Below are 57671 nucleotides of genomic sequence, written 5' to 3'. Positions count from 1 at the left end.
TGTCTAGAGTAGGCACCATCTACACTAGAGAGTGCGAGGTTCAGATGAAAACCGCCTATCCGACCGACGATGCCCGCTGGGGCGCCGTGACCGAGCGCGATCCGCATGCGGACGGCGCGTTCTTCTATGCCGTGCGCACGACCGGCGTGTTCTGCCGCCCGACCTGCGCGTCGCGGCTGCCGCGCCGCGAGCATGTGTCCTTCTTCTCCGATCCGGCCGCCGCGCGTGCGGCCGGCTTCCGGCCCTGCAAGCGCTGCCAGCCGGAAGGGCTGCCGCGCGAGCTCGAGATCGTCAACCGCGCGTGCGCGGTGCTCGACGCGCATGCCGAGCGGCTCACGCTGCAGCAACTGAGCGACGCAGTGCACGTGAGCCCGTTCCACCTTCAGCGGCTCTTCAAGCGCGTGGTCGGCGTATCGCCGCGGCAGTACCAGGCCGCGCAGCGCGGCGCCGCGCTGCGGCAGGCGCTGCAAAGCGGGCAGCCGGTCACGCAGGCGGCCGTCGATGCGGGCTTCAACTCGCCGTCGAGGCTCTATGCGTCGGTGCCGCGCGAGCTCGGGATGGCGCCGTCCGCGTTCCGCCGCCAGGGCGCCGGCCTGCGGATCGACTATGCGACCGCGTCGACGTCGCTCGGCACGGTGCTCGTCGCCGCGACCGAACACGGCATCTGCCGGATCGCGTTCGGCGACGAACCGGCATTGCTGGTCGGCGAGCTGAAGGACGCGTTCGCGCGTGCCGAACTGGTCGAATCGTCCGCGCGGCTCGCGCCGTTCGTCACGCAGATCCGCGCGTACCTGGACGGCACGCGGCACGCATTCGACCTGCCGCTCGACATCGCGCCGACCGCGTTCCAGCAGCGCGTGTGGGAAGCGCTGACGCATATTCCGTACGGCGAAACGCGCAGCTACTCGGAGATCGCCGACGCGCTCGGCTCGCCGCGCGCGGTGCGCGCCGTCGCATCCGCGTGTGCGTCGAACCCGGTCGCGCTCGCGATCCCGTGCCACCGCGTCGTGCAAAAGGGCGGCGCGCTCGCCGGGTATCGCTGGGGTGTGCGCCGCAAGGCGACGCTGCTCGCGGCCGAGGCGCGTCATGCACATGACGATGAAAACGAAGCCATGACGGAGGGAAGTGCAGTTTGAGCATCGCTAAAACAACGATCACGTCAACCGTGAACGGCGGCCATGTGCCGCCGTCCGCGCAGATGGAACTGCGCTTCAACGCGCCTTACGACTGGGCGCGCGTGCTGCGCTTCTTCAGCGGGCGCGCGATTCCGGGCGTCGAGCAGGTCGCGGACGGCGTGTATCGCCGCATCGTCGACCTGCATGGCGAATCGGGCCGGCTCACCGTCAAGAAACATCCGCGCAAGCATTCCCTGATCGCGACCGTCGAAGGGGCGGTTGCACGTCATGTCGACGATGCGTTCGCCGCGCGCGTCGCGACGATGTTCGATCTCGGCGCCGATCCGGCCGCGATCGGCGATGGACTCGCGCGCGATCCCTGGTTCGCGCCGCTCGTCGAGGCCGCGCCGGGGCTGCGCGTGCCGGGCGCCTGGTCCGGGTTCGAGCTGGCCGTGCGCGCGATCGTCGGCCAGCAGGTGAGCGTGAAGGCCGCGACGACGATCGTCGGCCGGCTCGTCGAACGGGCCGGCGAGCGCGTGGTGCCTATCGACGATGGCGCGCCCGCGTGGCGTTTCCCGACGCCCGACGCGCTCGCCGCGTGCGATCTCGACAAGATCGGGATGCCCGGCAAGCGCGTGGCGGCATTGACGGGCGTGGCGCGCGCGGTGGCGGCCGGCGACGTGCCGGTCGATCGCGCGCATGCCGATCTCGCGACGCTGCGCAGCGCGTGGCTCGATCTGCCCGGCATCGGCCCGTGGACCGTCGAATACATCGCGATGCGCGCATGGCGCGATCCGGACGCGTGGCCGGCGTCCGATCTGGTGCTGATGCAGTCGATCGCCGCGCGCGATCCGTCGCTCGACCGGCTCGCGAGCCAGAAGCGCCGCACCGAAGGCTGGCGGCCGTGGCGCGCGTACGCGGCGCTGCATTTGTGGAACGAAGTCGCCGATCGGGCGGGCGGCGCGCGCGGCGGGTGATGGCGGGCCCGCGGTCCGGTGCGACTGGACGAGGCCGCGATGCAACCCGTTGCGCAAGCCGTGCCGCCATTCGCCGGCTGCCCGCTGGATGCGGACCATCACGACGATTCAGCGAATCCGGCGCCTGCCGGATGCCGGGCGCGCAACGCGCGCGCATGCCGCTTTCGTCGGCCTGTTCGGCGGCACGGTTGCACCTGCCGCCACCTGTCCGCGCTTCATGTTCCATCGGACGAATTGAAGCGGCCGACGTGCCCACCGGTGCCGCCTGAAACCGGTAACACGCGCTGCGACCGCCGCGATCGGCCCGTCCGGTGGCGCTCTCCGGCCCGCGAGCCATGCCCGCGGCCACCTCAAGCGCGCGTTCCGGCGAGATGTTAAAGTGCCCGCTACCAACGAAGCGACCAACAATCCAGCCGGCCGCGCGCGGCGTTCTGCGCGCGGCCGTCACGCACTTGCGTCTCCATGTCGAACACCATGACTCACCGCCAGTCCGAACTGCTGCTGAATCGCCTCGAAGCACTGAGCTCGGGCCCGACGCGGCAGCATCTGCCCGACGGCCTGCGCGGCATCGAAAAGGAAAGCCTGCGCGTGACGCGCGACGGGATGATCGCGTTCACGCCGCATCCGCGTGCGCTCGGTTCGGCACTCACGCACCCAGCGCTGACGACCGACTATTCCGAGGCGCTGATCGAGCTGATCACGCCCGCGGAACCCGACGCCGCGATCACGCTCGAACGCCTCGATGATCTGCATCGCTACGTTTATGCGTCGCTCGGCGACGAGATGCTGTGGAACGAATCGATGCCGGGCCTGCTGCCGGCCGACGACCAGATTCCGATCGCCGACTACGGTACGTCGAACATCGGCCGCCTGAAGACGGTGTACCGGCGCGGCCTCGCGTATCGCTACGGCCGCACGATGCAGTGCATCGCCGGCATTCACTACAACTACTCGCTGCACGAGGAAGTGTGGCGACGCCTGCATGCGGAAGAAGGGTCGACGGCCACGCTCGTCGATTACCAGTCGGAGCGCTATCTCGCGCAGATTCGCAACTTCCGCCGCCGCAGCTGGCTGCTGATGTACCTGTTCGGCGCGTCGCCCGCGCTCGACACGAAGTTCCTGCGCGGCAAGCCGCACAAGCTCGAAACGTTCGACGCCGATACGCTGTACCAGCCGTATGCGACGAGCCTGCGGATGAGCGATCTCGGCTACTCGAACACGACCGCCCAGGCCGCGCTGCACGTCGACTACAACACGCTGCCCGGTTATCTCGATGCGCTGTCGAAGGCGGTCAGCGAGCCGTATCCCGCATACGAGGCGATCGGCACGCATCGCGACGGCGAGTGGATCCAGATCAACACGAACGTGCTGCAGATCGAGAACGAGTTCTACTCGACGATCCGGCCGAAGCGCGTCACGTATTCGGGCGAACGCCCGCTGCATGCGCTCGCATCGCGCGGCGTGCAGTACATCGAGGTACGCTGCCTCGACATCGATCCGTTCGCGCCGACCGGCATCGCGCTGGAGACTGCACGCTTCATCGACGCGTTCCTGCTCGCATGCGCACTCGACGACAGCGCGCCGCTCGACTGCGACGCGTACAAGGAAGCGAACGCGAACTTCGGCAGCGTGACGATGGAGGGCCGCAAGCCGGGGCTCACGCTGTCGCGCGACGGCCAGTCGATCACGATGCAGGCGTGGGCGGACGACCTGATGGCCGATATCGAAACCGTCGGCCGCCGTCTCGATGAAATCCGCGGCGGCGACGAGCATGCGCGCGCGATCGCCGCGCAGCGCGAGAAGCTCGCCGATCCGGAGCGCACGCCGTCCGCGCGTGTGCTGCGCACGATGCGCGAGAACGGGCAGTCGTTCCTCGCGTTCGCGCTGGCGCAGAGCGAAGCGCACGCCGCGTTTTTCCGCGCACATCCGCCGTCGGCGGACACGCTGCGTACCGAGCAGGCGCTCGCCGCGAAGTCGCTGGCCGAGCAAGCCGAGCTCGAAGCGAAGGAGGCCGGATCGTTCGACGCGTTCGTCGCGGCCTATCGCGCTTATACGCTGAACCGCTTCAGCGTTTGAGGATCGCGCACGCGGCCGCGCGCGCTTGCGTGCGGGCCGCGTGTGTGTCGGCCGGCGCCGGTGGCGCCGCGCCCTTACCCGTTCAAGCGGGTTCGGTCCGCAATCAGTGATGGGCGTAGGTGCCGCGATCGATCGCGTGCGGTAGCGCTGGTTTGCCCGATTCCACGTTCCCCCTCCCTTCGCTGCCGTAACCGGCGTCCTCGCCGCGCGCCTGCGCGGCACGCTGCATGATCGCCTGCATGTTCTCCGGAAAGTCGGGACTGCTCGCGAGGCTCGTCCGGTAGCCGGCGGCCTGCAGCTCCGCGAGTTCCTGACGGACCTGCGCACGCGTCAGCGTCGATGCGGCCTGCGCATGGGCGGCTAAGGCCGCGCCGATCAGCAGGATCGCGCATGCTGCGTGTTTCATCGTCTTCATCGTGTTCGCTCCGTGAGGTTCCAGTGCCGCGCCGTCGTCGGCGCGGGCGGAATCGATGCGGCCAGTCTAGGCTTCGGACGCCAAACGAAACATCCCGCCCGCCGGCAGGCACCTTTGTTGCACCTGCAACATTGCGCGGGTGACCGCGTCGAGCGCCATGGCGAACCGTTCGCGACAGGCTTCCTGTCGCGCGCGACAGTTGCCCGCCATCTGCCGGCCACCGTGTAGCGGAGGGTTCGCACCGGGTCGCCGCGCATCGGGCTTGTCCCCCTTGTACAAGCGCCGCGCGCCTCCTAACCTCTTTTAAGCGACTGATCGGTTGGCCGTGCAACGTCGTTGCGTGCGCAAGCGTCCGATCGTTGTCGTGACCGTGGAACGATCGCTTTGCCCCGAATCCGGGGGCGCCGAAACGCCAGCCCGGGTCGACCGCACAAGGCATGGGACCCGAGTAAGCGCTAAAGCGCCAACTCGGGTCGACCGCACATGGCATGGGACCCGAGTAACCGCTGAAGCGCCAACTCGGGTCGACATCTGGAGACACGATGAACCCCACCGACGCCCTACCACCCGGTATCGTCTTCGCGCAGCCGTTGACACCGGTCGCCAACTCGCTGCTCCTGTCCTTCCTCGTCGCGGCGATCCCGATCGCGGTCGCGCTGATCGCGCTCGGCGTGCTGCGCCGCCCCGCGTGGCAGGCGTCGCTCGCCGGGCTCGTCGCCGGCCTCGCGGTCGCGATCGGCGCGTGGGGCATGCCGGCCGGGCTCGCGTTCAACGCGGTCGGTGCGGGCATGGCGCTCGCGGTCGTGCCGGTGATGTGGATCGTCTTCAACGCGCTGCTGCTGTACAACATCGCGGTGAAGTCGGGCCGCTTCGACCAGTTCCGGCAGTGGATGCTCGACAACCTGCCCGACGACCGCCGCCTCGTGCTGCTCGTCGTCGCGTTCTCGTTCGGCTGCCTGCTCGAAGGGATCTCGGGGTTCGGCACGCCGGTCGCGATCACGAGCGCGCTCCTGATCGCGCTCGGCTTCCCCGCGCTCGAAGCGCTCACCTATACGCTGCTGTTCAACACGGCACCGGTCGCGTTCGGCGCGCTCGGCGTGCCGATCACCGTGCTCGGCGCGGTCACGTCGCTGCCGCCCGCGACGCTCGGCGCGATGGTCGGCCGCCAGTTGCCGTTCTTCGCGCTGCTGCTGCCGTTCTATGTGGTCGGCGCGTATGGCGGGCTGCGTTCGATCAGGCAGCTGTGGCCCGCGCTGCTCGTGTCGGGCGGCAGCTTCGCGATCGCGCAGTTCGTCACGTCGAACTTCCTCGGCTACCAGCTCACCGACGTGCTGTCGTCGCTCACGTCGCTGATCGTCACGATCGGCTTCCTGCAGCTGTGGAAGCCGCAGCCCGATCCGCAATACGCGCTCGCGCGCAGCGTGCCCGCGGCGGCCGGCGCCGCGCGCGCGGGCTTCGGCGGCTGGCTGCCGTGGCTCGTCGTATCGGTGGTCGTGATCGTGTGGGTGCACGCGAGCGTCGCGGCGATCGGCGACGTGAAGATCAAGTGGCCGGGCCTGCACAATGCGGTGTTCGTGTCGCTGTACCACAAGCCGTATGCGGCGATCTGGGACTTCCAGCCGCTCGGCACGGGCACCGCGATCCTGCTGTCGGCGATCGTCACGGCCGCGCTGACGCGCACCGGCGTCGGCGCGTTCCTCGAATGCGTGGTCAAGACGTGGCGGCAGACGTGGCTTGCGATCATCACGGTGATGATGATCGTCGGGCTCGCGTACCTGCTGAACTACTCGGGGATCAGCTACACGCTCGGCACCGGCGTCGCGTCGACGGGCGCGCTGTTCCCGCTGGTGTCCGCGTCGCTCGGCTGGATCGCCGTGTTCCTGTCCGGCAGCGACACGTCGGGCAATGCGCTGTTCGGCAACCTGCAGGTCGTCGCCGCCCGGCAGCTCGGCTTCGATCCGGTTCTGATGGCCGCGACCAATTCGTCGGGCGGCGTGATGGGCAAGATGATCTCGCCGCAGAACATCGCGACGGGCGTGTCGACGACGGACCTGAAGGGGCAGGAAGGCGTCGTGTTCGCGCGCACCTTCTGGCACAGCGTGATTCTCACGCTGCTGCTCGGCGTGCTCGTGTTCCTGCAGCAGCATGTGTTCACGTGGATGATTCCGGCGCTGCCGAAGTGACGCGTGGCCGGACGCGAGAAGGAAGGCACGAGGAAACACGAGGGAAGGCGCGTTGAAAAGCGCCAGGAAAAACGCGAAAGCGGCGAACGCGCGGCAGTTCAGCGCGCATTCGCCCGTCGCGTTGCGCGCGTCGCGTCGTTCGCTGCATGCTCCGCCGGCAGGATGCATGCAAGGAACGCGTCGATCGCCGGGCTCTGGCGGCGCGCCTTCAGGTAGTACACGTATTCGTCGATCGTCGTGTCGATGCCGCGCAGCGCGATCACGCGCAGGTCGGGATGGCGCTCGGCCTCGCCGAGCGGAAACAGGCTGCCGCCCACGCCATGCAGGATCGCCTCGCGGATCGCTTCGCGACTGCCGATCTCGGCGACCGACGCGGCCGCGACGCCGGCCGTCGCAAGGATCGTCTCGGTGCAGCGGCGCGTGACGGAGCCTTCCTCGCGAATCAGCAGCCGCACGTCGGCGAGTTGCACCGGGTCGATCGCGTCGAAACGCGCGAGCGGGTGGTTGCGATGCACGACGAGCACGAGCGGATCGGTCGAGATCACCTTGCGTTCGAGGCCGTCGGCGTCGTTGCGCTGCGACGAGACGGCGAGGTCGATGCGAAATTCCTGCAGCGCCTGCAGGATTTCCTCGGAGTTGCCGATCCGGCACGTGAGCGCGATCGACGGATGCGCGTTCGAGAAGCGGCCGACCGCGTCCATGATGTAGTACGGGCCCGTCGCACCGATCCGCAGGTGGCCTTCGAACAGGCCGCCGACATTGCGCAGCATGATGTCGGCCTGCGCTTCGAGCGCGATCATCTTCTCGACGAGCGGCAGCAGCTCGATACCGGTCTCGGTGACTTCGAGCTTGCGGCCGCTGCGGTAGAACAGCTCGACGCCGTACACCTGCTCGACCTGCCGGATCTGCGCGGCAATCGTCGGCTGGCTCACGCCCAGGTGGCGTGCGGCGCGCGTGATGCTGCCTTGCCGGACGGTCGCGTGGAACGCCTTCAACTGATCGAACACGACTCGGCTTCTCCCCCCTCTTCATCGCGCGTCAGCGTAGCGCATGCGTGTGTCGGCCGCATGAAAGGCGCGTCGTGCGCCGCTTCGAAAAAAAGCTGGGGGTCACCGCAAGAAACCTGCTGGAACCGGTCACGGCCGGGACATGCCCGTGCGGGGTAATAGCGGCAACGCACCGACCGCCGGCCTCGCTCGCCCGGCGACCCCACTCCTACCGAAAACAGGGTCTTCTTCATGTCCTCGAACAATCGACGCGATTTCCTGCGCCTCGCCGCGCAGTCGGCCGGCGCGATGGCCGCCTACGCGGGCTTTCCGCCCGCGATCCGCAACGCGCTGGCGATGCCGGCCGCCTATCGCACCGGCACGATCCGCGACGTCGAACACGTCGTGATCTTCATGCAGGAAAACCGTTCGTTCGACCATTACTTCGGCGGCCTGCGCGGCGTGCGCGGCTTCAACGACCCGCGCCCGCACCTGCTGCCGAGCGGCGCACCGGTGTGGCAGCAACCGCCGGCGTCGGTGTTCACGAAGAACTACCATGCGCGCGGCATCGATCCGTCGGCGCCGTACGTGCTGCCGTTCTACCTCGACCCGAAGCAGACGACCGAATTCCAGCCGGGCACCAACCACGGCTGGAGCAGCGGCCACCTCGCCTGGAACAACGGCCAGTGGGACCAGTGGGTGAACCAGAAGCAGGACGTGCTGACGATGGGCTACCTGAAGCGCCAGGATCTCACGTACCACTACGCATTGGCCGACGCGTTCACGATCTGCGATTCGTACTTCTGCTCCGCGCACGCCGACACGGCGCCGAACCGCATCTACCTGTGGACCGGCACGGTCGACCCGCGCAACATCTACGGCAACCCGCCGAACGGCCCGGGCATCGGCGAGCGCGACGACGTGAACGGCTACACGTGGACGACCTACGCCGAGCGCCTCGAGAACGCGAAGATCAGCTGGAAGGTGTACCAGGGCGGCACGGGCATCCCGGGCGACCCGACCGACAACTACACCGACAACTCGCTGATGTTCTTCAAGCGCTTCCAGGTGAAGGAAGGCGCGAGCGGCCCGCTGGTCGACAAGGGTGCGTCGGACCACACGCTCGCCGAGCTGAAGGCCGACGTGCAGGCGAACCGGCTGCCGCAGGTGTCGTGGATCGTGTCGCCGTACAAGTACAGCGAGCACCCGCAGGCGTCGCCGACCGACGGTGCGTTCTACATCAACATGGTGCTCGAGGCGCTGACGTCGAACCCCGAGGTGTGGGCGAAGACGGTGTTCATCCTCAACTACGACGAGAACGACGGGCTGTTCGACCACGTCGTGCCGCCGGTGCCGCCGGTGACGAGCGGCGTGGGCGGCCAGGGCATCGTGTCGTCGAACCTGCTGTCGAACCTCGGCGACGAACTGCTCGACCTGAACAAGTATCCGCACGAGATGAGCCCGCTCGTGCCGGGCGCCGACCCGGGCGGCATCCAGCCGATCGGCCTCGGGCCGCGCGTGCCGCTGATCATCATCTCGCCGTGGACGAAGGGCGGCTGGGTTTGCTCGGAGACGTTCGACCATACGTCGGTGCTGCGTTTCCTCGAAGCGCGTTTCGGCGTGAAGGAGCCGAACATCAGCGCATGGCGCCGGTCGATCTGCGGCGACCTCACGTCGGCATTCGACTTCTCCGCGCGGCCCGACACGCGCACGGTGAGCTTCGCCGTGCCGCAGCACATCGCGACGGCCGGCCAGGCGTACCAGGTGCCCGCGCAGCAGTCGATGCCGGCGCAGGAGCCCGGCACGCGTCCGGCGCGTGCGCTGCCGTACGAGCTGTTCGTGCACAGCCGCGTGAGCGGACACGACGACACCGTGTCGCTCGACTTCGCGAACGCCGGCGACGCGGGTGCGGCGTTCTACGTGTACGACCGCCGCAACCCGGCGACGCCGCCGCGCCGTTATGCGGTGTCCGCGCACGACCGCTTCGTCGACACGTGGAGCACGTCGGCCGCGCACGGCGAGTACCATCTCGCCGCCTACGGCCCGAACGGCTATCTGTGCGAGTTCCAGGGCAACACGCGGCTCGCCGCGGACGGCCGCCACGCGAACCCCGAAGCGAAGATCGGCTACGACGTGCGCAACCGCCACGTGTACCTGCAACTGCGCAACAGCGGGCGCGCGACGTGCCGCGTGACGGTCGACAACGCGTACAGCCATGCGCATGCGCGCACCTACACGCTGGAGCCGGGCGAGCGCGTCGAGGATCACTTCGAGCTGTCGTCGAGCCACGGCTGGTACGATCTGACGATTACCGCGACGACGCTGCGCGGCGGCGACGACAAGGTCGTGCGCCGCTTCGCGGGCCACGTCGAGACGGGCCGGCCGAGCCACAGCGATCCGGGGCCGGTGAAGCACTCGGCCTGACGGCCGGCATCCGTCGCGCGGTTCGGGCGAGGTCCGCCCGCCGTGCGACGGCCGCCTGCCGGGGTATCCCGGCAGGTGGAACTGGTTTTTGGAAACTGAAGACTGTTGACAATGTGCCGGGCCGAGGGTATATAAGGATCATTCGCCGATATGGCGCCCTCGTTTTCATCCGTAGCCCCGCTGCCTGCCCGACCATGACTGCCCCGAACGCGCTCAGCGCCATCGAACTCCTGCAAAGCCAGTCGCTCGCGATGATTGTCCAGGACATGCTCGAGCGCGCGATTGTCTCCGGCGAATACGCACCCGGCGAGAAGCTCAACGAAGTCGAGATCGCGACGAAGCTGAACGTGTCGCGCGGCCCGGTGCGCGAAGCGTTTCGCGCGCTCGAACAGGCCGGCCTGCTGCGCAACGAGAAGAACCGCGGCGTGACCGTGCGCGTCGTGCCGCTGCGCGAGGCCGAGGAGATCTACGAAGTGCGCGCGATGCTCGACGAGTCGGTCGCGCGTGCGCTCGCGAAGCGCATCTCGCCCGACACGCTGAAGGTGCTGAAGGGCATCATCCAGTCGATGAAGGACGCCGCGAAGACGCACGACGTCACGCGCTACACCGAGCTGAACGTGCAGTTCCACGACGCGATGGTCGTCGGCGTCGGCAATACGCACCTCACCGACACCTACCGCCGGCTCGTGCGTCAGCTCGGGCTGCTGCGCCAGGCCGCGATCGAGGCCGAGGAAGATGCGATCGCGGTGTCGGCGGCCGAGCACGACAAGATCGTGCAGGCGCTCGCGAGCGGCGACCAGGAGAAGGCCGTCGCGCTGGTGCGCGAGCACGTCGCGCACGGCCTCGCGCGGATGCGCCGCACGCATGAACAGGGGCTGCCGGTAGCGGGCAAGGCGGCGCGGGAGAAAACCGCGCGCGCATAAGGCCCGGCAACGCTCGCGCTGGTTGCCGCGCAAAAGCAAAGGGACGCTTCACAGCGTCCCTTTTTCGTTGCGTCATGACCATCGTGGCGTCAAACGCATCGTCACGCCTTGTCGGCCTTCCCGGCCGCGCTCGCGAATTTCGCGAGCCACGTATCGACGGCCGACGGCTGCCGGCTTTCGTCCTCCGCGCGCTCCTTGCGGCGGATCGCATTGCGCACGACATGCGCGCCGACATAGCGGATCGGCTCCGGCGGGAAATGGCCGAGCGGGCCGCGCACGATCGGGCTGCGCGTCCACGCGTTGTCGAGGCCGAGCACGAGCGACGACAGGATCTGCCCGCCCATGTAGGTCGGCCCGACGCCGTTGCCCGAATAACCGAACCCGTAGAACACGTTCGGCGCGTCGTCGAGGCGGCCGAAGAACGGGAAGCCCGTCACCGAGCGGTCCGACGGGCCGTTCCAGCTCGCGGTGACCGGCACGCCCGCGAGCGACGGAAAGAATTCGCGCAGGCTTTGCGTGAGCTGCGCCTCGTACGGCGAGCGCCGGTCGAACACCGGCGCGATGCGGCTGCGCCACGAGAACGTGTTGCCGCCCTTGCCGAGCATCAGCCGCCCGTCGGCGGTGGTGCGGTAGTAGTAGACGAAGATCCGCGAATCGAGCACCGACACGCCGTCCACGAGCCCGGTCTTTTCGAGCAGCTCCGGGCATTTCTCGGTGATGACCATGTCGCTCGACACGACCGCGATCGTGCGCTCGAACTGCGGAAAGCGGCTTGCCATCCACGCGTTGATCGCGAACACGAGCTTGCCCGCCGTGATGCTGCCGGACGGTGTGCGCACGACGGCCGGCTGTCCGGGCGTGAAGTCGAGCATTGGCGTGCGCTCGTAGATCCGGATGCCCATCGCGAGCGCGACGCGGCGCAGCCCGCGCACGAGCTTGCCGGGATGCACGGTCGCGGCGATCGGCGAGTAGACGCCGTCGAGATTGCGCGTGGAGCCCGAGCGGCGTGCGACTTCGGCGGGCGGCAGCGGCTCGTAGCTGTGGATGCCGCACGCGGCGAGCGCGTCGAGCACCGGCGCGAGCGTGCCGACCTGCGCGCGCGACGTCGCGGTGTACAGCGTGCCGTCGAGTCGCAGTTCGGCGTCGATGTCATGCGCGCGGCAGAAATCGGCGATGTGCTGGACGGCCGCTTCCGACGCCTTCACGAGCCGGATCGCCTCGGCTTCGCCGAACAGGCGCCGCAGCGTCAGGAATTTCGCGGACCACGTGAGCAGGCAGCCGCCGTTGCGTCCGCTCGCGCCGGCGCCGCACAGGTCGGCTTCGACGATCGCGATGTCGAGCGCGGGGTTCTGCTGCTTCGTCTGGATCGCGGTCCAGAGCCCGGTGAAGCCGCCGCCGACGATGCACACGTCGGCCTGCGTTGCGCCCTGCAGCGCGGGGGCGAGATCGCCGTCGTTGAACAGTGCTTGTTCGATCCAGAAGGGTCGCATCGGATGGTTCTTCAATAAGGGTCGGGGCCGTGCCGCGCACGGCCGGAAAACCTGGCCGCCGCGTGGCGACGCACGGCGGGGGCGGCCGCGCGCATGGGCACGCGGCCGGGTGCATCGCATCACGTCACGTCAGGCCGCCGCTTCGGCCGACACGCGGCGCACGCCCATCGCCCGCAGCGTATCGGCGATCGCGGCGACGGCGCCCGGAATGCCGGCTTCGCCGAAGTGGCCGATGCAGCCGACCCGGAACGTCTCGACCTCGGTCAGCTTGCCCGGATACAGAATGTAGCCGCGCTTTTTGACCTCCTGATAAAACCGCTTGAAGTCGTAGTTCGGATCGTCCGGCGCATGGAACGTGACGATGATCGGCGCCTGGATCGACGGATCGAGGAACGGCCGGAAGCCGAGCGCGAGCATCCCGTCGATCAGCGCGCGATAGTTGCGCTGGTAGCGGCCGCCGCGCGCGGCGAGCCCGCCTTCGTCGACGTACTGCGCGACAGCCGCGTCGAGCGCCGCGACCACGTGCGTCGGCGGCGTGAAGCGCCACTGCGTCGTGCGCTGCATGTAGACCCACTGGTCGTACAGGTCCATCGCGAGCGAGTGGCTGTTGCCTTCGCAGCGTTCGAGCGTGCTGCGCTTCGCGATCACGAAACCGAGCCCCGGCACGCCTTCGAGGCATTTGCCGGACGCCGCGATCACCGCGTCGAACGGCGTCGTGCGCGCGTCGATGTCGATCGCGCCGAACGAGCTCATCGCGTCGACGATCAGCGCGCGCCCGTGCTTCGCGACGACCTGCGCGATCTCGTGCAGCGGATTCAGCACGCCGGCGCCCGTCTCGCAGTGGACGAGCGCGACGTGCGTGATGCCCGGATCGGCGACGAGCGCGCGCTCGACGTCGGCTGGATCGACGCGGCGGTCCTCGCGGTAGTCGAGCGTCGTCAGCCGGCGGCCGAGCACGCGGCAGATCTTCGCGAGGCGCTGGCAGTACGCGCCGTTGTTCGGCACGAGCACGTGGCCGTCGCGCGGCACCAGCGTGCCGATCGCCGCTTCGACCGAGAACGTGCCGCTGCCCTGCAGCGGCACGCATTCGTGCGTGCCTTCGCCGTGCACGACCTGCAGCAGGCGTTCGCGCAGCCGCGCGGTGATCGCGTTGAAGTCGCTGTCCCACGAGCCCCAGTCGCGCAGCATCGCGTCGCGCGTGCGCTCGGAGGTCGTCAGGGGGCCGGGGGTGAGCAGGATGGGCTGGGCGGCGAGCGTCATGGTGTCTCCTTGATGAAGTCGGGACGTCACGTGAAGGCGGCAAAAGGATCAGCGGCGATGCGGGTTGCGCCACGCCTGCGTGCGATGCAACAGGCGGTGCGAGATGCACGCGAACAGCAAGCACGCGCACGACGACGTCGCGAGCACGAGCGTCGCCATCGCGGCGGCCGGGCCCATCTGGCCCGCGTCGTCGAGGTTCAGGATCGCGACCGACGCGGGCTGCGTGTCCGGCGAGTAGAGGAACGCGACGGCCGACACCGTCGTCATCCCGTTGACGAACAGGTAGCGCGCGATCAGCAGGATCGCGGGCAGGCACACGGGCACCGTCACGCGCAGGAAGGTCTTGTAGAACGGCACCTTCAGCGATGCGGACACGGCCTCGAACTCGCTGTCGATCTGCCTGAGCGCGGTGACGGCCGTCAGGTGGCTCGACGCGTAGTAGTGCACCACGGTGACGATCGCGAGCAGCCACAGCGAGCCGTACAGCCCGTTCATCGGATTGCCGGGCGCGTTGAACAGGAAGATGTAGCTGATGCCGAGCACGAGGCCCGGCACGCCCATCGGCAGGATCGCGCACAGGCTGATGAAGCCGCGCAGCCAGCGTGCGCCGCGGGTCTTCTCGATCAGGTAGGCGCCGCCGAACACGACGATGGTGCCGCCGATCGCGACGGTCGCGGCCATCCGCAGGCTGTTCTTGTACGCGTCGAAGATGCCGGCGCCGATCAGCCCCATCCGGTAATGCTGGAGCCCGAGGCTCATCTGGTACGGCCAGAACTTCACGAACGACGCGAACACCGAAATGCCGACGACCGCGATGAAGAACGCGCACACGAGCGCGCAGTACGCGAGCATCGCGGCGTCGAAGCCGCGCGACGGTTTCGGCTGGTACGGCGTCGAGCGCGCGCCGAGTTGCGACTGCTGGCGGCGACGGATGAAGAAGTCGATGCCGAACGCGACGAGCGCCGGGCACAGCAGCATCAGGCTCACGACCGCGCTGCGGTTGAAGTCCTGCAGCCCGATGATCAGCTTGTAGATGTCGGTCGACAGCACGTTGTACGAGCCGCCGATCACGACCGGCACGCCGAAGTCGTTGATGCACATCGTGAACGCCACCATCGTCGCGCTGATCAGCCCGTACTTCGCGCCTGGCAGCGTGATCGTGAAGAACTTGCGCGTGCGGCTCGTGCCCATCGCGTCGGCGGCCTCGTAGAGCCGGCCGTCCGCGAGCGACAGCGCGGTGACGAGGATCATCAGCACGTGCGGGAACGACGCATACACCATGCTCAGCACGATGCCCGGCAGCCCGTAGATCGAGTGGCCGTGCAGCAGCGGCTTCAGCAGTCCCGCGTTGCCGAACCAGTAGATGAACGACACGGCCGACAGCAGCGTCGGCGCGAGCAGCGGCAGCAGCGCGATCGTGCGCGCGGCGTTCTTCAGCGGCATGCACGAGCGCGTCAGCGCATATGCGAACGTGAACGCCATCGGCACGACGATCGCCGTGACGAGCGCGCCGACCGTCAGCGAATGCAGCATCGAGCGCAGCACGCCGCTGTCCTCGAGATACTCGACGAAGTTGTGCGCGCCGACGAAGCGCCCATCCGCGTCGACGAAGCATTTCTGCACGACGAGCGCGAGCGGCAGCAGCAGGAACAGCGACATCAGCGCGGCCATCGCGACGAGCGCGAACTGCGCGATGCGGTCGTGCCAGTGCGTGATCTGCCGCACGTCGGCGGGGGCGGACGCGCCGCGGCGGCGCGCGGTCAGGACGGTGCTCATTGCAGTCGCTCCTTCGCGCTCGGGAACACGCGGACATGCTCGCGATCGAGCGCAAGGTCGATGCGGGCGCCGGCTTGCACGCCGGTGCGGTCGACGTCGTGATACGACAGGTCGGCGACGATCTCCTGGCCGTCGAGCCCGTCGATCCGGAAGCTCACGCGGCAGAACGCGCCGAGGAATTCGAGCTTCTCGACGCGGCCCGCGAGCACGTTGTCGGCCGTCTCGCCCGGCACGCGGATGCGCAAGTCCTCGGGCCGCACGTAGACCGACACCGCCGCGCCCTGCGCGGGCCGCGCGGCGCCATGGCGGCAGTCGAGGCCGACCGTGCCCGCGCGCAACGTGCCGTCCTGCGCGACTTCGGCGGGAATCGTGTTGACGCGGCCGATGAAGTCCGCGACGAACGGCGATGCCGGTTGCCGGTAGATTTCGAGCGGCGTGCCGATCTGCTCGATCACGCCGTGGTTCATCACGACGATGCGGTCGGCCATCGACAGCGCTTCTTCCTGGTCGTGCGTGACCATGATCGTCGTCACGCCGAGCCGCTGCTGCAATGCGCGGATCTCCTGGCGCAGCCGCACGCGCACGCGCGCGTCGAGCGCCGACAGCGGTTCGTCGAGCAGCAACAGGCCCGGCGACGTCGCGAGCGCGCGCGCCAGCGCGATGCGCTGCTGCTGGCCGCCGGACAGCTGGCCCGGATGCTTGCGATGGCTGTCGGGCAGGCCGACCAGCGCGAGCAGCGTATGCACGCGCTCGTGGATCGCGTCGCGCTTCATCTTCCGGTTCACGAGCCCGTACGCGACGTTGTCGTACACGGTGAGGTTCGGAAACAGCGCATACGACTGGAACACGATCCCGTAGTCGCGCAATTGCGGCGGCAGCCGCGAGATGTCGCGGCCGTCCTGCATGATGTGGCCGGCGTTCTGCGTCTCGAGCCCCGCGATGATCCGCAGCAGCGTGGTCTTCCCGCAGCCGGACGGCCCGAGGAAACAGATCATCTCGCCCTTCATCACGCTCAGGTCGATGTCGGTGAGGACCTGCGTGTCGTTGTACCGCTTCTCGATGCGTTCTACGCTCAGATAAGGTGCCATGCGCGCCTCCATGCTGGGGCGGCCCGGGGGCCGGATTCGACGATGGAAAGGGTGACGCGGGGCGGCGCGCGGCGCGGCCCCGCAGCCGGTCGCGACGTTACTGCTGCGCTTTCGCCCCGTAGCGCTTCTGCCACGTGTCGAGGATCGACTGGCGGTTTTTCGCGGACCACACGAAATCGTTCTTCACGAGCAGGTCCGAATAGTTGTCGGGGATGCCGGCCAGCTTGCGCGCGACGCCCGGATACGCGACGATCGCCCACCAGCGCGCGGTGATCTGGTTCGCGTCCTTGCTCGCCATGAAGTCGGCGAGCTTCTTCGCGGCGTCGGGCTGCTTCGTCGTCTTCATGATCGCGGTGCCTTCCATGTCCCAGCCGAGCCCTTCCTTCGGGAACACGAGATCGATCGGCGCGCCCTGCGCCTGCAGTTCGTGGCCGCGGAACTCGAACGAAATGCCGATCGGGAATTCGCCGGTGCCGGCGAGCGTGCACGGCTTCGAGCCCGAGTGCACGTACTGCGCCACGTTCTTGTCGAGCGCGTCCATGAATTTCCAGCCTTTGTCGTCACCGAAGGTCTGCAGCCACGCGGTCACGTCGAGGTAGCCGGTGCCCGACGATACCGGGCTCGGCATCACGATCGCGCCTTTGTAGATGGGCTTCGTCAGGTCTTCCCACGACGTCGGCTTCGGGATGTTCTTCGCCTGCGCGGCGACGCGGTTGTAGCAGATCGTCGCGCCCCACACGTCCATGCCGACCCAGTGCGGCGGCGTGTTCGCGTCGCTGTACTTGCGCGTGAGCTGGTCGAAATTCTTCGGCGTGTACGGCATCAGCATGCCCTGCAAGTCGAGCAGCGTGAGGCTCGACGCGGCGAGGCCGAGCACGACGTCCGCGCGCGGGTTGTTCTTCTCCGCGAGCAGTTTCGCGGTGACCGAGCCGGTCGAATCGCGCACCCAGCGGATCTCGATATCGGGGTTCGCTTTCTCGAACGCGTCCTTGTAGGGCTTCATCGCCTCGTCTTCCAGCGCGGTGTAGACGAGCAGCGACGTCTTCGCGTGCGCCGCCTGCGCGGCGCCGAACGCGACCGCTGCGGCCAGCGCGAAGCGGGCCGCGCCCGCTGCCCATGCGTTCAAACGCTTGTTTACCGGCACTTCGTTCATCTTCAGACCCCTTGACTGTGGCGCCGCGGCACGCGGCGGATGAGTGGAGACCAGCCCTCTCTTTGCTACGTCGTTTTGCTTTCTGTTCTCTGCATGTTGTTGACAATCTACAAATCATCAATTTTAATGTCAAGCATGGAAAACACCTCCCATCGGCGCGGCGCGGGCGCCGACGGCTCAACCCCTTCGAACCGAAAGGAATGAACGTCATGACTGAAACGCCTGTATCCGTGGAAGTGAACGGCCGCCGCTACAACTGGATGAGCCGGCCCGTGGTGGTCGTCTGCGTCGATGGCTGCGCATACGAATATCTGGAAGAAGCGGCCGAGGCCGGCGTCGCGCCGTTCCTGCGCACGCTGCTGAAACCCGGCACGGCGCTCAAGGGCGAATGCGTGGTGCCGAGCTTCACGAACCCGAACAACCTGTCGATTGTTACGGGCGTGCCGCCGGCGATCCACGGGATAAGCGGCAACTACTTCTACGATCGCGACACCGGCGCCGAGGTGCTGATGAACGATCCGAAGTACCTGGTCGCGCCCACCGTGCTCGCGACCTTCGCCGAACAGGGCGCGCGCGTCGCGGTCGTCACCGCGAAGGACAAGCTGCGGCGCCTGCTCGGCAAGGGGCTGAAGGGCATCTGCTTCTCGTCGGAAAAGGCCGACGAGGCGAGCATCGAGGAAAACGGCATCGACGACGTGCTGGCGCTGGTCGGCAAGCCGGTGCCGAGCGTGTACAGCGCGGACCTGTCGGAATTCGTGTTCGCGGCCGGCGTGCGCCTGCTCGAGACGCGCCCGATCGACCTGATGTACCTGTCGACGACCGACTACGTGCAGCACAAGTGCGCGCCCGGCACGCCCGGCGCGAACGCGTTCTACGCGATGATGGACACGTACCTGCAGCGGCTCGACGCGCTCGGCGCGATCGTCGCGATCACGGCCGACCACGGGATGAACGCGAAGCACGACGATGAAACCGGCGAGCCGAACGTGATCTACCTGCAGGAGCTGTTCGACGAGTGGATTGGCCACGACGCCGCGCGCGTGATCCTGCCGATCACCGATCCGTACGTCGTGCACCACGGCGCACTGGGTTCGTTCGCGACCGTCTACGTGCCGGCGTCGGCCGATGCCGATGCGCTGCGCGCGCGGCTCGCCGCGGTCGACGGCATCGAGGTCGTGCTGACGGGTGCCGAGGGCTGCGCGCGCTTCGAGCTGCCGCCCGAGCGGATGGGCGACCTGATCGTGATCTCGAAGCAGGACGTCGTGCTCGGCACGCGCCGCATCAAGCACGACCTGTCGGGGCTCGACGTGCCGCTGCGCTCGCACGGCGGGATCTCCGAGCAGATCGTGCCGCTGATCTTCAGCAAGCCGGTCGCCACCGACGTCACGGGCCGCGCGCGGCTGCGCAACTTCGACATCATCGACATCGCGCTCAACCATCTGCAGTGATGCGCACGCATCCGCAAGGGGACACACTCATGAACGCCATTGCAGCATCGACGGCCGTCCGCGAGATTCGTCGCGAAGCACTGCGAATCGACGGCGAACGGATTCATCGGGACGCGGTGATCGACGTGCGCAACCCGTACGACGGCTCGCTGGTCGGCACCGTGCCGAAGGCGACGCTGGAAGACGTGCGGCGCGCATTCGCGGTCGCTCGCGCGTACCGGCCGACGCTCACCCGCCACGATCGCGCGGCGATCCTGCGCCGCGCGGCCGACATCGTGCGCGCGCGCACCGCCGAGATCGCGGCGCTGATCACGGCCGAGGCCGGGTTGTGCATCAAGGATTCGACGTACGAAGCGGGCCGCGTGGCCGACGTGCTGACGTTCGGCGCCGGTGAAGTGCTGAAGGACGACGGGCAGATCTTCTCGTGCGATCTGACGCCGCACGGCAAGAAGCGCCGCGTGTACACGCAGCGCGACCCGCTGCTTGGCGTGATCTCGGCGATCACGCCATTCAACCACCCGATGAACCAGGTCGCGCACAAGATCGTGCCGTCGGTCGCGACCAACAACCGGATCGTCGTGAAGCCGTCGGAGAAGGTGCCGCTGTCGTGCTTCCTGTTCGCGGACATCCTGTACGAAGCCGGTTTGCCGCCGCAGATGCTGCAGGTGCTTACCGGCGACCCGACGGAAATCGCCGACGAACTGATCACGAACCCGGCGATTGACCTGATCACGTTCACCGGTGGCGTATCGATCGGCAAGTCGATCGCGGCGCGGATGGGCTACCGGCGCGCGGTGCTCGAACTCGGCGGCAACGATCCGATCATCGTGATGGAAGACGCCGATCTCGACGAAGCGAGCACGCTTGCGGTGTCGGGTTCGTACAAGAACTCCGGGCAGCGCTGCACGGCGATCAAGCGGATGCTCGTGCACGAAGCGGTGGCCGATCGTTTCACCGAACTGGTGGTCGAGAAGACGCGTGCGTGGTCGTACGGGAATCCGGCCGATCCGTCGGTCGACATGGGCACCGTGATCGACGAAGCGGCCGCGAAGTTTTGCGAGCAGCAGGTGAACGACGCGATCGCGCGCGGTGCGCGGCTGCTGGTCGGCAACGTGCGCGACGGCGCGCTGTATTCGCCGACGGTGATCGATCGCGTGACGCCCGACATGCCGCTCGTGAAGCACGAGACGTTCGGCCCCGTGTCGCCGATCATGCGCTTTCGCGACATCGACGAAGCGATCCGGATGTCGAACAGCACCGACTATGCGCTGTCGTCATCGGTCTGCACGAACCGCTTCGACAACATCACGCGCTTCATCACCGAGCTGGAAGTCGGCAGCGTGAACGTGCGCGAGGTGCCGGGCTACCGGCTCGAACTGACACCGTTCGGCGGCGTGAAGGATTCGGGGCTCGGCTACAAGGAAGGCGTGCAGGAAGCGATGAAGAGCTTCACGAATACGAAGACGTATTCGCTGCCGTGGTAAGCGGCGTGTGATGCGGACGCGCCGGCTCGAAGGCCGGCGCGCGAGATGTCCCCCGGCGGGAGGCGGCCGCGACGGCCGCCAGGCGACGGTCAATCGTCGTCGTCGTCGTGGTGATGTCGCCAGCCGCGATGCCAGCCGTTGTCGTGCCGGTAGCGGCGGTAACGATAGTCGCCGTAGTACGGGCCGTAATAGACCGGCGCCGGCTCGTACACGACGGGCGGCGGCGGCGCGTAGTAGACAGGCGGCGGCGCCTCGATCACCGGCCCCGGCACGCCGAAATACACGCCGATGTCGGCGTGCGCGAACGCGCTTGCCGACAGGCAGGCGCCCGCGACGCCGAGGGCAAAGGACAACAGGATGCGTTTCATTTGCCGTTCACTCCATTCGCGGGTGGCAAGGCCCGCGAGCAATCGGTTCACCTGTCTCCATGGTACGTAGCGCGTGCCGAATGGGTGATACCGCCGTGTCGCTTCTGTAACCGCCGGTAACGAATCGTCGTACGATCGCGCGCCGCACGCGGCCGGCGCGCGCTCGTCATTGAGCGGCTTCGTGCGGCCGATGGTCCGGCCACAGCGTCGCGGCGACGAACAGTCCGGCCGCGAGGAACGGCGCGCCGATCGCGAACAGGATGGCCGTGAGGCCCCAGCGATCCCAGAAGCGGTCGACGATCGCGCGCTCGGGTGTGACGGGGTCGTACAGCACGTTGACCGCGTCGCCTTCACGCAGGCCCGGATGCGACGACGCCGATCCCTGGGCGAACGTGATCTGGCGGCCGCTGTCGGTCGTGAACGCGACGATCGCCGAATACAGCGACATGCGTGCCCGGGACGACCGCGCGTTTTTCGCGATCTCGACGACATGGCCGGTCGAGTGCGCGTAATGGCGGACGATCTGCCACTGACGCAGGCCGGTCGCGCCGGCGCCGGCGAGGAAGCCCGTACCGATCGCGATCGGAATCAGCACGATCGCGATATCCCAGCGGCGCCGCGCCTGCTTGCGTGCGGCGCGGGTCGGCGGCGGGTCGGATGGCCGGCGGCGGCGCTCGCCGGCGATCAGCAGGCCGCCGATCGCGAACGACGCGATGGCGAGCAGCGCCGACACCGCGGCCGGGAACCAGCGTTGCGCGAAATCGTCGATCAGTGCGGGGCGGTCGGGATGGGTCGGGTCGAGCAAGACGTCGACGTTCTCGCCGATGTCGTACGCGGGGACGGTCGACGCGGTATTGCCGGCGATTTCGCGGCGCTGGCCGTCGTTCGCGAGGTAGGCGACGATCGGCCGGTACGCGCGCATCGCGTCGCTGTCCTGCACGATGCGCACGACCGTGCCCGGCGTGCGGACCAGGTGGCCGGTCGCGCGGCCGGTCGTGACGGCAAGCACGCCTGCCAGCACGAGCAGCACGACGCCGAGCGCCAGCGCGGCGAGCGCGTCCTTACCCGGCATGGCCGGATCCGGCTTGTGCGTCGCGCGGCGGATTCGGGTGCGATCGGGGGAGCGGCGTGCCCCGACGGAGAGGCCGATATCGGCGCAACCATGCCCTCTGAATGGTCGCGTCTCGTTCACATGCTTCCATGTCTGACGTCCCATGTTCTCTCAGTGCCGGCGGGCAAACGGCAGTGCCTGAGCCGGTCGTGTGATATTTGTCGGACGATTCTAGCGGAAACGATGCGGAAGGGGCGTGCGGAAGCGTACTGCGAGAGGGGGACGCGCGCCACGAGAGGGGAACGCGCACCGCGAGAGGGGAACGCGCGCCACGAGCGCGGCGCGCGGAAATGAAAAAGGCCGGTCAGCTTGCGCTGACCGGCCTTTTGAATTCCTGGTGGGGCGTGAGTGACTCGAACAAAAGTTTACGTGACAAGCATAAATCCTTTTGCAATCAACGCCTTTTTAACCTTCGCGCCCTACAATCGGTTGCATCTGCTATTCGCGTGAGGACGCGAGCACTTTGTGTATGTCTTCGATCGTAGAAAGCCGGATCAGATGAGATCGGCCGCTTCCCTTATCCGCTGCGCGGTTGCCGGCAGGCCGTTGCGCTCAAGCGCCTGAGCGAAATCTTCGGGCGTTGCTTGTGGCTTTTTCCAGCGCGCGCGCATGCGTTTGAATGCAGACATGGCTGCAATGGAATCTAAATCCCATTGATTGATGATGAATCGGTCCGGATGGATGACTTCAATGCCATAAGGGCTGACTGTCTCTGCCGGGAAATCACGCAAATTGGCCGTCACGATACAGTCAGCATGACCTGCGAGGGCCGCTGCTAGAACGTGTTGATCGTCCGGATCGGGCAGGGGCACATTCCCGACGAGTGGTGTCCAGGCGGATTCGACAACCTCCCAGTCTGGTACGGCTTCCCGCATGCTGTCTCGCCGCACGCCGAGTTTTCCTTTCAGTTGTGGGCGAAATTCTTCGAGATTGGCTATCCATTCCTGTTCGATGCGCCGCGTCCATTTCGCAGCGAAAAGCCCCGTGGTTGCTAGGCTCATCAACGAGTCAGCAACCGCGATCGGGAATAGAACGCACGCGTCAAGTAGCGCGGTGTAGCGTGCATAGCCGGCCATATCAATAGTCCAGCCCGAGTTCCTGTGCGTTGTCAGCCATTTTATCCAACGCAGCATCCTGCTTTTCGCGCATTTGGCGCGCGTACTTCACGAGGTCATCAAATGCGATTCGCCTATGGGTTCCGACCATACGGTGGTTAATCCGGCCGGCCTCGATTTCCTTGATAACGAAGGGGCGCGATACGTTGAGGAAATGTGCAGCTTCCACCGTCGTGAATTCGCGGTTTGCAGGCATAAGGGTGACTTTCCGGCCTTCGCTCATTGCACCAAGTAGTTGCCCGATTAGTTTTAGGGAGGCAGGAGGGACGGCGATTGATGGGTGTTCACCCGTGTCCGTTGTCAGGATGATTTGTGCCGCGCGCGAGTGATCCAAGGCTTCCATGATGCAGCGCTGTGCCACGCGAGCCATTTCCAGATCCTTCTCCGTCATCGGCGGAGGCGTCATCTCTCGAATCCGATCTACGGTGCGCATACGTTTTCCTCTCTCAAATTATCAAAACCGGATGGCGCTACGCTTACAACCGCGCACGCGGTTGTAAGCGTAGCGCCTATCTGCATTAACCGCAACAAGTGCAATAACTGAATGATAGCGCTGGATTTGCGAGTGAACTGGTCGGAGTGATATGGGGGAACGTTGATCGCACGGATCTGGTGCCGAGCGGGCCGCGGAAATGAAAAAGGCCGGTCAGCTTGCGCTGACCGGCCTTTTGAATTCCTGGTGGGGCGTGAGTGACTCGAACACTCGACCTACGGATTAAGAGTCCGCTGCTCTACCAACTGAGCTAACGCCCCCAACAGAAGAAAGATTATGCACGGGTTTTAGGGGCATGGCAAGCCCTTTGTGCAAATTTCTCAAAAATATTTCGTCACGCCAACGGCGGCTGTCGCCGCGGTAACGAGCGGTCGCAGTTTGCGCGCTCCCGGTATGATGACGCCACACGCGTTGCGCGGCGGTCGCGCAACGTTTTCTGGACATTCGAAGATGGACGAAAACGCAGTCCGCGAATTGCTGGATCGCCTGCTGGCCCCGTGGGTCCGCTCGCTCGGTCTGGTCCCCGTATCGATCGGCGACGACAGCGTCACGCTGCGCCTGCCGTTTTCCGGCGAATTCCGCCATTCGGGCGGCGTGATCTGCGGCCAGGTGTTCACGGCGGCCGCCGACACCGCGATGGTGGTCGCGATCTCGGCCGCGCTCGGCGAGTTCCGGCCGATGACGACCGTGTCGCTGAACACGAACTTCATGCGCCCCGTGCGCAAGGGCGACGTGCTCGTCACCGCGCGCGTGCTGCGGATGGGCCGCAACCTCGTGTTCGGCGAAGTCGAACTGTTCGACGAGGACGGCAAGATGGCCGTCCACGCGACGTCGACCTACGCACTCGTCAGCTGAGCAGCGCGATGTTCGACCAGATCGTCTTTGCGGGTGGCGGCAATCGCTGCTGGTGGCAGGCCGGCTTCTGGGACGTCGCGCAGCCGGCCCTCGGCCTGCGCCCGCGCGTGATCACCGGCATCTCGGCCGGCGCGGCGACCGCGTGCATGCTGTATACGCGTGACGCCGCGTGGGTGATGCGCTATTACGAAGAGGCGCTGCGCCACAACCGGAAGAACGCGTACTGGGGCAACCTGTTCGGGCGCGAGCCCGTGTTTCCGCATTACCGCATCTACCGTCAGGCATTGCTCGACATCTACGGCGAGCCGTTCGCGAAGCTCGCCGCGGCGCCGGAAATCCGCATCGGCGTGTCGCACGTGCCGCGCTGGCTCGGCGCGCGCAGCGCGGTCGCGGCCGGCCTCGTCGCGTACAACATCGAGAAGTACGTGCGCAAGACGCTGCACCCGACGCTCGGGCGCACGCTCGGCTTTCGGCCCGAGTTCGTGCGCGCGCAGGCCTGCACGCAAGTCGACGAACTCGCCGACCTGATCCTGCAGTCGTCCTGCACGCCGCCGTTCACGCCGGTGCTGCGCCGCGGCGGCCGGCCGGTGCTCGACGGCGGGATGGTCGACAACGTGCCGGTCGACGCGCTCGACCCGTCGCCGGGCGACGTGCTGGTGCTGGTCACGCGGCTGTATCCGCGTCCGCAGATGTTCACGGTCGCGCACGGCGACCAGCGGCGGCTGTACGTGCAGCCGTCGAGCAAGGTGCCGATTTCGAGCTGGGATTACACGAGCCCGTCGCAGATGCGGCATGCGTACGACCTCGGGCGGCGCGACGGCGAGCACTTCCTCACGCGCGTCGATGCGATGACAGGCGGCCGCGTGGCCGCCTGAAGGCGGGGAACGGAGCAGCGGGGCCGCGGGGCCGCGCGTGATGTGCGCAGCCCGCGCGATCAGCGCTTGCGGATCGGCGTCAGCGCTTCCGGATTGGCGACGCTCGACATGTCGCCGTCGTCGAACGCGAGGATGTTCCGGAACGCCGCGCTGAAATAGAGCTCGTAGCTTTCGCGTTCGACATAGCCGATGTGCGGCGTGCAGATCACGTTCTCCATCCGCAGCAGGCTGTAGCCCTGCAGGATCGGCTCGCTCTCGAACACGTCGATCGCGACCATCCCCGGCCGGTTGTGCGACAGCGCGTTGACGAGCGCGTTTTCCTCGAGCAGCTCCGCGCGGCTCGTGTTGACGAGCAGCGACGTCGGCTTCATCCGCATCAGGTCTTCCTGCTTGACGATCCCGCGCGTGTCGTCGTGCATGCGCAGGTGCAGCGACAGCACGTCGCTCTGCTCGAACAGCGCCTCGCGGCTCTCGGCGGCCATGTAGCCGTCGGCGCGCGCGGCTTCGAGCGAATGCTCGCGGCCCCAGATCAGCACGTTCATCCCGAACGCCTTGCCATAGCCGGCGACGAGCCGGCCGATCTTGCCGTAGCCCCAGATGCCGAGCGTCTGGCCGCGCAGCACCTGGCCGAGACCGAAGTTCGGCGGCAGCGCCGACGTCTTCAGGCCCGACTGCTGCCATGCGCCCTGCTTCAGGTTCGCGACGTACTGCGGAATGCGGCGCTGGGCGGCCATCACGAGCGCCCAGGTCAGTTCGGCGGGCGCGACCGGCGAACCGGTGCCTTCGAGCACCGCGATGCCGCGGTCGGTACACGCTTCGAGATCGATGTGGCTCGAGACGCGGCCGGTCTGGCTGATCATGCGCAGGTTCGGCAGTTTGGCGAGCAGTTGCGACGAAATCGGGGTCCGTTCACGAATCAGCACGAGCGCCTCGACTTCCGCCAGACGGCTTGCGAGTTGTCCCAGGCCGCGCACCGTATTGTTGAAGACCTTCACGTCGTGGCCGGCAAGCATCTCGAAGCAGTTCAGCTTGCGGACGGCGTCCTGGTAGTCGTCGAGGATGGCAATTTTCATGGTGAACGGGTGTCGCGCGTTGAAAGCGGCAGTGGCGGTGGTGCACGTCGCGCACCCGTCCCGCCCGGCCGGGGCCGACATGATGCTACGTCGGCCGCCTTGGTGGTGTCTTTTTAACAGGTTGTTACGCTCCGCCGCAATTGGCGGCAGCCTTACCCGGCGCCGCTCGTGTGCGGTGCGCAAGGGTGCGCTGTTGTGTCGCATCAAATACGTCCTTCCTGATTCGGCCGCTTACTCGACGAGGTTCACCCAATTGTTGCTCCAATCAGAATAATTGGATCAACTATCCGCAGAGGGCGAGGATTTTTGACTATTTTTATCGTCAACCAGCGCCTTGTTGAGCAACTCTGCATCATTTCCGCTGTCGTAGGAGAATTACGCATTTGCTTCATCTTTTTGAAGTTGTAACAGCGGCAGGAGTCGTTTATGGATCATTTGCAGTCGATGCGCGTGTTCGTCAAGGTTGCAGATCTCGGCAGTTTCGCGCGGGCCGCGAGCGCAATGGATATTTCCAACGCGGTCGCGACGCGTCACGTCGCCGATCTCGAAGGCCGGCTCGGCACGCGTTTGCTCAATCGCACCACGCGCAGCCTTTCCCTGACGGAGTCGGGTCAGGTCTATCTGGAGCGTGCTCGCCAGATCCTCGATGAGCTCGAGGACGTCGAGCAGATGGTCGTCGCGCGCAATCACGAGCCGGTCGGCACGCTGCGCATCGTCGCGCCGGTCGTGTTCGGCCTGCATAACCTCGCGCCCGTGCTGCAGACGTACACGGAGAATTTCCCGAAAGTGGTGCCGGATCTCACGCTGGTCGACCGGCAGGTCGATCTCGTCGAGGAGGGCTTCGACGTCGGCATCGTCGTCACGCGCCAGATGCGCAGCGCGAGCATCGTCACGCGGCGGCTGACCACGGGCTGCATGACCGTGTGCGCGACGCCGAGCTATCTGGAGAAGCACGGCGTGCCGACCCATCCGGAGCAGCTCGTCGCGCACCCGAGCCTGAGCCTGCCGGCCGAATACTGGGGCGACGAGCGCGTGTTCACGGGGCCGGACGGCGAAGTGCGCGTGCGCCCGACCAACGTGATCGTCGCGAACAACACCGCGATGCTTCGCCAGTTCGCGCTGCTCGGGATGGGCGTCGCGATCCTGCCGAGCTACCTGATCGGCAGCGACATCGCACGCGGCGCGCTCGTGCGGTTGCTGCCGGATTTCCGGCTGCCGCAGGTCGAAATCAACATCGCTTACCCGAGCCGGCGCCATTTGCCCGCGAAGGTGCGCACGTTCATCGACCACCTCGTCGAGTATTTCAGTCACGCGACCGATGCGACGATCGGCGAGCAGTGGGCCGCGCAGGGTGCGACGCTCGCACCGATCGGCGTCGAGACGCGTGCGGAGCAGCCCGAATCGGCCGACCCGAACCTGTCGCCGCGCCTGCCGCGTTCGACACGCACGCGTGTTGCGGTGCCGTCGCCGCTGTAACGGCGCGACGGCCGGGCGGCGGTTGCCGCCGGCACAAAGAAAAAACGCGGATCGAGCGATCGATCCGCGTTTTTTTATGGCTGCCTGCCGGAGCCCGATGCGCCGAGGGGAAGCCTCGGCGGCCTGGCCGTTACGAGCCCGTCTTGCGCGCCGTCGTCTTGCGGGCGGCGGTCTTGGTCGCTGCGGTCTTGGCGGCGGTCTTGCGGGCCGGTGCCGGTTTCTCTTCGGCGCCTTCCGTCACGGTTTCGGCATCCTTCGTCGCCGATTTCGCCGTCTTCTTCGCGGCAGCGGCCTTCGGTTCCTTTTTCTCGAACTCGAAACCGATCTTGCCGTCCGGCTGCTTCACGAGGAACGCCTTGAAGTTGCGGCCCGTGCGCGACGACTTGAAGTTCGGCAGCAGATCCGTACGGCCGTCGGCAAGCAGCTTGCCCATCTGCTCGCGCGTGATTTCCTGCTGCAGGATCACCTTGCCCGAGCGGAAGTCGCAGGTCTTCGGGTTCGCGACCGAGTGCTCGCACACGTAGCTCATCCCGTGCTCGAACACGCGGCCCTTGCACTTCGGGCACGCGCCGACCGGCTCCTGCGCGGAGAAGTCGGGCGCTTCGCCTTCCTCGCCGCCCTGGTCCTGGCCGAAATCGAACTCGAGCTTGAAGTTCTTCGTCTCGTCGTCGAAGGACAGCTTGAGGATCGCCGAGAACGGGCGGCCCATCTTGCTGCGGAACCCGGACAGCGGACCGATTTCCTTCTTCTGCAGCAGCTCCTCGACTTCCGGGATCTCGAACTGCCGGCTGCCCGGGATCTTCGAGATCGAGAACTCGCATTTCGTGCACGCGAAGCGGCGGTAGTTTTCCTTCACCTGGCCGCCGCAGTTCGGGCACGGCGTCTCGAGCGTCGCGTAATCGCCGGGGATCGTGTCGGAATCGTATTCCTTCGCGCGCTTGACGATCTGCTGCGTCATGCGGGCGATTTCCTGCATGAACGCGTCGCGCCCGAGGTTGCCGCGTTCCATCTGCGACAGCTTGTATTCCCACTCGCCGGTGAGCTCCGGCGCGGTCAGTTCCTTCACGCCGAGCCCGCGCAAGAGCGTCATCAGCTGGAACGCCTTCGCGGTCGGGATCAGCTCGCGACCTTCGCGCAGCAGGTATTTCTCGCCGAGCAGGCCTTCGATGATCGCTGCGCGCGTCGCCGGCGTGCCGAGACCCTTCGCGGCCATCGCCTCGCGCAACTCGTCGTCCTCGACGAGCTTGCCCGCGCCTTCCATCGCCGACAGCAGCGTCGCTTCCGAGTAGCGTGCGGGCGGCTTGGTCACGAGCGCGACGGCGGCGATTTCGTCCGTCTTCACCTTCTCGTTCTTCTGCACCGGCACGAGGTTCGCGTCCGCGCCTTCGGCGTCGCGGCCGTACACCTGCAGCCAGCCCGGCTCGACGAGCACCTTGCCTTCGGTCTTGAAGTGATGGCCGGCGACTTCGGTGATCCGCGTCGTGACGCGGAATTCGGCCGCCGGGAAGAACACGGCGAGGAAGCGCTTCACGACCAGGTCGTACAGCTTCTGCTCCGGCTCGGACAGCGACTTCGGCGCCTGCAGCGTCGGGATGATTGCAAAGTGGTCGCTGATCTTCGAGTTGTCGAAGATCCGCTTGTTCGGCTTCACCCAGCCCTTGTCGAGCACCTGCTTCGCATGCGGCAGGTAGTTGTTGCTCTCCTTGAGCATCTCGAGCGTGGACTGGACCGTCGAAATGTAGTCTTCCGGCAGCGCGCGCGCATCGGTACGCGGGTAGGTCAGCACCTTGTGCTTTTCATAAAGCGCCTGCGCAAGACCGAGCGTGTTCTTCGCGGAGAAGCCGAAGCGGCCGTTCGCCTCGCGCTGCAGGCTCGTCAGGTCGAACAGCAGCGGCGACAGTTGCGTCGACGGTTTCGATTCCTCGGAGACCGTGCCGACCTTGTCGCGACATGCGGCGACGATCGTTTCGGCGGCCGGCAGGCTCCACAGGCGGGAGTCGCGCTTTTCCGGATCGAATTCGTCGCGCTTGAATTTCGGGTCGTACCACTTGCCTTCGTAGAAACCGCCGGCGCACGCGAATGCGGCCTTCACTTCCCAATAGTCGCGCGGGATGAAGCGGCGGATTTTCTCTTCGCGTTCGACGACGATCGACAACGTTGGCGTCTGAACACGGCCGACTGTCGTCAGGAAGAAGCCGCCGCCCTTGCTGTTGAACGCGGTCATCGCACGGGTGCCGTTGATCCCGACGAGCCAGTCGGCTTCCGAGCGGCAGCGTGCGGCGTCGGCGAGCGGTTGCATGTCCGTGTCGCTGCGCAGGTTCGCGAAACCGTCGCGGATCGCCTGCGGCGTCATCGACTGCAGCCACAGGCGCTGGACCGGCTGCTTCGCCTTGGCGTGCTGTGCGATCAGGCGGAAAATCAGTTCGCCCTCGCGCCCCGCGTCACATGCGTTGATCAGGCGCTCGACGTCCTTGCGCTTCATCAGCTTGGTGAGCACCTTGAGGCGCGACTCGCTTTTTGCGATCGGGTTCAGGTCGAAATGCGGGGGGATGACGGGCAGATGCGCGAAGCTCCATTTCCCGCGCTTGACCTCGTACTCTTCCGGGGCGGCGATTTCCAGCAAGTGGCCGACAGCGGACGAAAGGACGAATTCGTCGCTTTCATAGTATTCGTCATGCTTGGTAAAGCCGCCCAAAGCGCGCGCGATGTCGTTCGCGACAGAAGGCTTTTCCGCAATGATCAGTGCTTTGGACATGACAGGTGTGTGTTGGTAGACCGGGTTCGCCGGTTGTGAGTCCCTTTAACGACCGCTTTATAGCACACGCGGAAGCGACGGCGGCTCGGCGTGTAAAAAGCGGCCCATCATAGAGGGGGGCCGCAGCGGCGGCAAGCGCCCGGCGCGGTGCGGCGCGCAAACGCGCGAAAAACCGCCGGGTGGCACGCGAATTCAGGCTTCGACGTTCAGGACGTTGCGCAATTTCGGTGCGTGCGGCGCACCGGGTACCGCGCTCAGGTCGGACAGCATTCGTTCGACGATCGTCGCGTGCGGCAGCACCGTGCCGAAGAAGCGGGCGGTGTTGGCATCCTCGATCAGGATCGTCGGGAAGTTCTCGACGTCGAGATCGTCGAGGCGGTCGGCATGCGTTTCGATGTCGATCCAGGCGAAGCAGGCGTCGGGATGCGCGTCGGCGAGCTGGTCGAAGGCCGTCCGGTAGTCGCGGCACGTGCCGCACCACTCGGCGCACAGGCAGGCGACGAGCAACGTGCCGGGATCGGCGAGCCGCTCGGCGATCCGATCCGCATCGGTGTCGAGATTCAGCGCGGGCATGGATTTCCTTGGGTATCGTCGGCGGCGCGGCCGCCCCTATTCGGGGAAATGTAGCACGCCGCGCGCGGGCGGGGTGGGCGCGGCGTCAAGCCGCGCGAAGCGTCCGCCGGGGAGGCTCGCGACGCGACCGGCCAGTTCGAGCGCGAGCAGCGTGCGATGCAGCACGTCGTCGGACAGGGCGCTATGTTCGGCGAGCCATTCGTATGTGACGGGGCCGTATCCCAATGCGGCGAGCACGGCCTGTTCGGACGGCGTGCAGGACGGTGGAGGCGGTGCCGCATCGACTCGTGCGGGCGCAGTGGCCGGAACGGCGGAATCAGTTTGCGTACTGCTGTCGACGGCGCGCTGGACGACGGCTTCGGTTCCGCCGATGCCCATGGCGTTCGCGCCCGAATTTCCGGGGCATTCTGCGCGAGCCGTCGGTTCGCCCGGCCCGTATTCCTCGAGAATATCGAGCGGCGCCGCCGTGAGCTTCGCGCCGTCGCGGATCAGCGCGTGGCAGCCCTGCGCGAGCGGCGCGTGGATCGAGCCCGGCATCGCGAACACATCGCGCCCCAGTTCGTTCGCGAGCCGCGCGGTGATCAGCGAGCCGGAACGCGGCGCGGCCTCGACCACGAGCACACCGATCGCGAGCGCCGCGATCAACCGGTTGCGCTGCGGGAAATGCGCGGCGCGGGCCGGCGTGCCGAGCGGCCATTCCGACAGGATCGCGCCGTGCGCGGCGATCTCGTGGGCGAGCGCGCGGTGCCGCGCCGGATAGACGAGATCGGCGCCCGTCGCGATCACCGCGACTGTGCCCGACCGGCCGTCGAGCCCGCCGCGATGCGCGGCGCCGTCGATCCCGAGCGCGAGGCCCGAGACGATCGGGAGCCCTGCGTCGGACAACTCGCGTGCGAAGCGCGTCGCGTCGGCGAGCCCCTGCGGCGTCGCGTGGCGGCTGCCGACCACGGCGAGGCTGCGGGCGTGCAGCAGGTCGAGCCGGCCCTTTACATATAGCAGCGGCGGCGGGTCGTGCAGGTCGCGCAGCCGCGGCGGGTAGGCCGGATCGTTGAGCGTGACGAGCGTGTTGGCCGGCGCATCGAGCCACGCGAGCATGGCGTCGGTGCGTGCGTCGAGATCGTCGCGTTCGCTTGCGCGCACGGCCTGCGCGGCAGCGGGGCTGCTCACGGCGGCGATGGCCTGGTCGGACGCGCTCAGCAGCGCCACCGGCGAGCCGAACGTGTCGAGCAGCGCCTGCAGTACGGCGGGCGCGAGGCCGGGCGCATGCGCGAGCTGCAGCCACGCGCGCAACGCGGAGGCGGTCAGCGCTTGCGGAGACATGAGGCTGCCCTCGAACGCGGCGGCCAGCGAAGCGCGTGGCGCCATGATAAAATTTTCATCATCCGAAATACTCGACAGGGCCGCGCGCGCAGGCGCCCGGCCATTTGCAGGAGGCGCGATCCGAGGCATTGATACGCCGCGCATCCGCCTTATCTTCATTGCATCGCGGCGGCGGCGCCAGCCGGCCGGATGGCCGATGCCGCACCCTGCTCTACCGAATACCGAACGCCATGGCTTTGCTCAATATTCTTCATTACCCCGACAAGCGGCTGCACAAGGTCGCCAAGCCCGTCGACAAGGTCGACGACCGGATCCGCAAGCTCGTCGCCGACATGGCCGAGACCATGTACGCGGCGCCCGGGATCGGCCTTGCGGCCACGCAGGTCGACGTGCACGAGCGCGTGATCGTGATCGACGTTTCCGAGGAAAAGAACGAGCTGCGCGCGTTCATCAACCCCGAGATCGTGTGGTCGAGCGACGTGAAGCAGATCTATGAAGAGGGCTGCCTGTCGGTGCCCGGCATCTACGACGAAGTCGAGCGCCCCGACCACGTGCGCGTGCGTGCGCTCAACGAGCAGGGCGAGACCTTCGAGCTCGACTGCGAGGGCCTGCTCGCCGTGTGCGTCCAGCACGAGATGGATCATCTGATGGGGCGCGTGTTCGTCGAATACCTGTCGCCGCTCAAGCAGACGCGCATCAAGACGAAGATGAAGAAACTCGAACGCGCGATGTGACGCGCGTTCGCCCTGCCCGATCCCGAACGCTTTCATGACCCATACGTTGCGCGTGATTTTTGCCGGCACGCCGGAATTCGCCGCGGCTGCGCTTGCCGCGATCCACGAGGCCGGTTTCCCGGTGCCGCTCGTGCTCACCCAGCCCGATCGCCCGGCTGGGCGCGGGATGAAACTGCAGGCGAGCGCGGTGAAGCGCTACGCCGTCGAGAACGGCATGCCCGTCGCGCAGCCGCCGTCGCTGCGTCGCGCGGGCAAGTACCCCGCGGAGGCGGCCGACGCGATCGAGCTGCTGCGCGCGACGCCGCACGACGTGATGGTGGTCGCCGCGTACGGCCTGCTGTTGCCGCAGGAGGTGCTCGACATTCCGCGTGACGGCTGCATCAATATCCATGCGTCGCTGTTGCCGCGCTGGCGCGGCGCCGCGCCGATCCACCGCGCGATCGAGGCCGGCGACGCCGAGACGGGCGTCACGCTGATGCAGATGGACGTCGGCCTCGACACCGGCGCGATGATCGAGGAGGCGCGCATCGCGATCGCGCCCGACGACACGACCGCGACGCTGCACGACCGGCTGGCCGCCGACGGCGCGCGGCTGATCGTCGACGCGCTCGTGCGGCTCGAGCGCGACGGCACGCTGCCGGCGACGCCGCAGCCGGCCGACGGCGTAACCTACGCGGAAAAGATCGGCAAGCACGAAGCGGCGCTCGACTGGCGCAAGCCTGCCGACGTGCTCGCACGCCAGGTGCGTGCGTTCGATCCGTTCCCCGGCGGCGTCGCGACGCTCGACGGCGCGGCGATCAAGCTGTGGGCGGCCGAGCCCGTGGCGGCAAGCGGCGACGCAGCACCCGGCACGATCGTCGAAGCAGCGCCGGAAGGCGTGGTCGTCGCATGCGGCAGCGGCGCGCTGCGCGTCACGCAGTTGCAGAAGCCGGGCGGCAAGCGGTTGCCCGCGCGCGAATTCCTGGCCGGCTCGCCGCTCGCCGCGGGCCAGCGTTTTGCGCTGACCGACGTTGCGTAACGTGACCTGTCCGCCATTCGACACGGCCCGCCGGCGCTGCGCAATCGGCCGGACGGCCGAGTCGCGCAGCGCGGCAGGCGCGCGTAGAATTTCCCTGCGCACTCCGGTTTCGAGGTTTTCATGTTCGGCATCACCCATTTCGGCTTCTTCGTGCTGGCAGTTTTCCTGCTGAACGTCACGCCCGGCCCCGACACGGCCTACATCGTCGGCCGCAGCGTCGCGCAGGGCCGCGGCGCGGGGCTGATGTCGGCGCTCGGCATTTCGGCCGGCTGCTGCGTTCACGCGCTCGCGTGCGCGTTCGGCCTCACTGCGCTGCTCGCGGCGTCGGCTGCCGCGTTCACGGTGATCAAGCTGGTCGGCGCTGCGTACCTGATCTATCTCGGCGTGCGGATGATCATCACGAAGCAGGTGGCCGCGCCGTCGGGCACCGCGGCCGCACAGGCCGCGAAGCCGCTGCGGCAACTGTTCATGCAGGGCTTCTGGACCAACGTGCTGAACCCGAAGGTCGTGCTGTTCTTCGTGTCGTTTTTCCCGCAGTTCGTGTCGGCCGACAGCCCGCACAAGGCATTGGCGTTCCTGACCCTCGGCGCGGTGTTCGTCGCGATGAGCACGGTCTGGACCAGCGTGGTCGCATGGGTCGCGGGCAGTGTCACGCAGCGCTTTTCCGGCAAGCCGGGTGTCAGGAAGTGGCTCGATCGCACGGTCGGCAGTGCTTTCGTCGGCCTCGGCCTGCGTCTTGCAACTTCGCAACGCTGAGATTGAATTTTTCCGGCAAGACCTTATCTAACAAATCGCTTACAATTTTCCGCCGCGCCCTGTGATGCGCGGCGGGTTCCCTGACGGATAAGGAGTGGGTATGTTCAATTGGGTCAAAACGGCGATGCTGATGGCCGCGATCACGGCCCTGTTCATCGTGATCGGCGGGATGATCGGCGGCTCGCGCGGTATGACGATCGCGTTACTGTTCGCGCTCGGCATGAATTTCTTCTCGTACTGGTTCTCCGACAAGATGGTGCTGCGCATGTACAACGCGCAGGAAGTCGACGAGAACACGGCGCCCCAGTTCTATCGGATGGTGCGCGAGCTGGCCACGCGCGCGAACCTGCCGATGCCGCGCGTCTACCTGATCAACGAGGATGCACCGAACGCGTTCGCGACGGGCCGCAACCCCGAGCACGCGGCGGTCGCGGCGACGACGGGCATCCTGCGCGTGCTGTCGGAGCGCGAGATGCGCGGCGTGATGGCGCACGAGCTCGCGCACGTGAAGCACCGCGACATCCTGATCTCGACGATCACCGCGACGATGGCGGGTGCGATTTCGGCGCTGGCGAACTTCGCGATGTTCTTCGGCGGGCGCGACGAGAACGGCCGGCCGGCCAATCCGATCGCGGGTATTGCGGTCGCGCTGCTCGCGCCGATCGCCGGCGCGCTGATCCAGATGGCGATTTCGCGGGCACGCGAGTTCGAGGCCGACCGTGGCGGCGCGCAGATATCCGGCGATCCGCAGTCGCTCGCGACCGCGCTCGACAAGATCCATCGCTTTGCGGCCGGCATCCCGTTCCAGGCTGCCGAAGCGCATCCGGCCACTGCGCAGATGATGATCATGAACCCGCTCCACGGCGGCGGCCTGCAGAATCTGTTTTCGACGCACCCGGCCACCGAGGAACGCATCGCGCGCCTGATGGAGATGGCGCGTACCGGCCGCTTCGATTAAGTCCTGGCGCACCGCGCGGCCGTTGCCGCGTGGCGTGCGCCCCGCCACCCCGCACGCTTCGCGCTGCGGGGTGTTTCATTTGTGCGCGCCGTAAAGGGGCCAAAGGGGCCGCATGGTCGCACGCTACAATGCGCGGTTTGGGATTGCGGCTGCCGCGCGGCCGCGATCCCGCCGTTTGCCGCATTTGTTTGCCGCGCCTGCTTGCCGATTCCGCACCAATGACACGAACCCGTTCTTCCGCTCCGTCTTCTCCCGGCCGCCCGGCGCGCCTGTCCGCGCTGCACCTTGCGCCCGAATCGCTCGGCTTCGCACTCGACGCGGCCGCGCAGGCGGTCGATGCGGTACGGCGCGGCACCGCGCTGCCGGCGGCACTCTCGACGGTATTCGCGCAGATGGCGTCCGGTGCGCAGCCGCTTGCGCGCGGCGCGACGCAGGACGTCGCGTATCGGACGATGCGTCGCCTCGGTAGCGCGGACTGGCTGATCGGCAAGTTCGTCAGCAAGGCGCCGCCCGCGCATGTGCACGCGGTGCTCGCCGGCGCGTTCGCGCTGCTGCTCGATCCGGCGGACGATGCTGCGTATCCGGCGTTCACGGTCGTTGACCAAGCCGTCACCGTGATCGGCGCGCGGCGCGAATATGCGTTCGCAAAGGGCATGGTCAACGCGGTGCTGCGCCGTTTCCTGCGCGAGCGCGATGCGCTCGTCGCGGCGATGCAGGACGACGCCGTCGCGCGCTGGAATTACCGCGCATGGTGGGTCGATGCGGTGAAGCGCGCGTGGCCCGACGCATGGCAGGCGATCCTCGCGGCCGGCGAGCGCCAGGGGCCGCTGACGCTACGCGTGAATGCGCGCCGCGCAAGCGTCGACGCGTATCTCGACACGTTGCGCGCGAGCGGGATCGAAGCGACCGCGATCGGCCGGCATGCGGTGCGGCTCGCATCGGCGCTGCCGGTCGAGCGCATTCCAGGATTCGCCGACGGCGTCGTGTCGGTGCAGGATGCCGGCGCGCAGCTCGCGGCCGAATGGCTCGGCGCGCGCGACGGCATGCGCGTGCTCGACGCATGCGCGGCGCCCGGCGGCAAGACCGGCCATATTCTCGAACTGGCCGATGCGGAAGTCGTTGCGCTCGAAAGCGACGCGACGCGTGCCGCGCGCATCGGCGAGAACCTCGTGCGCCTGTCGCTCGCAGCGGACGTGTGTGTCGGCGATGCCGGTGCGCCCGACGCGTGGTACGACGGGCGCCCGTTCGACCGTATCCTGGCCGACGTGCCGTGCTCGGCCTCCGGCATCGTGCGGCGGCATCCCGACATTCGCTGGCTGCGCCGCGAGGCCGACATCCCGGCGCTCGTCGCGGAACAGCGCCGCATCCTGTCGGCGCTGTGGCCGCTCGTGAAGCCGGGCGGCGAACTGCTTTACGTGACCTGTTCGATCTTCCCCGAAGAAGGCGAGTTGCAGGCCCGCTGGTTTGAAGCGGCCTGTGAAGATGCGGTACGATTGGACGCCCCCGGCCAACTGCTGCCGGGCGGAGTGCAGGGAGGGGCTGCCGTCGGCGCACTCGACCAGAACACCGATCACGACGGATTTTTCTACGCGCGGTTTCAGAAACGGTGACGATCAAACACCTTTTTCCACTTCGGCTCGCGGCCGTCCTGATGGTCGCGTTGACGCTGTGCCTGGCCGTCGTCCGGCCGGCGCACGCTCAGTCGATCGCCGTGCAGCGCGCGTCGCTCCAGGCCGACGGAAGCGGCTGGAGCCTCGACGCCCGCTTCGATTTCGAACTGAATCCGAACCTCGAGGATGCCGTGAACAAAGGCATTCCGGTGTATTTCACGACGGATTTCGAGTTGAGCCGCGCGCGCTGGTACTGGCTTGACGAACAGCCGGTATCGGTGTCACAGACGATCCGCCTGTCGTTCCAGCCGCTCACGCGCGAGTACCGCGTGTCGACCGGCGGCCTGCAGCTCGGCTTCCCGTCGCTGAAGGACGCGCTCGCGGTGGTCCGGCACATCACGTCGTGGCACGTGATCGACCGCAACCAGGTGCGCGCGGGCGAAACCTACACGGCATCGGTGCGGATGCAGCTCGATACGGCGCTGATGCCGAAGCCGTTCCAGGTCGACGCCGTGAACAACCGCGACTGGACGCTCGGGTCGGACTGGAAGCGCTTCAACTTCACGGTGACCGAACGTGCTAAATAAAGTGCGCCGCGCGGCCAGCGGGAAGAGCCTCCTCGTTCGCGTGATCGTCTCGACCGTCGCGCTGACCGCGCTGCTGCTGCTCGTTCTGCTCGCGGCCGCGAGCGCGAACACCGAATTCTTCGATCGCTACTACTCGTGGCTGTACGCGACCAACATCGTCGTCGCGCTCGTGTTCCTGCTCGTGGTGCTCGGGCTGATCGGGATGATCGTCGTGCGCCTGAGGAAGGGCAAGTTCGGCACGCGGCTGCTCGCGAAGCTCGCGGTGTTCTTCGCGCTCGTCGGCGTGGTGCCGGGCGGGATCATCTACATCGTCTCGTACCAGTTCGTGTCGCGCAGTATCGAGTCGTGGTTCGACGTGAACGTCGAGACCGCGCTGACGGCTGGCCTGAACCTCGGCCGCGGGATGCTCGATGCGTCGCTGTCCGATCTGCAGACGAAGGCGCGGCTGATGTCCGACCAGCTCGCGAGCGTCGACGCAAACACGAACGGCACGACGCTCACGCTGCTGCGGCTGCGCGACCAGTTCGGCGTGCAGGACGCGACGATCGTCGAGCCGACCCGCGCCGGCTCGGGCGCGGCGCCCGACCTGCATATCGTCGCGCAGGCGTCGGGCAATTTCGCGGCGCTGATTCCGGACGACCTGCCGACGTCGCTGATGCTGAGCCAGGCGCGTGAACACGGCGCGTACGCGGCGATCGAGGGCGAAGTCGACGGCGATCCGCGCGCGCACGGTGCGAAGGGCGCGCTGCGGCTGCGCGTCGTGCGGCCGATTCCCGATGCAACGACATCGCTGCTGCAGCCGGCCGAACGCTTCCTGCAGCTCACGCAACCGGTGCCGCCGACGCTCGCGCACAACGCCGACGCCGTGCAGCGCGCGTACCGCGAGTACCAGGAAAAGGCGCTCGGCCGCACGGGGCTGCGCAAGATGTACATCGGCACGCTGACGCTCGCGCTGTTCCTCGCGACCTTCATCGCGATGATGCTCGCGCTCGCGCTCGGCCAGCAGCTCGCGCGGCCGCTGTTCCTGCTCGCGCAGGGCACCAAGGAGATCACGGAAGGCGACTACACGCCGAAGCGCGAGATCAAGACGCGCGACGAGCTCGGCTTCCTCACGCAGTCGTTCAACGCGATGACGCGCCAGTTGTCCGAGGCGCGGCTCGCGGTCGAGAAGAACCGCATCGCGCTCGAACATTCGAAGACCTATCTCGAGAGCATCCTCGCGAACCTGACGGCCGGCGTGTTCGTGCTCGACCGCCAGTTCCGGCTGACGACGGCCAACCGCGGCGCCGAGCGGATCTTCCGGCAGCCGTTCAACGCGCTGATCGGCACGACGCTCGACCGGATCGGCGTTGCCGCGGGATTCGGCGCGATGGTGCGCAAGGCGTTCGCCGACCGCGAGGCGGCGTCCGACGGCGGCAGCGGCGATCGCGGCCACTGGCAGCAGCAGTTCGCGATCGAGATGCCGGGCGAAACCGAACCGCTGACGCTGCTCGTGCGCGGCGCGCGCCTCGTGTCGACGGTCGAGGGGCAGGCCGACGATCCGCAGACGTCCGGTTACGTCGTGGTATTCGACGACATTTCCGACGTGATTTCCGCGCAGCGCTCGGTTGCATGGGGCGAGGTCGCGCGACGGCTGGCGCACGAGATCAAGAATCCGCTGACGCCGATCCAGTTGTCGGCCGAGCGGTTGCAGATGAAGCTGTCCGACAAGCTGTCGCCGTCCGACGCGGATGTGCTCAAGCGCGGCGCGACGATGATCGTCAACCAGGTGGCTGCGATGAAGCGGATGGTCGACGACTTCCGCGAATACGCGCGCACGCCGCCGGCGGTGCTCGCGAACCTGCAGTTGAACGAACTGGCGAGCGAGGTGCTCGGGCTGTATGGTGTCGGCGAGGGCAAGAGTCCGATCGTCGCCGAGCTCGCGCCGTCGCTGCCGGTGATTCGCGGCGATGCGACGCAGCTGCGCCAGGTGATCCACAACCTGCTGCAGAATGCGCAGGATTCGGTCGCGGAAGCCGCGCATCCGCGTGTGTTGATCGAAACCAAGACAGTAGAATATGGCGATCCCGACGCCGAGGGCAAAACGCGCGTCGCGGTACGTCTTACCGTGTCCGACAACGGGCCCGGTTTTCCGGCACGCATCCTGACCCGCGCGTTCGAGCCTTACGTGACGACGAAGGCGAAGGGCACGGGGCTCGGGTTGGCCACGGTCAAGAAAATCGTCGACGAGCACGGTGCGCGGATCGATCTGCGCAATCGCATGCACGGCGAGACCGTCGAGGGTGCGCAGGTGTCGATCCTGTTCCTGCAGATGGCGAGCGATGCGCCAGGCGTCGAAACGGGCGCGCAGGGCGGGACGACCCCCGCTAAGACAAAAGCAAGTGAGCAGACAAGGGCAGCGTAAATGGCAACCATCCTGGTGGTAGATGATGAAATGGGCATCCGGGAATTGCTCTCGGAGATCCTCAGCGATGAAGGACATGTCGTCGAGGCAGCGGAGAACGCGCAGGCCGCGCGGGAATACCGGCTGAATCAGGCGCCCGATCTCGTGCTGCTCGATATCTGGATGCCCGATACCGACGGCGTCACGTTGCTCAAGGAATGGGCGGCGCAGGGGCTGCTGACGATGCCCGTGATCATGATGTCCGGGCACGCGACGATCGACACGGCCGTCGAGGCGACGAAGATCGGCGCGCTCGATTTCCTCGAGAAGCCGATCGCGCTGCAGAAGCTGCTGAAGTCCGTCGAGCACGGTCTCGCACGCGGCGCGGCGCCGGTGTCCGCGAACGCGGCGGCGAAGGCCGGCGCCGGACAGGCCGCGGGGTCCGCGGCGGTGGCATCCGCGGCTGCGCTGCCGACGCTCGGCGACGACATGGCGGCGGCACTCGGCCTCGCGGGGCAGACGGCCGCGATCCCGTTCGACATCCCGCTGCGCGAAGCGCGCGATGCGTTCGAGCGCGCGTACTTCGAATATCACCTCGCGCGCGAGAACGGCAGCATGACGCGCGTCGCGGAGAAGACGGGCCTCGAGCGCACGCACCTGTATCGCAAGCTCAAGCAGCTCGGCGTCGAGCTCGGCAAGAAGCCGTCCGAAGGCGCGATATAAAATTTTTTGCGAAAACGCTTGAGCAGGTGGGCAAAGCTCGATATACTTTCATTCTTCGTTGGCCCGGTAGCTCAGTTGGTAGAGCAGCGGATTGAAAATCCGCGTGTCGATGGTTCGATTCCGTCCCAGGCCACCAGCAGTTCCAACCCCAAGAATCGGAAGGTTCTTGGGGTTTTTCGTTTGTGGTGGGTATTGCGTGGCATAGGCGGATAGGCGGCGTGCCCGGCAGCATTCGCAGGGGCATGATAAAATCCGTGCCCGCTCAATGACTTAGCGCATCGTTTCATGCGCACGGCAGGCCGCCAGCCATGCGCCGCCGTGATGCGCGGCAACGATGCCGTGCGATGGGCGGTATAAGCGCTCCGCCGCGTTCGCGGCCGACCGCGCTGCCTATACTGGTCGAGCCGGCCCAGGCCGGCACGCGTCGGGCCGCCCGGCGGCAGCCGGCCCCGGGGCGCAGCGCGACGCGAGCCTATACATTCACGGAGTATCACGGTGATTCGGACAGACGCTAAAGACGGCGCGCTCGTGTTGTTTTCCGGCGGGCAGGACTCGGCCACGTGCGTGGCATGGGCGCTCGAACGCTACCAGACGGTCGAGACGCTTGGCTTCGATTACGGCCAGCGCCATCGGGTCGAGCTCGAATGTCGCGAAGGCGTGCGCGAAGCGCTGAAGCACAAGTTTCCCGCGTGGTCGGACCGGCTCGGCGACGATCACATGATCGACCTGTCGGTGCTTGGTGCTATCAGCGATACCGCGATGACGCGCACGATCGAGATCGAGACGGCGGCGAACGGCCTGCCGAACACGTTCGTGCCGGGCCGCAACCTGATGTTCATGACGATCGCCGCGGCGATCGCCTATCGCCGCGGGCTGCGCGTGCTGGTCGGCGGGATGTGCGAGACCGATTTTTCGGGCTACCCGGACTGCCGCGACGACACGATGAAGGCGTTGCAGGTTGCGCTGAATCTCGGGATGGACACGCGCATCGTGCTCGAGACGCCGCTGATGTGGCTCGACAAGGCGCAGACGTGGCAGCTCGCCGAACAGCTCGGTGGCGAAGCGCTCGTCGAACTGATCCGCGTCGAGACGCACACGTGCTACGTGGGCGAGCGCGCGGAACTGCACGACTGGGGCTTCGGCTGCGGCGAGTGCCCGGCCTGCAAGCTGCGCAAGCGGGGCTACGAGGCCTACCTGAAGGGCGAGCGGGTGACCGAAGCGCCGCTGTAACGCGGCTGCGCGGGCAGCGCTTGATGGATAACGGATTCTGATCGACAACGAGCGGCGCGAGCCGGACGAAGGACGATGACTTACGCGGTCAAGGAAATTTTCTACACGTTGCAGGGCGAGGGCGCGAATGCGGGCCGGCCGGCCGTGTTCTGCCGGTTCGCCGGCTGCAACCTGTGGTCGGGCCGCGAAGAGGATCGTGCGGAGGCCGTGTGCCGCTTCTGCGATACGGACTTCGTCGGCACCGATGGCGAGAACGGCGGCAAGTTCAAGGACGCCGAAGCGCTCGTCGCGACGATCGCCGGCCTGTGGCCGGAGGGCGAAGCGCACCGCTTCGTCGTCTGCACGGGCGGCGAACCGATGCTGCAGCTCGACCAGCCGCTCGTCGACGCGCTGCACGCGGCCGGCTTCGAGATCGCGATCGAGACCAACGGCTCGCTGCCGGTGCTCGAATCGATCGACTGGATCTGCGTGAGCCCGAAGGCCGATGCGCCGCTCGTCGTCACGAAGGGCAACGAACTGAAGGTCGTGATCCCGCAGGACAACCAGCGGCTGGCCGATTATGCGAAGCTCGACTTCGAGTATTTCCTGGTCCAGCCGATGGACGGCCCGTCGCGCGACCTCAATACGAAGCTCGCGATCGACTGGTGCAAGCGTCATCCGCAGTGGCGCCTGTCGATGCAGACCCACAAATATCTGAACATTCCCTGAGCCCCGGCTTTTGACATCGTGCTGATTACCCGAAAACTCGAATTCGACGCGGGCCACCGCATTCCCGATCACCGCAGCCAGTGCAGGAACCTGCACGGCCATCGCTACGTGCTCGAAATCACGTTGCGCGGCGATCTCGTCGATACCGAGGGCGCGCCCGACCGCGGCATGGTGATGGATTTCGCCGATGTGAAGGCGCTCGCGATGGAGCACCTCGTCAGCAAGTGGGACCACGCATTCCTGGTCTACGCGCGCGACGAGGTCGTGCGCTCGTTCCTCGAGCAGATGGCCGACCACAAGACCGTCGTGATCGACCGGATCCCGACCGTCGAGAACCTCGCGGCGATCGCGTTCGATCTCCTCGCGAACGTGTACGACGCGCACTACGGCGTGAACCTGCGCCTCGAGCGCGTGCGCCTGTACGAAACGCCGAACTGCTGGGCCGACGTCGAGCGCCAGCCCGGCCGCTGATCCTGCCTTTCCGGCAGCCCCGCCGTCCGGCGCGGGCTGCCCGCCACCGCGCCGCGCGGCCTCGTCCCGCGCCGGCGCTGCTCCCCGCCCATTCCCACATTCCGCGTAACGCCGCGCTATGATCGTTGCGTGGCACCGAAAAACGCACCCGTGCGCCGTCGCGCGGCCCGCGCTGTCAGATCGGCCGCCCACGGCCGACTAACGTTTCAGGGCGCGGTCCGGCGCCGTCGTCGTGCTGCGCTGTCCGGCACGTTGCGCCCCGCCTTGCCTGTTGCTTGTCCCGTTCGATTGCCGTTCCGTCCCGGAGGCCGTATCGATGAGCACGCTCACCAATTCCCTCAAACAACGCCTGCGCGACGGCGACGAGCCGCTATATGGCCTGTGGCTGTCGCTCGGCAGCGACTCGGCCGCGGAAGCGCTCGCGCATGCCGGCTATGACTGGCTCTGCATCGACATGGAGCACGCGCCGAACGACAGCCGCGACGTCGCGTCGCAGTTGCGCGCGATCGCTGCCGCGCACCTGCCGAGCGAGCCCGTCGTGCGCGTGCCGGCGCGCGAGCCGTGGCTCGTGAAGCGCGCGCTCGATGCCGGCGCACGTACGCTGATGTTTCCGTGCATCGAGACGCCCGACGACGCCGCGCACGCGGTGCGGCTCACGCGCTTCCCGTCGCCCGACTCGCCCGACGGGCTGCGCGGCGTCGCGGGCATGGTGCGTGCGGCGGCGTTCGGCATGCGCCGCGATTACCTGCAGACGGCGAACGCGCAGGTCGCGGTGATCGTGCAGATCGAATCGGCGCGCGGCGTCGACGAAGTCGAGCGGATCGCGGTGACGCCCGGCGTCGATTGCCTGTTCATCGGGCCGGCCGATCTCGCGGCGAGCCTCGGGCATCTCGGCGACATCCGCCACCCGGACGTCGAAACCGCGATGGCGCGCGTGCTCGCGGCCGGCAAGCAGGCCGGCGTCGCGGTCGGCATTTTCGCGGGCGACTCGGCGGGCGCGCGGCAGTACCGCGAGGCCGGCTACCGGATGATCACGCTGTCGGCCGACGTGAGCTGGCTGCTGCGTGCGACGCGGCAAGCGCTGCAGGAGGTACGGTCATGAACGGTGGCGACGGCGCGTCTTGCAGGCGCGCGCAGGGTGCGACCGGTGCGCGTTGGCGGTTCGGCGCGATGCTCGGCCTGTGGGCGGTGTGTGTGGCGGCGGCCGCGCAGGGCGCGCCGCAAGCGAAGCCCGATCCGTCGCGCGAGACGCAATCGGCGGTCGCCGATTACAACGCCGGCGACTATCGCGCGGCGCTGGTGCAGTTCCACGACGCGGCCGAGCGCGGCGACCGTCTCGCGCAATTCAACTACGCGATGATGCTGCTGACGGGCGAAGGCGTGACCGCGAACGTCGACGAAGGGCTGCGCTGGCTGAAGCGCGCGGCCGACGCGAACATGTCGCATGCGCAGTACGTGTACGGCCGGATGTTCGACGACGGCGAGTTCGTCACGCGCAATCCGGCCGAAGCGCATCGCTGGTTCCTGCGGGCGGCGAAGCAGGGGCACGTGCAGGCCGAGCTGTCGCTCGCGAACCAGTTCCTCGACGGGCGCGGCACGCCGCGCGACAACCGGCAGGCGTTCGTGTGGTACAAGCAGGCCGCCGACGCGGGCGAGCCGACCGCGCAGTACGTGACCGCGTCGTTCTACGAGCGTGGCGGCGATGGCGTCGAGCAGAACCTGAACATCGCGCGTGCGTACTACGCGGCGGCGGCGGCGCAGGGCGACGAGACGGCCGGGCTGAAATTCAAGGAGCTGAGCGCGCGGCTGAAGGGGCAGGCACCGGCGCCGGCATCGGGAGGCGGCGCGGCACCGCAGTGAGCGGGCGCGGCGCTGCATCGCCGCATTCGAAACAGACGAAAAAAAACGGCGCCGGAGCGCCGTTTTTTTTGTCGCGGCCGTACCGCGCGCTCAGCTCTTCATCAGCCGCCGCTGTCGCCCGACGCTCATGATCATCCCGATCGCGATGCCGAGCGTCGTGAGCGCGGTGCCGCCGTAACTCATGAACGGCAACGGCACGCCGACGACCGGCAGCACGCCGCTCACCATCCCGATATTGACGAATGCGTAGACGAAGAACGCGAGCGTGAGCGAGCCCGCGAGCAGGCGGCCGAACAGCGTCGCGCCCTGCGCGGCGATATAGAGCCCGCGCGCGATCAGCGCCATGTACAGCGTCAGCAGCACGAGCCCGCCGATGAGCCCCCATTCCTCCGAGAACACCGCGAAGATGAAGTCGGTGTGCTTCTCCGGAATGAATTCGAGGTGCGCCTGCGTGCCTTTCAGGTAGCCCTTGCCGAGCACGCCGCCCGAGCCGATCGCGATCACGGCCTGGATCGTGTGGAAGCCCTTGCCGAGCGGGTCGGAGGTCGGGTCGAGCAGCGTGCACACGCGGTGCTTCTGGTAGTCGTGCATCAGCGGCCACTGCACTTCGGGCTGGCAGATGCGCTCCTCGAACACGGCGATCGACCCGACCGCGATCACGCCCGCGACGAGCACCGGCACGATCAGCTTGAACGACAGGCCGGCGAGGTAGATCACGAAGAAGCCGGCCGCGAACACGAGCAGGCCCGTGCCGAGGTCGGGCTGCTTCGCGATCAGCCCGACCGGCACCATCAGGATCCCGAACGCGGCGAGGAAGTCGTACCAGCGCAGCCCGCCTTCGCGGCGCTGGTAGTACCACGCGAGCATCAGCGGCGTCGCGATCTTGAGGATCTCCGACGGCTGGATCACGACGCCGACGTTCAGCCAGCGCTTCGCGCCCTTCTTGGTCATCCCGAACAGCGCGACCGCGATCAGCAGCGCGACTCCGAACGTATAGAGCGGGACCGCGAAGCGCATCAGCGTGGTCGGCGGGATGTTGGCGATCACCCACATCAGCACGAACGTCAGCAGGATGTTGCGCAATTGATCCTCGACGCGGCCCGGCATGTCGATCGCCGCGCTGTACAGCGTGACGATGCCGACGCACAGCAGCAGGAACACGATGAGGGCGAGCGGGCGGTCGAAGCCCGCGAACATCTGCTTGATCTTGTCGAGCCAGGCGCGCTTGTCGAATTGCATGCCTTTCTCCGTTAATGAGCGGTGCCGGCGTCCGCCGCTTTCGCGGGGGCCGTCGCACGGTGGTTGTCGTCCCGCGGCGTGGCGACGAGCGGCTGCGCGTCGCTGGCGGGCCGGCGCGGCCGGTGCGGGCGCCGGATCGGCGGCAGGCTCGCGGCCCTGGGCGCCGCGGCGCTCGCGTCGGCCGGTTGCGCCGCGCTTGCACCGGCAGCACCCGACGCATCGGGCGCCGACGCGGCCGATGCCGCGTCGGCAGCGCTGGCCGCGGTCGGCACGACGGGCTGCGGCAGCGCCTTGAAGCCGGCCGCGACGGCGGCGGGCTTGTTCGCATCGCCGATCACCGGCGCATTGACGGGTTCGGTCGCCGACGCGGCGGCCGCCACGGCCGCGGCTTCGTTCTTCGGGTTCTGGCGTTCGACGAGGAAGAAGTCGAGCACGCGGCGCGCGATCGGGCCCGCGGCCTGCGCACCCCAGCCGCCGTTCTCGACGACCAGCGCGACCGCGATCTGCGGATGGTCGACCGGCGCGTACGCGATGAACAGTGCGTGGTCGCGCAGGTGCTCGGCGAGCAGGTGGCCCTTGTAGTTGGAGCCCTGCAGCGAGAACACCTGTGCGGTACCGGTCTTGCCGGCGGCGAGGTACGGCGCGCCGCGGAACACCTTGTACGCGGTGCCGGACGGGTTCTCGATCACGTTCTCCATCCCGCGCTTCACGACGTCGATGTCGGCCTGCTTGAGCGGGATCGTTTCGCTTTCCTTCGGCACGGTCAGGCGGCGCCCGCGCGAGATCGGATCCTCGACCTCCTTCACGAGGTGGGGCTTCATCACGACGCCGTTGTTCGCGAGCGTCGCGGTCGCGTGCGCGAGTTGCAGGATCGTGAACGAGTTGTAGCCCTGGCCGATCCCGAGGCTGATCGTCTCGCCGTCGAACCACTTCTGCTGCGCGGCCTTCTTGAACGCCTTCTTCTTCCAGTCGGTCGACGGCAGGATCCCGCGCGCTTCGCCCTGGATGTCGATCCCGGTGATCTGGCCGAAGCCGAACGGCTTCATGAAGTTCGCGATCGCGTTCACGCCGAGGTCGCGCGCGAGCATGTAGAAGTAGGTGTCGTTCGACACCATGATCGCCTTGTTCATGTCGACCCAGCCCTGGCCCGAGCGCACGTCGTTGCGGAACGTGTGGCCGCCGAACGTGAAGTAGCCGGGATCCTGGAACCCCCAGCCCGGCGAGCGCTTGCCGAGCGTCAGGCCCGCGAGCGCCATGAACGGCTTGTACGTCGAACCGGGCGGATACGTGCCGTGCAGCGGGCGGTTCAGCAGCGGCTTGTCGGTCGAGTTGTTCAGCTCGTCCCAGGTCTGCTGGTCGATGCCGTCGACGAACGAGTTCGGGTCGAAGCTCGGCGACGACACGAACGCGAGCACGTCGCCCGTCTTCGGCTCGATCGCGACGAGCGCGCCGCGCTTGCCGGCGAACGCCTGCTCGGCAACCTGCTGCAGCCCGATGTCGAGCGACAGCACGAGGTTGTTGCCGGGCGTCGCCTGCGTGCGCGACAGCGTGCGCACGGGGCGGCCGCCGGCCGTCACCTCGACTTCCTCGAAGCCCGTCAGCCCGTGCAGCTCGGTTTCGTAGCTCTGCTCGACGCCGATCTTGCCGATGTAGTCGGTGCCCTTGTAGTTGTTCGCGTCGCGGCGCGGATCGTAGTTTTCCTGGTCGCTGTCGTTGTCGTCGCTCATCGCGTCGATACGATCCTGGTCGCGCTTCGAGATCCGGCCGATGTAGCCGATCACGTGCGCGGCGGTCGTGCCGAGCGGATATTGGCGGAACAGCCGCGCGCGCACGTCGACGCCGGGGAAGCGGAAACGCTGCGCGGTGAAGCGCGCGACTTCCGCGTCGGTCAGCCGCGTGCGGATCGGCAGGCTCTCGAAGTTCTTCGAGTCTTCCTGCAGCTTCTTGAAGCGGCGGCGGTCGCGTGCGTCGATCGGGACGATCTCGGACAGCTTGTCGATCGTGTTGTCGAGCGTGTCGTCGAGCTTCGACGGCGTGATCTCGAGCGTGTACGCCGAATAGTTCTTCGCGAGGATCACGCCGTTGCGGTCGGTGATGATCCCGCGGTTCGGCACGATCGGCGCGACCGAGATGCGGTTTTCCTCGGCCTGCAGCGCGTATTTGCCGTGCTGCATCAGCTGCAGGTAGAAGAAGCGGCTCGCGAGCAGCCCGAAGCAGACGAACACGAACACGCCCGCCGCCGCGACGCGCAGGCGGAACTTCGAGAGCTGCTGTTGGGTGTCGTTGAATTCGGTCATGCGATTAACGTCTGTCCGGCCCGCACGCGGGCGGGCGAGGTGCCGCCCCGGAGCGCGATGCGCGGCGGGCGTGGGGGCGGCGGGGATTCAAGGTCGGTCCGGCTCAGATGGGGCGCGTATCGTCCGGATCGACCGGGCGGCGTTGCGGCATCAGCAGCAGGTGGCTCGCGATCGGCCACAGCGCGGCCTCGACGAAGCCGTCGACCAGGTAGCGCCAGCCCGGGAACGCGGCGCCCATCAGGAGACGGATCACGAACGGCACGAGCTGCGCGACGACGAGCAGCGGCGTGACATACAGCACCTGCACGCCGATCGGCATCCACAGCACGCGGCGGTGGATCGTGATCGCGCCGTACGACAGCAGCGTATAGGCAAGCGCGTGCTCGCCGAGCAGCCCCGCGTCATGTACGTCCATCAGGATGCCGAGCGCGAACGCGACGCCCATCCCGACCTTGCGCGGCTGGTGGATGTTCCAGAACAGCAGCACGAGTGCGACGAAATCGGGCACGCCGGGCAGGCGGCCCCACGGCATCAGGTTCAGCAGGAACGCGGCGGCGAGGCTGAAGACGATGAAGTACGGATTGACCGGCTGCAGGATGTATTGCGGGCGGTTCATCGCTGGGCTCCTGATTGCCCGGCCGCGGGCTTCGCGGGTGCGGCGGCGGGCGCGGCCGGCGCGGGCTTCGCGCCCGGCTGGGCCACGGCGGCCGGCTTCGCGTTCGCGTCAGCCTTGTCGGCTTTCTCGCCCTTCGCGGCGGCTTTCGCGCCCTTCTTGCCACCTTTCGCGTTCTTGTCGGCGGCCGGTTCGAGCTCGGCCGGGCGCGGCGGGATGTCGTTCTGGTAATGCAGCACGAGCATCTGGCGCGCGCCGCGCACGGCCGCGACCGGCGCGCAGGTCACGCGCGCGAAGGCGGTATCGGCGAGCTTGTCGACGCGCACGACCTTCGCGACCGGCAGGCCGGGCGGATAGACGCCGTCGAGGCCGCTCGTGACGAGTTCGTCGCCGACGACGAGATCCGCGCTCGTCGGCACGAAGCGCAGGTCGAGCGAATCGCCCTTCGGCGTGCCGTAGATCACGCTGCGCAGGCCGGTGCGCAGCACCTGCACCGGAATCGCGAGATCGCGGTCGGTAACCAGCGTGACTTCGGACTGCAGCGGGAACACGCGCGTGACCTGGCCGACCACGCCGTCCTCGCTGACGACGGGCGAGCCCTTCTGGATGCCCTGCTGCGAACCTTGCCCGACCACGATCTTCTGCGTGAACGGATCGCTCGTGTCGTACTGGATCTCGACCGGCGTCGATTGCGTCGCGATGTGCTGGCGCAGTTCGAGCACCGCGCGCAGGTGCATGTTTTCCTGCGCGAGCACGGCGGCCTGGTTGGCTTGCGTCGACAGTTGCAGGTTGCGCTTGCGGAGGTCGTCGTTCTCGTGACGCAGCGACGAGCCGGTGACGGCGATGTCGGCCGCGCCCATGAACAGGTCGCGCGGCACGAGCGCGGCGCGCTGCAGCGGATAGAGCACGGTGCCGAGCACGCCGCGCAGGATTTCGAGCGTGCTGAAGCGCGCGTCCGACACGAGGAGCGCGATGGCGAGGGCAACGAAGAAGATGAGCCGCGCGAGCGCGGGCGGACCTTGCTTGAAGAGGGGCGGCGGACTGTATTCCATGGTCGGCGCCGGGCGCGTGTGATCGGTTAAATGATGCTCAGACGCGCAAACGGCGCGGCGGTTCGTTCTAAACGAGCGATCCGGCCACGCCGCAGGTGCGTCATATCAACGAGACAGCTTAGACGATCACTCGTACGAGAAGATGCTGCCCAGCTTGTCCATGCGCTCGAGCGCCATGCCCGAACCGCGCACGACGCAGGTGAGCGGATCTTCCGCGACGAGCACCGGCAGGCCGGTTTCTTCCGCGAGCAGGCGGTCGAGGTCGCGCAGCAGCGCGCCGCCGCCCGTCAGCATCATCCCGCGTTCGGCGATGTCGGCGCCGAGTTCCGGCGGCGTCTGTTCGAGCGCGATCTTCACCGACGACACGATCTGGTTCAGCGGATCGGTCAGCGCTTCGAGGATTTCGTTGCTGGAGATCGTGAAGCTGCGCGGAATGCCTTCCGACAGGTTGCGGCCCTTCACTTCCATTTCCTTGACTTCGGAGCCCGGGAACGCGGAGCCGATTTCCTTCTTGATCGCCTCGGCGGTCTGCTCGCCGATCAGCATCCCGTAGTTGCGGCGGATGTAGTTGACGATTGCTTCGTCGAACTTGTCGCCGCCGACGCGTACCGAGCCCTTGTACACGATGCCGCCGAGCGAGATCACGCCGACTTCGGTCGTGCCGCCGCCGATGTCGACGACCATCGAGCCGGTGGCTTCCGACACCGGCAGGCCCGCGCCGATCGCGGCCGCCATCGGCTCCTCGATCAGGTAGACCTGCGATGCGCCGGCGCCGTGCGCGGCTTCCTTGATCGCGCGGCGCTCGACCTGGGTCGAGCCGCACGGCACGCAGATGATGATGCGCGGCGACGGCGAGAACATGCGCGACTCGTGCGCCGTCTTGATGAACTGCTTGATCATCTGCTCGGTGACGGTGAAGTCGGCGATCACGCCGTCCTTCATCGGGCGGATCGCCTCGATGTTGCCCGGCACCTTGCCGAGCATCTGCTTGGCTTCCTTGCCGACCGCCTGGATCGTCTTCTTGCCGTTGGGGCCGCCTTCCTGGCGAATCGACACGACGGACGGTTCATCGAGCACGATGCCCTTGCCGCGCATGTAGATCAGGGTGTTTGCGGTGCCGAGGTCGATCGCGAGATCGTTGGAGAAGTAGCTGCGCAAAAAACCGAACATTCAGAATCCTGTTTCGCTCTGGGCCGGCCCTGCATAGCGAGTGCTGAGGGCGGCAGCGGAAAAAATAACAGCCTCGGGAAGCGTGGCGGAAGCGGCCGCCGCGGCGCACGAAGCTGCGAGTGATGTCTACCGGGGATCGCACGAAGCACGCACGGCTCGCCGAAGCGGGGCGAAACGGTGCGGGAAAAGGCTGCCGGGTTTGGGTCGAACGCGTAATGATACCTTATAATTTCACGGTATTTGAATCGAAACGGGCGGTATTTTTGCCGCTTCGGTCCCGATTTTTGAGGGTGGGATCGCACCCTCCAACCCCCCGCCGCAGTGCTGCTTTTGATGCGCTGCGCAGCCTTGTTTTTCCGGTGATCGCATGGCCCTGACCCTGACCGATGTGAAACGCATCGCGCACCTGGCGCGACTCGAAATGGCCGACGCCGACGCCGAGCACATGCTCGGCCAGCTCAATGAATTCTTCGGCCTCGTCGAGCAGATGCAGGCGGTCGACACCGCCGGCATCGCGCCGCTCGCCCACCCGATCGAACAGATCCAGGCAGTCGCGCAGCGCCTGCGCGACGACGCCGTGACGGAAGTCGTCGATCGCGACGACAACCAGCGTCCGGCGCCGGCCGTCCAGGACGGCCTCTATCTCGTGCCGAAGGTGATCGAGTAAGCATTCGATGACAAGCGCGCCGGCCGGCCAGCGCCGCGCGCGACCCAGAATTCCCAGGAAAACCACTCAATGCACGCAAAAAGCCTGACCGAACTGCGCGCCGCGCTCGCCGCCAAGGAATGCTCGGCCGTCGAGCTCGCGCAGCACTACCTGAAACGGATCGACGCCGCACGCGACCTGAACGCGTTCGTCCACGTCGACGCCGATCTGACCCTCGCGCAGGCGAAAGCCGCCGACGCGGAGCTCGCGCGCGGCGCGGGCGGCGCGCTGACCGGCTTGCCGATCGCGCACAAGGATGTCTTCGTCACGCGCGGCTGGCGCTCGACCGCCGGCTCGAAGATGCTCGCGAACTACGAGAGCCCGTTCGACGCGACCGTCGTCGCCCGCCTGCAGGCGGCCGGCATGGTCACGCTCGGCAAGACCAACATGGACGAGTTCGCGATGGGCTCGTCGAACGAGAATTCGGCGTTCGGCGCGGTGAAGAACCCGTGGGACACGAACGCGGTGCCGGGCGGCAGCTCGGGCGGCAGTTCGGCCGCCGTCGCCGCGCGCCTCGCGCCGGCCGCGACCGGCACCGACACCGGCGGCTCGATCCGCCAGCCCGCGTCGTTCGCGGGCGTGACGGGCATCAAGCCGACCTACGGCCGCGTGTCGCGCTACGGGATGATCGCGTTCGCGTCGTCGCTCGACCAGGGCGGCCCGATGGCGCAGAGCGCGTCCGACTGCGCGCTGCTGCTGAACGCGATGGCCGGTTTCGACGAACGCGACTCGACCAGCCTCGAGCACGACGACGAGGATTTCACGCGCCACCTCGGCCAGCCGTGGGCGGCCGGCAACGACGCGGGCAAGCCGCTCGCGGGCCTGCGCATCGGCTTGCCGAACGAGTATTTCGGCGACGGCCTCGCCGACGACGTGCGCGCGGCGATCGACGCCGCACTGAAGCAGTATGAGGCGCTCGGCGCGACGCTCGTGCCGGTGTCGCTGCCGAAGACGGAACTGTCGATCCCCGTGTACTACGTGATCGCGCCGGCCGAGGCGTCGTCGAACCTGTCGCGTTTCGACGGCGTGCGCTTCGGCCATCGCGCCGCGCAGTACGGCGACCTGCTCGACATGTACAAGAAGTCGCGCGCGGAAGGCTTCGGCCCCGAGGTGAAGCGCCGGATTCTCGTCGGCGCGTACGTGCTGTCGCACGGCTACTACGACGCGTACTACCTGCAGGCGCAGAAGATCCGCCGCATCATCGCGCAGGATTTCCAGGAAGCGTTCAAGTCCTGCGACGTGATCATGGGCCCGGCATCGCCGACGGTCGCATGGGATCTCGGCGCGAAGGGCGACGATCCGGTGCAGATGTATCTCGCGGATATCTACACGCTGTCGGTGAGCCTCGCCGGCCTGCCCGGCATGAGCGTGCCGTGCGGCTTCGGCGCGGGCGCGAACGCGAAGCGCCCGGTCGGCCTGCAGATCATCGGCAACTATTTCAACGAAGCCCGGATGCTGCAGGTCGCCGACGCGTTCCAGCGCGCGACCGACTGGCACAAGCAAGTTCCGGCAGGGGTGTAAGCATGGCTACTCAATGGGAAGTCGTTATCGGTCTCGAGACGCACGCGCAACTGTCGACCGTCTCGAAGATTTTCTCGGGCGCGTCGACGCAGTTCGGCGCCGAGCCGAACACGCAGGCCTGCCCGGTCGACCTGGCGCTGCCGGGTGTGCTGCCGGTGCTGAACCGCGGCGCGGTCGAACGCGCGATCCGCTTCGGCCTCGCGATCGGCTCGACCATCGCGCCGCGCAGTATCTTCGCGCGCAAGAATTATTTCTACCCCGATCTGCCGAAGGGTTACCAGATCAGCCAGTACGAGATTCCGGTCGTGCAGGGCGGCCAGATCACGATCCAGGTGCCCGCCAACGAAAAGGCCGGCAAGGAAGCGTACGAGAAGACGGTCAACCTGACCCGCGCGCACCTCGAGGAAGATGCGGGCAAGTCGCTGCATGAAGACTTCGCCGGGATGACGGGGATCGACCTGAACCGCGCGGGCACGCCGCTGCTCGAGATCGTCACCGAGCCGGAAATGCGCAGCGCGGCCGAGGCCGTGGCCTATGCGAAGTCGCTGCACGCGCTGGTCGTGTGGCTCGGCATCTGCGACGGCAACATGCAGGAAGGCTCGTTCCGCTGCGATGCGAACGTGTCGGTGCGCCCGGTCGGCCAGGAGAAGTTCGGCACGCGCGCGGAAATCAAGAACCTGAACTCGTTCCGGTTCCTCGAGGAAGCGATCAACTACGAAGTGCGGCGCCAGATCGAGCTGATCGAGGACGGCGGCGAGGTCGTGCAGGAAACGCGCCTCTACGATCCGGACAAGCGCGAGACGCGTTCGATGCGCAGCAAGGAAGACGCGCACGACTACCGCTACTTCCCCGACCCCGACCTGATGCCGCTCGTGATCGGCCAGGACTGGATCGAGCGCGTGCAGTCCGGGATGCCCGAGCTGCCGGCCGCGATGCAGCAGCGCTTCGTCGAGCAGTACGGCGTGTCCGCGTACGACGCGGGCGTGCTGACGTCGACCAAGGCGATGGCCGCGTATTTCGAGGCCGTCGTCGCGAAGGCCGGCGCGGCGAACGCGAAGATCGCCGCGAACTGGCTGATGGGCGACGTGTCGTCGCAGCTGAACCGCGACGGCATCGAGATCGACGCGATTCCGGTGTCGGCGGCCCAGCTTGCCCTCGTGCTGCAGCGCATCGCCGACGGCACGATCTCGAACAAGATCGCGAAGGAAATCTTCTCGACGATCTGGGACGAGAAGGCGGACGACGAAGGCGCGGCCGACCGCATCATCGACGCGAAGGGGCTCAAGCAGATCTCCGACACCGGCGCGCTGGAGGCGATCATCGACGAAGTGCTCGCGGCGAACGCGAAGTCGGTCGAGGAATTCCGCGCGGGCAAGGAAAAGGCGTTCAACGCGCTGATCGGCCAGGCGATGAAGGCGACGAAGGGCAAGGCCAATCCGCAGCAGGTCAACGAACTGCTGAAGAAGAAGCTCGGCTGAAGATGATCGCGCGCCTGAACCGCGCTTGACGACGGGCCGCCCCGAACCAGTTCGGCGCGGCCCGTTGCGTTTGGTGGATGCGTTATCGTATGCACCACACCGTCCAACGGAGGAACGAATGGCGAAACAACCGTCGCTCGACGATTTCCGCGTGCCTTACTGCACGCGCGAGAAGGAAGCCGCGGCATTCCAGCTCGATGCGTTCGACCCGGCCGCGAAGCCGTTTTCGACCGGTTCGAAGGAGGCCGACCGCGAACGGCTGTCGGCCGTGTCGACCGAGCTCGACGTGCAGCAGGAGCGCCTGCACACGCAGCAGAAGAAGCGCGTGCTGCTCGTGCTGCAGGGGATGGATACCAGCGGCAAGGACGGCACCGTGCGCGCGGTGTTCCGCGAGGTCGATCCGCTCGGCCTGCGCGTCGTGTCGTTCAAGGCGCCGACGCCGATCGAGGCCGCGCACGACTTCCTGTGGCGCGTACACGCGCAGGTGCCGGCCGCGGGCGAGCTCGCGATCTTCAACCGCAGCCACTACGAAGACGTGCTGGTGCCGCGCGTGCTCGATACGATCGACGGCAAGGAATGCGAGCGCCGCTACCGGCAGATCCGCGATTTCGAGACGATGTTGGTCGAGAACGGCACGACCATCATCAAGTGCTTCCTGCACATCTCGAAGGACGAGCAGCGCGAGCGGCTGCAGGCGCGCATCGACGATCCGGCCAAGCACTGGAAATTCGACATCTCCGATCTCGACGCGCGCAAGCACTGGGACGCGTACCAGTCCGCGTACCGCGACGCGCTCGCCGCGACGTCGGCCGAGCATGCGCCGTGGTACGTGATCCCGGCGGACTCGAAGACGCACCGCAACGTGATGATCGCCGAGCTGCTGCTGCGCACGATGACCGACATGAAGCTGGAATTCCCGCCGCCGAAGCCCGAGCTCGAAGGCGTGAAGATCCGTTAAGCTGCCACCCTGTAAAACATCGAACTGAACGGAACCCGACATGATGCGAGTGATTACCGCCAACCTGAACGGCATCCGCTCCGCCGCGAAGAAGGGCTTCTTCGACTGGCTTGGCGAACAGAACGCCGATTGCGTGTGCGTGCAGGAAATCAAGGTATCGGCCGACGACCTGCCGGCCGAATTCGTCGAGCCGCACGGCTTCAAGAGCTACTTCCACCACGCCGAGAAGAAGGGCTACAGCGGCGCGGGCGTGTACAGCCGCCACGAGCCCGATGACGTGATCATCGGCTTTGGCAGCAGCGAATTCGATTCCGAGGGGCGCTACGTCGAGGCGCGCTACGGCAAGCTGTCGGTCGTGTCGGTGTACGTGCCGTCCGGCTCGAGCGGCGACGAGCGCCAGCAGGCGAAGTACCGCTTCATGGACGAATTCATGCCGCACCTCGCGCAGCTCAAGAAGAAGCGCGAGGTGATCCTGTGCGGCGACGTGAACATCGTCCACAAGGAAATCGACATCAAGAACTGGAAGAGCAACCAGAAGAACTCGGGCTGCCTGCCGGAAGAACGCGAGTGGCTCACGAAGCTGTTCGACGACGTCGGTTATGTCGACGTGTTCCGCACGCTCGACCCGCGCGCCGAGCAGTACACGTGGTGGAGCAACCGCGGCCAGGCGTATGCGAAGAACGTCGGGTGGCGGATCGACTACCAGATCGCGACGCCGGGCGTGGCCGGTACCGCGAAAAGCACGTCGATCTTCAAGGACATCAAGTTCAGCGATCATGCGCCGCTG

At 67.1% G+C, this 57671-nt stretch carries 49 protein-coding genes and 2 tRNA genes (1 of these 51 only partly in view); 30 read left to right on the top strand and 21 right to left on the bottom strand.

Going from position 1 to position 57671, the window contains the following annotated elements:
* Positions 1-44 precede the first annotated feature (44 nt).
* The 3 genes from ada to gshA all read left to right on the top strand — a co-directional run bounded on the left by ada (position 45) and on the right by gshA (position 4168).
* Positions 45-1136 carry a bifunctional DNA-binding transcriptional regulator/O6-methylguanine-DNA methyltransferase Ada gene (ada, locus tag LXM88_RS22120; protein WP_262539019.1) on the top strand — a complete coding sequence of 364 codons (1092 nt, stop codon included), beginning with the start codon at positions 45-47 and terminating at the stop codon, positions 1134-1136.
* Positions 1133-2092: a DNA-3-methyladenine glycosylase family protein gene (locus tag LXM88_RS22115; RefSeq protein WP_262539017.1), complete on the top strand. Its 960-nt coding sequence runs from the start codon at positions 1133-1135 to the stop codon at positions 2090-2092. Before ada ends, LXM88_RS22115 begins: the two co-directional genes overlap by 4 nt.
* 462 nt (positions 2093-2554) lie before the next feature.
* Entirely contained in the window at positions 2555-4168 is a 1614-nt protein-coding gene (gshA, locus tag LXM88_RS22110) for a glutamate--cysteine ligase (protein ID WP_262539015.1), read from the top strand.
* A 103-nt stretch (positions 4169-4271) separates the two neighbouring features.
* Here gshA and LXM88_RS22105 read toward each other — a convergent pair whose 3' ends face one another.
* Positions 4272-4583, bottom strand: coding sequence for a DUF4148 domain-containing protein (locus tag LXM88_RS22105; protein WP_262539014.1), 312 nt, complete (start codon positions 4581-4583; stop codon positions 4272-4274).
* Between the two features lie 542 nt (positions 4584-5125).
* Between LXM88_RS22105 and LXM88_RS22100 the strand changes: the two genes are divergently transcribed.
* Complete coding sequence (locus LXM88_RS22100; protein WP_262539013.1) at positions 5126-6766, top strand: L-lactate permease; 1641 nt, start codon at positions 5126-5128, stop codon at positions 6764-6766.
* A gap of 98 nt (positions 6767-6864) precedes the next feature.
* Here LXM88_RS22100 and LXM88_RS22095 read toward each other — a convergent pair whose 3' ends face one another.
* Positions 6865-7773 (bottom strand): LysR family transcriptional regulator, encoded by a 909-nt coding sequence (locus LXM88_RS22095; RefSeq protein ID WP_262539011.1) that lies wholly within the window; start codon positions 7771-7773, stop codon positions 6865-6867.
* 231 nt (positions 7774-8004) lie between these two features.
* Between LXM88_RS22095 and LXM88_RS22090 the strand changes: the two genes are divergently transcribed.
* Together LXM88_RS22090 and LXM88_RS22085 are read left to right on the top strand one after the other, a co-directional pair.
* Complete coding sequence (locus LXM88_RS22090) at positions 8005-10176, top strand: phosphocholine-specific phospholipase C (RefSeq protein ID WP_262539010.1); 2172 nt, start codon at positions 8005-8007, stop codon at positions 10174-10176.
* 194 nt (positions 10177-10370) lie between these two features.
* A complete protein-coding gene (locus LXM88_RS22085; protein WP_262539009.1) occupies positions 10371-11099 on the top strand; it encodes a phosphonate utilization associated transcriptional regulator in 729 nt (242 codons plus the stop codon).
* Positions 11100-11200: 101 nt separating this feature from the next.
* Here LXM88_RS22085 and LXM88_RS22080 read toward each other — a convergent pair whose 3' ends face one another.
* The 5 genes from LXM88_RS22080 to LXM88_RS22060 form a co-directional block, all read right to left on the bottom strand.
* Positions 11201-12589, bottom strand: a complete 1389-nt coding sequence (locus LXM88_RS22080) for an FAD-dependent oxidoreductase (protein WP_262539008.1) — start codon at positions 12587-12589, stop codon at positions 11201-11203.
* A gap of 129 nt (positions 12590-12718) precedes the next feature.
* Positions 12719-13849 carry a 2-aminoethylphosphonate--pyruvate transaminase gene (locus LXM88_RS22075; RefSeq protein WP_262539007.1) on the bottom strand — a complete coding sequence of 377 codons (1131 nt, stop codon included), beginning with the start codon at positions 13847-13849 and terminating at the stop codon, positions 12719-12721.
* Positions 13850-13897: 48 nt separating this feature from the next.
* Entirely contained in the window at positions 13898-15625 is a 1728-nt protein-coding gene (locus LXM88_RS22070; RefSeq protein ID WP_262539006.1) for a putative 2-aminoethylphosphonate ABC transporter permease subunit, read from the bottom strand.
* Positions 15622-16713, bottom strand: a complete 1092-nt coding sequence (locus LXM88_RS22065; protein WP_262539005.1) for a putative 2-aminoethylphosphonate ABC transporter ATP-binding protein — start codon at positions 16711-16713, stop codon at positions 15622-15624. The genes LXM88_RS22070 and LXM88_RS22065 overlap by 4 nt, the downstream gene beginning before the upstream one ends.
* A gap of 97 nt (positions 16714-16810) precedes the next feature.
* Positions 16811-17866 (bottom strand): putative 2-aminoethylphosphonate ABC transporter substrate-binding protein, encoded by a 1056-nt coding sequence (locus tag LXM88_RS22060; protein WP_262539004.1) that lies wholly within the window; start codon positions 17864-17866, stop codon positions 16811-16813.
* 209 nt (positions 17867-18075) lie between these two features.
* Here LXM88_RS22060 and phnA point away from each other — a divergent pair, with 209 nt between their 5' ends.
* Positions 18076-19314, top strand: coding sequence for a phosphonoacetate hydrolase (gene phnA / locus LXM88_RS22055; RefSeq protein ID WP_262539003.1), 1239 nt, complete (start codon positions 18076-18078; stop codon positions 19312-19314).
* 29 nt (positions 19315-19343) lie between these two features.
* Positions 19344-20798, top strand: coding sequence for a phosphonoacetaldehyde dehydrogenase (phnY, locus tag LXM88_RS22050; RefSeq protein WP_262539002.1), 1455 nt, complete (start codon positions 19344-19346; stop codon positions 20796-20798).
* A gap of 89 nt (positions 20799-20887) precedes the next feature.
* Here the strand turns inward: phnY and LXM88_RS22045 are convergent, their stop codons facing one another.
* From LXM88_RS22045 to LXM88_RS22025, 5 genes are all read right to left on the bottom strand, one after another.
* A complete protein-coding gene (locus LXM88_RS22045) occupies positions 20888-21166 on the bottom strand; it encodes a hypothetical protein (protein WP_262539001.1) in 279 nt (92 codons plus the stop codon).
* Positions 21167-21332: 166 nt separating this feature from the next.
* The gene (locus tag LXM88_RS22040) at positions 21333-22382 is read right to left on the bottom strand and encodes a DUF3592 domain-containing protein (protein ID WP_262538999.1); all 1050 of its coding nucleotides are present in this window, start codon (positions 22380-22382) and stop codon (positions 21333-21335) included.
* 389 nt (positions 22383-22771) lie between these two features.
* Positions 22772-23353 carry a PIN domain-containing protein gene (locus LXM88_RS22035; protein ID WP_262538998.1) on the bottom strand — a complete coding sequence of 194 codons (582 nt, stop codon included), beginning with the start codon at positions 23351-23353 and terminating at the stop codon, positions 22772-22774.
* Position 23354: 1 nt separating this feature from the next.
* The gene (locus LXM88_RS22030; protein WP_262538997.1) at positions 23355-23825 is read right to left on the bottom strand and encodes a helix-turn-helix domain-containing protein; all 471 of its coding nucleotides are present in this window, start codon (positions 23823-23825) and stop codon (positions 23355-23357) included.
* A 244-nt stretch (positions 23826-24069) separates the two neighbouring features.
* Positions 24070-24145: transfer RNA gene (locus LXM88_RS22025), tRNA-Lys, on the bottom strand.
* A gap of 190 nt (positions 24146-24335) precedes the next feature.
* Here LXM88_RS22025 and LXM88_RS22020 point away from each other — a divergent pair.
* Positions 24336-24740 carry a PaaI family thioesterase gene (locus tag LXM88_RS22020; protein ID WP_027785770.1) on the top strand — a complete coding sequence of 135 codons (405 nt, stop codon included), beginning with the start codon at positions 24336-24338 and terminating at the stop codon, positions 24738-24740.
* Positions 24741-24748: 8 nt separating this feature from the next.
* A complete protein-coding gene (locus LXM88_RS22015) occupies positions 24749-25615 on the top strand; it encodes a patatin-like phospholipase family protein (RefSeq protein WP_047899338.1) in 867 nt (288 codons plus the stop codon).
* A 59-nt stretch (positions 25616-25674) separates the two neighbouring features.
* Here LXM88_RS22015 and LXM88_RS22010 read toward each other — a convergent pair whose 3' ends face one another.
* A complete protein-coding gene (locus LXM88_RS22010) occupies positions 25675-26688 on the bottom strand; it encodes a D-2-hydroxyacid dehydrogenase family protein (RefSeq protein WP_262538994.1) in 1014 nt (337 codons plus the stop codon).
* A 426-nt stretch (positions 26689-27114) separates the two neighbouring features.
* Between LXM88_RS22010 and LXM88_RS22005 the strand changes: the two genes are divergently transcribed.
* Positions 27115-28164: a LysR family transcriptional regulator gene (locus LXM88_RS22005; RefSeq protein ID WP_047899337.1), complete on the top strand. Its 1050-nt coding sequence runs from the start codon at positions 27115-27117 to the stop codon at positions 28162-28164.
* 130 nt (positions 28165-28294) lie between these two features.
* On the opposite strand, the gene LXM88_RS22000 is transcribed toward LXM88_RS22005, so the two are convergent.
* The 3 genes from LXM88_RS22000 to dprA all read right to left on the bottom strand — a co-directional run bounded on the left by LXM88_RS22000 (position 28295) and on the right by dprA (position 32857).
* Positions 28295-30919: a DNA topoisomerase III gene (locus LXM88_RS22000; protein ID WP_262538990.1), complete on the bottom strand. Its 2625-nt coding sequence runs from the start codon at positions 30917-30919 to the stop codon at positions 28295-28297.
* Positions 30920-31111: 192 nt separating this feature from the next.
* The gene (locus tag LXM88_RS21995) at positions 31112-31492 is read right to left on the bottom strand and encodes a thioredoxin family protein (protein WP_262538988.1); all 381 of its coding nucleotides are present in this window, start codon (positions 31490-31492) and stop codon (positions 31112-31114) included.
* A 36-nt stretch (positions 31493-31528) separates the two neighbouring features.
* The gene (gene dprA / locus LXM88_RS21990; protein WP_262538986.1) at positions 31529-32857 is read right to left on the bottom strand and encodes a DNA-processing protein DprA; all 1329 of its coding nucleotides are present in this window, start codon (positions 32855-32857) and stop codon (positions 31529-31531) included.
* Between the two features lie 185 nt (positions 32858-33042).
* On the opposite strand from dprA, the gene def reads away from it, so the two are divergent.
* From def to LXM88_RS21920, 14 genes are all read left to right on the top strand, one after another.
* Positions 33043-33546: a peptide deformylase gene (def, locus tag LXM88_RS21985; RefSeq protein ID WP_059534915.1), complete on the top strand. Its 504-nt coding sequence runs from the start codon at positions 33043-33045 to the stop codon at positions 33544-33546.
* A gap of 34 nt (positions 33547-33580) precedes the next feature.
* Entirely contained in the window at positions 33581-34564 is a 984-nt protein-coding gene (fmt, locus tag LXM88_RS21980) for a methionyl-tRNA formyltransferase (protein ID WP_262538982.1), read from the top strand.
* Positions 34565-34684: 120 nt separating this feature from the next.
* The gene (locus LXM88_RS21975; protein WP_262538980.1) at positions 34685-35320 is read left to right on the top strand and encodes a LysE family translocator; all 636 of its coding nucleotides are present in this window, start codon (positions 34685-34687) and stop codon (positions 35318-35320) included.
* A gap of 100 nt (positions 35321-35420) precedes the next feature.
* Complete coding sequence (htpX, locus tag LXM88_RS21970; protein WP_124614217.1) at positions 35421-36278, top strand: zinc metalloprotease HtpX; 858 nt, start codon at positions 35421-35423, stop codon at positions 36276-36278.
* 218 nt (positions 36279-36496) lie between these two features.
* A complete protein-coding gene (rsmB, locus tag LXM88_RS21965; RefSeq protein ID WP_262538978.1) occupies positions 36497-37888 on the top strand; it encodes a 16S rRNA (cytosine(967)-C(5))-methyltransferase RsmB in 1392 nt (463 codons plus the stop codon).
* Entirely contained in the window at positions 37885-38475 is a 591-nt protein-coding gene (locus LXM88_RS21960; RefSeq protein ID WP_262538977.1) for a DUF4390 domain-containing protein, read from the top strand. The genes rsmB and LXM88_RS21960 overlap by 4 nt, the downstream gene beginning before the upstream one ends.
* On the top strand, positions 38465-40879 hold the full coding sequence (esaS, locus tag LXM88_RS21955) for a sensor histidine kinase EsaS (RefSeq protein ID WP_262538975.1): 2415 nt from the start codon (positions 38465-38467) through the stop codon (positions 40877-40879). The genes LXM88_RS21960 and esaS overlap by 11 nt, the downstream gene beginning before the upstream one ends.
* Complete coding sequence (gene esaR, locus LXM88_RS21950) at positions 40880-41581, top strand: response regulator transcription factor EsaR (protein WP_047899326.1); 702 nt, start codon at positions 40880-40882, stop codon at positions 41579-41581. It abuts the gene before it with no gap.
* Positions 41582-41641: 60 nt separating this feature from the next.
* Positions 41642-41717 (top strand) — tRNA-Phe (locus LXM88_RS21945).
* Between the two features lie 359 nt (positions 41718-42076).
* Positions 42077-42811: a 7-cyano-7-deazaguanine synthase QueC gene (gene queC, locus LXM88_RS21940; RefSeq protein ID WP_174420269.1), complete on the top strand. Its 735-nt coding sequence runs from the start codon at positions 42077-42079 to the stop codon at positions 42809-42811.
* Positions 42812-42886: 75 nt separating this feature from the next.
* Entirely contained in the window at positions 42887-43519 is a 633-nt protein-coding gene (queE, locus tag LXM88_RS21935; protein WP_021163976.1) for a 7-carboxy-7-deazaguanine synthase, read from the top strand.
* A gap of 18 nt (positions 43520-43537) precedes the next feature.
* Positions 43538-43990 (top strand): 6-carboxytetrahydropterin synthase QueD, encoded by a 453-nt coding sequence (gene queD, locus LXM88_RS21930; protein WP_006482561.1) that lies wholly within the window; start codon positions 43538-43540, stop codon positions 43988-43990.
* Positions 43991-44306: 316 nt separating this feature from the next.
* The gene (locus LXM88_RS21925; protein WP_262538967.1) at positions 44307-45092 is read left to right on the top strand and encodes an HpcH/HpaI aldolase family protein; all 786 of its coding nucleotides are present in this window, start codon (positions 44307-44309) and stop codon (positions 45090-45092) included.
* Entirely contained in the window at positions 45089-45850 is a 762-nt protein-coding gene (locus LXM88_RS21920) for a tetratricopeptide repeat protein (protein WP_262538965.1), read from the top strand. Before LXM88_RS21925 ends, LXM88_RS21920 begins: the two co-directional genes overlap by 4 nt.
* 90 nt (positions 45851-45940) lie before the next feature.
* Here LXM88_RS21920 and rodA read toward each other — a convergent pair whose 3' ends face one another.
* The 5 genes from rodA to LXM88_RS21895 all read right to left on the bottom strand — a co-directional run bounded on the left by rodA (position 45941) and on the right by LXM88_RS21895 (position 52221).
* The gene (rodA, locus tag LXM88_RS21915) at positions 45941-47089 is read right to left on the bottom strand and encodes a rod shape-determining protein RodA (protein ID WP_262538963.1); all 1149 of its coding nucleotides are present in this window, start codon (positions 47087-47089) and stop codon (positions 45941-45943) included.
* An 11-nt stretch (positions 47090-47100) separates the two neighbouring features.
* Positions 47101-49386: a penicillin-binding protein 2 gene (gene mrdA / locus LXM88_RS21910; protein WP_262538961.1), complete on the bottom strand. Its 2286-nt coding sequence runs from the start codon at positions 49384-49386 to the stop codon at positions 47101-47103.
* Positions 49387-49489: 103 nt separating this feature from the next.
* Positions 49490-50002 (bottom strand): rod shape-determining protein MreD, encoded by a 513-nt coding sequence (gene mreD / locus LXM88_RS21905; RefSeq protein ID WP_006482567.1) that lies wholly within the window; start codon positions 50000-50002, stop codon positions 49490-49492.
* A complete protein-coding gene (gene mreC / locus LXM88_RS21900) occupies positions 49999-51051 on the bottom strand; it encodes a rod shape-determining protein MreC (protein ID WP_262538955.1) in 1053 nt (350 codons plus the stop codon). The genes mreD and mreC overlap by 4 nt, the downstream gene beginning before the upstream one ends.
* 126 nt (positions 51052-51177) lie before the next feature.
* Positions 51178-52221: a rod shape-determining protein gene (locus LXM88_RS21895; protein ID WP_004189550.1), complete on the bottom strand. Its 1044-nt coding sequence runs from the start codon at positions 52219-52221 to the stop codon at positions 51178-51180.
* A 367-nt stretch (positions 52222-52588) separates the two neighbouring features.
* On the opposite strand from LXM88_RS21895, the gene gatC reads away from it, so the two are divergent.
* The 5 genes from gatC to LXM88_RS21870 all read left to right on the top strand — a co-directional run.
* Complete coding sequence (gene gatC, locus LXM88_RS21890; RefSeq protein ID WP_262537975.1) at positions 52589-52888, top strand: Asp-tRNA(Asn)/Glu-tRNA(Gln) amidotransferase subunit GatC; 300 nt, start codon at positions 52589-52591, stop codon at positions 52886-52888.
* 69 nt (positions 52889-52957) lie between these two features.
* Positions 52958-54448: an Asp-tRNA(Asn)/Glu-tRNA(Gln) amidotransferase subunit GatA gene (gatA, locus tag LXM88_RS21885; protein WP_262537973.1), complete on the top strand. Its 1491-nt coding sequence runs from the start codon at positions 52958-52960 to the stop codon at positions 54446-54448.
* A 2-nt stretch (positions 54449-54450) separates the two neighbouring features.
* Positions 54451-55926: an Asp-tRNA(Asn)/Glu-tRNA(Gln) amidotransferase subunit GatB gene (gene gatB, locus LXM88_RS21880; RefSeq protein ID WP_262537970.1), complete on the top strand. Its 1476-nt coding sequence runs from the start codon at positions 54451-54453 to the stop codon at positions 55924-55926.
* A gap of 118 nt (positions 55927-56044) precedes the next feature.
* Positions 56045-56884 (top strand): polyphosphate kinase 2 family protein, encoded by an 840-nt coding sequence (locus tag LXM88_RS21875; RefSeq protein ID WP_262537969.1) that lies wholly within the window; start codon positions 56045-56047, stop codon positions 56882-56884.
* Between the two features lie 40 nt (positions 56885-56924).
* Positions 56925-57671, top strand: the 5' portion of a protein-coding gene (locus LXM88_RS21870; protein ID WP_262537965.1) for an exodeoxyribonuclease III. It continues 27 nt past the right edge of the window; only the first 747 of its 774 coding nucleotides appear in the window; it begins with the start codon at positions 56925-56927; its stop codon lies off the right edge, out of view.

This window comes from Burkholderia sp. S-53 (assembly GCF_025560745.1).
GTDB classification, from domain to species: Bacteria; Pseudomonadota; Gammaproteobacteria; order Burkholderiales; family Burkholderiaceae; genus Burkholderia; species Burkholderia pyrrocinia.
Note: the sequence above shows the minus strand (reverse complement) of the source record. Positions and strands in the feature narration are given on the sequence as shown.

What these genes read in the sequence shown, in the direction of transcription:
- ada (WP_262539019.1), top strand. Translation starts at nt 45, where the DNA reads ATGAAAACCGCCTATCCGACCGACGATGCCCGCTGGGGCGCCGTGACC.
- gshA (WP_262539015.1), top strand. Translation starts at nt 2,555, where the DNA reads ATGTCGAACACCATGACTCACCGCCAGTCCGAACTGCTGCTGAATCGC.
- LXM88_RS22105 (WP_262539014.1), bottom strand. Translation starts at nt 4,583, where the DNA reads ATGAAGACGATGAAACACGCAGCATGCGCGATCCTGCTGATCGGCGCG.
- LXM88_RS22100 (WP_262539013.1), top strand. Translation starts at nt 5,126, where the DNA reads ATGAACCCCACCGACGCCCTACCACCCGGTATCGTCTTCGCGCAGCCG.
- LXM88_RS22090 (WP_262539010.1), top strand. Translation starts at nt 8,005, where the DNA reads ATGTCCTCGAACAATCGACGCGATTTCCTGCGCCTCGCCGCGCAGTCG.
- LXM88_RS22085 (WP_262539009.1), top strand. Translation starts at nt 10,371, where the DNA reads ATGACTGCCCCGAACGCGCTCAGCGCCATCGAACTCCTGCAAAGCCAG.
- LXM88_RS22080 (WP_262539008.1), bottom strand. Translation starts at nt 12,589, where the DNA reads ATGCGACCCTTCTGGATCGAACAAGCACTGTTCAACGACGGCGATCTC.
- LXM88_RS22075 (WP_262539007.1), bottom strand. Translation starts at nt 13,849, where the DNA reads ATGACGCTCGCCGCCCAGCCCATCCTGCTCACCCCCGGCCCCCTGACG.
- LXM88_RS22070 (WP_262539006.1), bottom strand. Translation starts at nt 15,625, where the DNA reads ATGAGCACCGTCCTGACCGCGCGCCGCCGCGGCGCGTCCGCCCCCGCC.
- LXM88_RS22065 (WP_262539005.1), bottom strand. Translation starts at nt 16,713, where the DNA reads ATGGCACCTTATCTGAGCGTAGAACGCATCGAGAAGCGGTACAACGAC.
- LXM88_RS22060 (WP_262539004.1), bottom strand. Translation starts at nt 17,866, where the DNA reads ATGAACGAAGTGCCGGTAAACAAGCGTTTGAACGCATGGGCAGCGGGC.
- phnA (WP_262539003.1), top strand. Translation starts at nt 18,076, where the DNA reads ATGACTGAAACGCCTGTATCCGTGGAAGTGAACGGCCGCCGCTACAAC.
- phnY (WP_262539002.1), top strand. Translation starts at nt 19,344, where the DNA reads ATGAACGCCATTGCAGCATCGACGGCCGTCCGCGAGATTCGTCGCGAA.
- LXM88_RS22045 (WP_262539001.1), bottom strand. Translation starts at nt 21,166, where the DNA reads ATGAAACGCATCCTGTTGTCCTTTGCCCTCGGCGTCGCGGGCGCCTGC.
- LXM88_RS22040 (WP_262538999.1), bottom strand. Translation starts at nt 22,382, where the DNA reads ATGGGACGTCAGACATGGAAGCATGTGAACGAGACGCGACCATTCAGA.
- LXM88_RS22035 (WP_262538998.1), bottom strand. Translation starts at nt 23,353, where the DNA reads ATGGCCGGCTATGCACGCTACACCGCGCTACTTGACGCGTGCGTTCTA.
- LXM88_RS22030 (WP_262538997.1), bottom strand. Translation starts at nt 23,825, where the DNA reads ATGCGCACCGTAGATCGGATTCGAGAGATGACGCCTCCGCCGATGACG.
- LXM88_RS22020 (WP_027785770.1), top strand. Translation starts at nt 24,336, where the DNA reads ATGGACGAAAACGCAGTCCGCGAATTGCTGGATCGCCTGCTGGCCCCG.
- LXM88_RS22015 (WP_047899338.1), top strand. Translation starts at nt 24,749, where the DNA reads ATGTTCGACCAGATCGTCTTTGCGGGTGGCGGCAATCGCTGCTGGTGG.
- LXM88_RS22010 (WP_262538994.1), bottom strand. Translation starts at nt 26,688, where the DNA reads ATGAAAATTGCCATCCTCGACGACTACCAGGACGCCGTCCGCAAGCTG.
- LXM88_RS22005 (WP_047899337.1), top strand. Translation starts at nt 27,115, where the DNA reads ATGGATCATTTGCAGTCGATGCGCGTGTTCGTCAAGGTTGCAGATCTC.
- LXM88_RS22000 (WP_262538990.1), bottom strand. Translation starts at nt 30,919, where the DNA reads ATGTCCAAAGCACTGATCATTGCGGAAAAGCCTTCTGTCGCGAACGAC.
- LXM88_RS21995 (WP_262538988.1), bottom strand. Translation starts at nt 31,492, where the DNA reads ATGCCCGCGCTGAATCTCGACACCGATGCGGATCGGATCGCCGAGCGG.
- dprA (WP_262538986.1), bottom strand. Translation starts at nt 32,857, where the DNA reads ATGGCGCCACGCGCTTCGCTGGCCGCCGCGTTCGAGGGCAGCCTCATG.
- def (WP_059534915.1), top strand. Translation starts at nt 33,043, where the DNA reads ATGGCTTTGCTCAATATTCTTCATTACCCCGACAAGCGGCTGCACAAG.
- fmt (WP_262538982.1), top strand. Translation starts at nt 33,581, where the DNA reads ATGACCCATACGTTGCGCGTGATTTTTGCCGGCACGCCGGAATTCGCC.
- LXM88_RS21975 (WP_262538980.1), top strand. Translation starts at nt 34,685, where the DNA reads ATGTTCGGCATCACCCATTTCGGCTTCTTCGTGCTGGCAGTTTTCCTG.
- htpX (WP_124614217.1), top strand. Translation starts at nt 35,421, where the DNA reads ATGTTCAATTGGGTCAAAACGGCGATGCTGATGGCCGCGATCACGGCC.
- rsmB (WP_262538978.1), top strand. Translation starts at nt 36,497, where the DNA reads ATGACACGAACCCGTTCTTCCGCTCCGTCTTCTCCCGGCCGCCCGGCG.
- esaR (WP_047899326.1), top strand. Translation starts at nt 40,880, where the DNA reads ATGGCAACCATCCTGGTGGTAGATGATGAAATGGGCATCCGGGAATTG.
- queE (WP_021163976.1), top strand. Translation starts at nt 42,887, where the DNA reads ATGACTTACGCGGTCAAGGAAATTTTCTACACGTTGCAGGGCGAGGGC.
- LXM88_RS21925 (WP_262538967.1), top strand. Translation starts at nt 44,307, where the DNA reads ATGAGCACGCTCACCAATTCCCTCAAACAACGCCTGCGCGACGGCGAC.
- LXM88_RS21920 (WP_262538965.1), top strand. Translation starts at nt 45,089, where the DNA reads ATGAACGGTGGCGACGGCGCGTCTTGCAGGCGCGCGCAGGGTGCGACC.
- rodA (WP_262538963.1), bottom strand. Translation starts at nt 47,089, where the DNA reads ATGCAATTCGACAAGCGCGCCTGGCTCGACAAGATCAAGCAGATGTTC.
- mrdA (WP_262538961.1), bottom strand. Translation starts at nt 49,386, where the DNA reads ATGACCGAATTCAACGACACCCAACAGCAGCTCTCGAAGTTCCGCCTG.
- mreD (WP_006482567.1), bottom strand. Translation starts at nt 50,002, where the DNA reads ATGAACCGCCCGCAATACATCCTGCAGCCGGTCAATCCGTACTTCATC.
- mreC (WP_262538955.1), bottom strand. Translation starts at nt 51,051, where the DNA reads ATGGAATACAGTCCGCCGCCCCTCTTCAAGCAAGGTCCGCCCGCGCTC.
- LXM88_RS21895 (WP_004189550.1), bottom strand. Translation starts at nt 52,221, where the DNA reads ATGTTCGGTTTTTTGCGCAGCTACTTCTCCAACGATCTCGCGATCGAC.
- gatC (WP_262537975.1), top strand. Translation starts at nt 52,589, where the DNA reads ATGGCCCTGACCCTGACCGATGTGAAACGCATCGCGCACCTGGCGCGA.
- gatA (WP_262537973.1), top strand. Translation starts at nt 52,958, where the DNA reads ATGCACGCAAAAAGCCTGACCGAACTGCGCGCCGCGCTCGCCGCCAAG.
- gatB (WP_262537970.1), top strand. Translation starts at nt 54,451, where the DNA reads ATGGCTACTCAATGGGAAGTCGTTATCGGTCTCGAGACGCACGCGCAA.
- LXM88_RS21875 (WP_262537969.1), top strand. Translation starts at nt 56,045, where the DNA reads ATGGCGAAACAACCGTCGCTCGACGATTTCCGCGTGCCTTACTGCACG.